Source organism: Haloarcula sebkhae (assembly GCF_014647415.1).
Taxonomy (GTDB): Archaea; Halobacteriota; Halobacteria; order Halobacteriales; family Haloarculaceae; genus Haloarcula; species Haloarcula sebkhae.
On record NZ_BMPD01000008.1, the window covers coordinates 111,084 to 168,274 of the forward strand.

The 57,191-nt window shown below is 58.5% G+C and carries 51 protein-coding genes and 2 tRNA genes (2 of these 53 cut by a window edge); 21 read left to right on the forward strand and 32 right to left on the reverse strand.

Translation table 11 applies throughout. From position 1 onward, the window contains the following. On the reverse strand, positions 1–455 hold the beginning of the coding sequence (locus tag IEY38_RS18530) for a thioredoxin domain-containing protein (protein ID WP_188980136.1). It extends 1,699 nt beyond the left edge of the window; the window shows 455 of its 2,154 coding nt (coding positions 1–455); its start codon is at positions 453–455; its stop codon lies beyond the left edge, outside the window. Between the two features lie 54 nt (positions 456–509). Continuing rightward, positions 510–773 (reverse strand): hypothetical protein, encoded by a 264-nt coding sequence (locus IEY38_RS18535; RefSeq protein WP_188980138.1) that lies wholly within the window; start codon positions 771–773, stop codon positions 510–512. Positions 774–918: 145 nt separating this feature from the next. Here IEY38_RS18535 and purD point away from each other — a divergent pair, with 145 nt between their 5' ends. Together purD and IEY38_RS18545 are read left to right on the forward strand one after the other, a co-directional pair. After that, positions 919–2,271 (forward strand): phosphoribosylamine--glycine ligase, encoded by a 1,353-nt coding sequence (purD, locus tag IEY38_RS18540; protein ID WP_188980140.1) that lies wholly within the window; start codon positions 919–921, stop codon positions 2,269–2,271. Between the two features lie 25 nt (positions 2,272–2,296). Next, positions 2,297–2,845: an acyltransferase gene (locus IEY38_RS18545; protein WP_188980142.1), complete on the forward strand. Its 549-nt coding sequence runs from the start codon at positions 2,297–2,299 to the stop codon at positions 2,843–2,845. Positions 2,846–2,851: 6 nt separating this feature from the next. Here the strand turns inward: IEY38_RS18545 and IEY38_RS18550 are convergent, their stop codons facing one another. The 4 genes from IEY38_RS18550 to IEY38_RS18565 form a co-directional block, all read right to left on the reverse strand. Beyond that, positions 2,852–3,646, reverse strand: a complete 795-nt coding sequence (locus IEY38_RS18550) for a mechanosensitive ion channel domain-containing protein (RefSeq protein WP_188980144.1) — start codon at positions 3,644–3,646, stop codon at positions 2,852–2,854. 2 nt (positions 3,647–3,648) lie between these two features. Next, positions 3,649–4,458, reverse strand: a complete 810-nt coding sequence (dacZ, locus tag IEY38_RS18555; RefSeq protein ID WP_188980146.1) for a diadenylate cyclase DacZ — start codon at positions 4,456–4,458, stop codon at positions 3,649–3,651. 72 nt (positions 4,459–4,530) lie between these two features. Next, entirely contained in the window at positions 4,531–5,850 is a 1,320-nt protein-coding gene (locus IEY38_RS18560) for a cobyrinic acid a,c-diamide synthase (RefSeq protein ID WP_188980148.1), read from the reverse strand. Positions 5,851–5,852: 2 nt separating this feature from the next. After that, positions 5,853–6,893, reverse strand: coding sequence for a nicotinate-nucleotide--dimethylbenzimidazole phosphoribosyltransferase (locus tag IEY38_RS18565; protein WP_188980150.1), 1,041 nt, complete (start codon positions 6,891–6,893; stop codon positions 5,853–5,855). Positions 6,894–6,979: 86 nt separating this feature from the next. Between IEY38_RS18565 and IEY38_RS18570 the strand changes: the two genes are divergently transcribed. After that, complete coding sequence (locus tag IEY38_RS18570; RefSeq protein WP_005534142.1) at positions 6,980–7,204, forward strand: DUF7385 family protein; 225 nt, start codon at positions 6,980–6,982, stop codon at positions 7,202–7,204. Positions 7,205–7,565: 361 nt separating this feature from the next. Here the strand turns inward: IEY38_RS18570 and IEY38_RS18575 are convergent. Further along, positions 7,566–7,667: transfer RNA gene (locus IEY38_RS18575), tRNA-OTHER, on the reverse strand. A 213-nt stretch (positions 7,668–7,880) separates the two neighbouring features. Here IEY38_RS18575 and IEY38_RS18580 point away from each other — a divergent pair. Then, entirely contained in the window at positions 7,881–8,201 is a 321-nt protein-coding gene (locus tag IEY38_RS18580; RefSeq protein ID WP_170096268.1) for a cupin domain-containing protein, read from the forward strand. Positions 8,202–8,239: 38 nt separating this feature from the next. Here the strand turns inward: IEY38_RS18580 and IEY38_RS18585 are convergent, their stop codons facing one another. After that, positions 8,240–10,066: an FAD-binding protein gene (locus IEY38_RS18585; protein ID WP_188980152.1), complete on the reverse strand. Its 1,827-nt coding sequence runs from the start codon at positions 10,064–10,066 to the stop codon at positions 8,240–8,242. Between the two features lie 247 nt (positions 10,067–10,313). Here IEY38_RS18585 and IEY38_RS18590 point away from each other — a divergent pair, with 247 nt between their 5' ends. Then, entirely contained in the window at positions 10,314–11,663 is a 1,350-nt protein-coding gene (locus tag IEY38_RS18590; RefSeq protein WP_188980154.1) for a PAS domain S-box protein, read from the forward strand. An 80-nt stretch (positions 11,664–11,743) separates the two neighbouring features. Then, entirely contained in the window at positions 11,744–11,944 is a 201-nt protein-coding gene (locus tag IEY38_RS18595; protein WP_229775383.1) for a 2-dehydropantoate 2-reductase, read from the forward strand. A 137-nt stretch (positions 11,945–12,081) separates the two neighbouring features. Here the strand turns inward: IEY38_RS18595 and IEY38_RS18600 are convergent, their stop codons facing one another. The 5 genes from IEY38_RS18600 to IEY38_RS18620 form a co-directional block, all read right to left on the reverse strand. Further along, entirely contained in the window at positions 12,082–12,921 is an 840-nt protein-coding gene (locus IEY38_RS18600; protein WP_188980157.1) for an ABC transporter permease, read from the reverse strand. 245 nt (positions 12,922–13,166) lie between these two features. Next, complete coding sequence (locus tag IEY38_RS18605) at positions 13,167–14,054, reverse strand: succinate dehydrogenase/fumarate reductase iron-sulfur subunit (protein WP_004961005.1); 888 nt, start codon at positions 14,052–14,054, stop codon at positions 13,167–13,169. A gap of 3 nt (positions 14,055–14,057) precedes the next feature. Further along, a complete protein-coding gene (locus IEY38_RS18610; RefSeq protein WP_004592521.1) occupies positions 14,058–14,423 on the reverse strand; it encodes a succinate dehydrogenase hydrophobic membrane anchor subunit in 366 nt (121 codons plus the stop codon). Next, complete coding sequence (sdhC, locus tag IEY38_RS18615) at positions 14,423–14,842, reverse strand: succinate dehydrogenase, cytochrome b556 subunit (RefSeq protein WP_005534156.1); 420 nt, start codon at positions 14,840–14,842, stop codon at positions 14,423–14,425. The genes IEY38_RS18610 and sdhC overlap by 1 nt, the downstream gene beginning before the upstream one ends. Positions 14,843–14,941: 99 nt before the next feature. After that, positions 14,942–15,964 carry a succinylglutamate desuccinylase/aspartoacylase family protein gene (locus tag IEY38_RS18620; RefSeq protein WP_188980159.1) on the reverse strand — a complete coding sequence of 341 codons (1,023 nt, stop codon included), beginning with the start codon at positions 15,962–15,964 and terminating at the stop codon, positions 14,942–14,944. A 114-nt stretch (positions 15,965–16,078) separates the two neighbouring features. On the opposite strand from IEY38_RS18620, the gene IEY38_RS18625 reads away from it, so the two are divergent. Continuing rightward, the gene (locus tag IEY38_RS18625; RefSeq protein WP_188980161.1) at positions 16,079–17,431 is read left to right on the forward strand and encodes a RimK family alpha-L-glutamate ligase; all 1,353 of its coding nucleotides are present in this window, start codon (positions 16,079–16,081) and stop codon (positions 17,429–17,431) included. A gap of 30 nt (positions 17,432–17,461) precedes the next feature. Here IEY38_RS18625 and IEY38_RS18630 read toward each other — a convergent pair whose 3' ends face one another. The 3 genes from IEY38_RS18630 to IEY38_RS18640 all read right to left on the reverse strand — a co-directional run bounded on the left by IEY38_RS18630 (position 17,462) and on the right by IEY38_RS18640 (position 20,141). Continuing rightward, positions 17,462–18,073: a DNA-3-methyladenine glycosylase family protein gene (locus IEY38_RS18630; protein ID WP_188980163.1), complete on the reverse strand. Its 612-nt coding sequence runs from the start codon at positions 18,071–18,073 to the stop codon at positions 17,462–17,464. Between the two features lie 45 nt (positions 18,074–18,118). After that, positions 18,119–18,676: a serine O-acetyltransferase gene (gene cysE, locus IEY38_RS18635; protein ID WP_188980165.1), complete on the reverse strand. Its 558-nt coding sequence runs from the start codon at positions 18,674–18,676 to the stop codon at positions 18,119–18,121. 307 nt (positions 18,677–18,983) lie between these two features. Beyond that, positions 18,984–20,141 carry an acyl-CoA dehydrogenase family protein gene (locus tag IEY38_RS18640; protein WP_188980167.1) on the reverse strand — a complete coding sequence of 386 codons (1,158 nt, stop codon included), beginning with the start codon at positions 20,139–20,141 and terminating at the stop codon, positions 18,984–18,986. A 113-nt stretch (positions 20,142–20,254) separates the two neighbouring features. Between IEY38_RS18640 and IEY38_RS18645 the strand changes: the two genes are divergently transcribed. Next, on the forward strand, positions 20,255–22,219 hold the full coding sequence (locus IEY38_RS18645) for a 3-hydroxyacyl-CoA dehydrogenase/enoyl-CoA hydratase family protein (RefSeq protein WP_188980169.1): 1,965 nt from the start codon (positions 20,255–20,257) through the stop codon (positions 22,217–22,219). A 155-nt stretch (positions 22,220–22,374) separates the two neighbouring features. Continuing rightward, positions 22,375–22,449, forward strand: a tRNA-Glu gene (locus IEY38_RS18650). Positions 22,450–22,537: 88 nt separating this feature from the next. Here the strand turns inward: IEY38_RS18650 and IEY38_RS18655 are convergent. Continuing rightward, on the reverse strand, positions 22,538–23,926 hold the full coding sequence (locus IEY38_RS18655; protein ID WP_188980171.1) for an outer membrane protein assembly factor BamB family protein: 1,389 nt from the start codon (positions 23,924–23,926) through the stop codon (positions 22,538–22,540). Positions 23,927–24,240: 314 nt separating this feature from the next. Between IEY38_RS18655 and IEY38_RS18660 the strand changes: the two genes are divergently transcribed. From IEY38_RS18660 to IEY38_RS18670, 3 genes are all read left to right on the forward strand, one after another. Next, on the forward strand, positions 24,241–25,479 hold the full coding sequence (locus IEY38_RS18660) for a DUF4352 domain-containing protein (RefSeq protein WP_188980172.1): 1,239 nt from the start codon (positions 24,241–24,243) through the stop codon (positions 25,477–25,479). A 110-nt stretch (positions 25,480–25,589) separates the two neighbouring features. Beyond that, complete coding sequence (glmU, locus tag IEY38_RS18665) at positions 25,590–26,771, forward strand: bifunctional sugar-1-phosphate nucleotidylyltransferase/acetyltransferase (protein WP_188980174.1); 1,182 nt, start codon at positions 25,590–25,592, stop codon at positions 26,769–26,771. A gap of 138 nt (positions 26,772–26,909) precedes the next feature. After that, the gene (locus IEY38_RS18670) at positions 26,910–27,089 is read left to right on the forward strand and encodes a DUF7576 family protein (protein ID WP_170096254.1); all 180 of its coding nucleotides are present in this window, start codon (positions 26,910–26,912) and stop codon (positions 27,087–27,089) included. Positions 27,090–27,193: 104 nt separating this feature from the next. Here IEY38_RS18670 and IEY38_RS18675 read toward each other — a convergent pair whose 3' ends face one another. Continuing rightward, positions 27,194–27,403: a hypothetical protein gene (locus IEY38_RS18675; RefSeq protein ID WP_188980176.1), complete on the reverse strand. Its 210-nt coding sequence runs from the start codon at positions 27,401–27,403 to the stop codon at positions 27,194–27,196. A gap of 163 nt (positions 27,404–27,566) precedes the next feature. Here IEY38_RS18675 and IEY38_RS18680 point away from each other — a divergent pair, with 163 nt between their 5' ends. Further along, positions 27,567–29,549, forward strand: a complete 1,983-nt coding sequence (locus IEY38_RS18680; RefSeq protein ID WP_188980178.1) for an AMP-dependent synthetase/ligase — start codon at positions 27,567–27,569, stop codon at positions 29,547–29,549. A 23-nt stretch (positions 29,550–29,572) separates the two neighbouring features. On the opposite strand, the gene IEY38_RS18685 is transcribed toward IEY38_RS18680, so the two are convergent. The 5 genes from IEY38_RS18685 to IEY38_RS18705 form a co-directional block, all read right to left on the reverse strand. Next, positions 29,573–29,965, reverse strand: a complete 393-nt coding sequence (locus IEY38_RS18685) for a secondary thiamine-phosphate synthase enzyme YjbQ (protein ID WP_005534178.1) — start codon at positions 29,963–29,965, stop codon at positions 29,573–29,575. Positions 29,966–30,096: 131 nt separating this feature from the next. Then, on the reverse strand, positions 30,097–32,136 hold the full coding sequence (locus tag IEY38_RS18690; RefSeq protein ID WP_188980180.1) for a SpoVR family protein: 2,040 nt from the start codon (positions 32,134–32,136) through the stop codon (positions 30,097–30,099). After that, positions 32,133–33,449 carry a YeaH/YhbH family protein gene (locus IEY38_RS18695; RefSeq protein WP_188980182.1) on the reverse strand — a complete coding sequence of 439 codons (1,317 nt, stop codon included), beginning with the start codon at positions 33,447–33,449 and terminating at the stop codon, positions 32,133–32,135. Before IEY38_RS18695 ends, IEY38_RS18690 begins: the two co-directional genes overlap by 4 nt. Then, positions 33,440–35,722 (reverse strand): PrkA family serine protein kinase, encoded by a 2,283-nt coding sequence (locus IEY38_RS18700; RefSeq protein ID WP_188980184.1) that lies wholly within the window; start codon positions 35,720–35,722, stop codon positions 33,440–33,442. The genes IEY38_RS18695 and IEY38_RS18700 overlap by 10 nt, the downstream gene beginning before the upstream one ends. After that, a complete protein-coding gene (locus tag IEY38_RS18705; RefSeq protein WP_170096243.1) occupies positions 35,722–37,794 on the reverse strand; it encodes a PrkA family serine protein kinase in 2,073 nt (690 codons plus the stop codon). Before IEY38_RS18705 ends, IEY38_RS18700 begins: the two co-directional genes overlap by 1 nt. Positions 37,795–38,405: 611 nt before the next feature. Here IEY38_RS18705 and IEY38_RS18710 point away from each other — a divergent pair. Beyond that, a complete protein-coding gene (locus IEY38_RS18710) occupies positions 38,406–38,783 on the forward strand; it encodes a DUF5820 family protein (RefSeq protein WP_188980186.1) in 378 nt (125 codons plus the stop codon). A gap of 32 nt (positions 38,784–38,815) precedes the next feature. Further along, on the forward strand, positions 38,816–39,268 hold the full coding sequence (locus IEY38_RS18715; RefSeq protein ID WP_188980188.1) for a UPF0179 family protein: 453 nt from the start codon (positions 38,816–38,818) through the stop codon (positions 39,266–39,268). A 192-nt stretch (positions 39,269–39,460) separates the two neighbouring features. Here the strand turns inward: IEY38_RS18715 and IEY38_RS18720 are convergent, their stop codons facing one another. Together IEY38_RS18720 and IEY38_RS18725 are read right to left on the reverse strand one after the other, a co-directional pair. Beyond that, entirely contained in the window at positions 39,461–40,624 is a 1,164-nt protein-coding gene (locus IEY38_RS18720) for a glycosyltransferase family 4 protein (protein WP_188980190.1), read from the reverse strand. Positions 40,625–40,714: 90 nt separating this feature from the next. Continuing rightward, positions 40,715–41,509 carry a glycosyltransferase family 2 protein gene (locus tag IEY38_RS18725; protein ID WP_188980192.1) on the reverse strand — a complete coding sequence of 265 codons (795 nt, stop codon included), beginning with the start codon at positions 41,507–41,509 and terminating at the stop codon, positions 40,715–40,717. 384 nt (positions 41,510–41,893) lie between these two features. Between IEY38_RS18725 and IEY38_RS18730 the strand changes: the two genes are divergently transcribed. After that, positions 41,894–43,393 (forward strand): hypothetical protein, encoded by a 1,500-nt coding sequence (locus IEY38_RS18730; protein WP_229775384.1) that lies wholly within the window; start codon positions 41,894–41,896, stop codon positions 43,391–43,393. A gap of 117 nt (positions 43,394–43,510) precedes the next feature. On the opposite strand, the gene IEY38_RS18735 is transcribed toward IEY38_RS18730, so the two are convergent. Further along, entirely contained in the window at positions 43,511–43,861 is a 351-nt protein-coding gene (locus IEY38_RS18735) for a hypothetical protein (RefSeq protein ID WP_188980195.1), read from the reverse strand. Between the two features lie 46 nt (positions 43,862–43,907). Continuing rightward, on the reverse strand, positions 43,908–44,663 hold the full coding sequence (locus tag IEY38_RS18740) for a sulfatase-like hydrolase/transferase (protein WP_188980197.1): 756 nt from the start codon (positions 44,661–44,663) through the stop codon (positions 43,908–43,910). Positions 44,664–44,881: 218 nt separating this feature from the next. Here IEY38_RS18740 and IEY38_RS18745 point away from each other — a divergent pair, with 218 nt between their 5' ends. After that, positions 44,882–46,411, forward strand: a complete 1,530-nt coding sequence (locus tag IEY38_RS18745; protein WP_188980199.1) for a flippase — start codon at positions 44,882–44,884, stop codon at positions 46,409–46,411. Between the two features lie 10 nt (positions 46,412–46,421). On the opposite strand, the gene IEY38_RS18750 is transcribed toward IEY38_RS18745, so the two are convergent. Both IEY38_RS18750 and IEY38_RS18755 read right to left on the reverse strand, forming a co-directional pair. After that, a complete protein-coding gene (locus tag IEY38_RS18750; RefSeq protein ID WP_188980201.1) occupies positions 46,422–47,858 on the reverse strand; it encodes a sulfatase-like hydrolase/transferase in 1,437 nt (478 codons plus the stop codon). A 118-nt stretch (positions 47,859–47,976) separates the two neighbouring features. After that, positions 47,977–49,152, reverse strand: coding sequence for a glycosyltransferase family 4 protein (locus IEY38_RS18755; RefSeq protein ID WP_188980203.1), 1,176 nt, complete (start codon positions 49,150–49,152; stop codon positions 47,977–47,979). 500 nt (positions 49,153–49,652) lie between these two features. Here IEY38_RS18755 and IEY38_RS18760 point away from each other — a divergent pair, with 500 nt between their 5' ends. Continuing rightward, complete coding sequence (locus IEY38_RS18760) at positions 49,653–50,792, forward strand: glycosyltransferase family 4 protein (RefSeq protein WP_188980204.1); 1,140 nt, start codon at positions 49,653–49,655, stop codon at positions 50,790–50,792. Positions 50,793–51,129: 337 nt separating this feature from the next. Here the strand turns inward: IEY38_RS18760 and IEY38_RS18765 are convergent, their stop codons facing one another. Beyond that, a complete protein-coding gene (locus IEY38_RS18765) occupies positions 51,130–52,404 on the reverse strand; it encodes an orc1/cdc6 family replication initiation protein (RefSeq protein ID WP_390182269.1) in 1,275 nt (424 codons plus the stop codon). 1,229 nt (positions 52,405–53,633) lie between these two features. Between IEY38_RS18765 and IEY38_RS18770 the strand changes: the two genes are divergently transcribed. After that, positions 53,634–54,149, forward strand: coding sequence for a metal-dependent hydrolase (locus IEY38_RS18770; RefSeq protein WP_188980208.1), 516 nt, complete (start codon positions 53,634–53,636; stop codon positions 54,147–54,149). Between the two features lie 365 nt (positions 54,150–54,514). Next, on the forward strand, positions 54,515–55,222 hold the full coding sequence (locus tag IEY38_RS18775; RefSeq protein WP_188980210.1) for a LolA-like protein: 708 nt from the start codon (positions 54,515–54,517) through the stop codon (positions 55,220–55,222). A gap of 39 nt (positions 55,223–55,261) precedes the next feature. On the opposite strand, the gene IEY38_RS18780 is transcribed toward IEY38_RS18775, so the two are convergent. After that, positions 55,262–55,828 (reverse strand): hypothetical protein, encoded by a 567-nt coding sequence (locus IEY38_RS18780; RefSeq protein WP_188980212.1) that lies wholly within the window; start codon positions 55,826–55,828, stop codon positions 55,262–55,264. Between the two features lie 236 nt (positions 55,829–56,064). Here IEY38_RS18780 and IEY38_RS18785 point away from each other — a divergent pair, with 236 nt between their 5' ends. Continuing rightward, the gene (locus tag IEY38_RS18785) at positions 56,065–56,325 is read left to right on the forward strand and encodes a ubiquitin-like small modifier protein 1 (protein WP_188980214.1); all 261 of its coding nucleotides are present in this window, start codon (positions 56,065–56,067) and stop codon (positions 56,323–56,325) included. A gap of 21 nt (positions 56,326–56,346) precedes the next feature. Here IEY38_RS18785 and IEY38_RS18790 read toward each other — a convergent pair whose 3' ends face one another. After that, positions 56,347–57,191, reverse strand: the 3' portion of a protein-coding gene (locus IEY38_RS18790) for an acetamidase/formamidase family protein (protein ID WP_188980216.1). 460 nt of this gene lie beyond the right edge of the window; only the last 845 of its 1,305 coding nucleotides appear in the window; its start codon lies beyond the right edge, outside the window — the gene reads right to left on this strand; it ends in the stop codon at positions 56,347–56,349.

Here is a 57,191-nt window from a genome sequence, read left to right on the forward strand (position 1 = left end):
GAGCCTGAAAGGCGCTGGAGCAGGTCGCCAAAGCCCGGCTGCCCGCGCTTTTCCTCCGGCGGGAAGTACGTCCCGACGTAGAACGGCTCCCCCTCCGGCGTGAGCCAGGCTGACAGCGGCCAGCCACCGCCGCCGGTCACCTGCTGACAGATGCTCATGTACACCGAATCGAGGTCCGGGCGCTCCTCGCGGTCGACCTTTATCGGGACGAAGTTCTCGTTCAGTTGTTCGGCGATGGCCTCGTCCTCGAAGCTCTCCTCCTCCATGACGTGGCACCAGTGACACGCCGCGTAGCCGATCGAGAGGAAGATGGGCACGTCCCGTTCCTTGGCGGCCTCTAGGGCCGTCTCGTCCCAGGGCTGCCAGTTGACCGGATTGTCCGCGTGCTGGCGAAGATATGGGCTCTCCGCCTCGTCGAGTCGGTTTCGGGCCGTCGGGTCCGTGGCGTCGCTCATACCCGTGGCTGGGAGCGCCGCGGTGAAAAGGAACGCGACGCCGGCAGCGACGCCTCACTCGCCCGCCAGCCGGATTCCATGGGCGATGACGTACATCAGGGCAATTCCAGCGCCGACGGCGAGAATAAAATCACCGAGCAGGGCCAGTAGTGCACCCAGCGCGGAGTTCTCGGCACCGAAGAAGGCGATGGCATAGAACGGGAGGCTCCCGGCAACGAACACGCCGACGAGTTTCGCGAGTGGCACGGCCTCCGAAAGTATCTGGGCGCTGTCGATCTCTCCTGTTGCGGGGTCGATGAATGGGCGGGGAGGGGACACACACCTGTCTGGCAGGCGGTCGGGTGAAGTAGCTCCCGGTCTCCGTCTGGCGACTCGTCGGCGCTCGACACAGAAACGACCGCCACAGTCAGCGAAAACCGGCGAAAAGACAATACTTACGTGAGAGCCCATCCGGCCTTCGGGTATGTCAGAGACAGTGCTGCTCGTGGGTGGCGGCGGCCGGGAACACGCGATTGCGCGCTCGCTCGCGGACTCGCCGGGGGAGCTGTACGCCTGTGCCAGCAACCGGAACCCGGGCATCGTCGCCCTCGCCGACGGCTTCGAGGCACTCGATACGACCAATCCGAAGGCAGTGACGACCTACGCTCGGGAGGTCGACGCCACGCTGGCGGTCATCGGCCCCGAGGCGGCCCTCGCCGCTGGGGTCGCTGACGCGCTGGATGACGCCGGAGTCTACACCTTCGGGCCACAGGAACAGGAGGCCCGCATCGAGACGGACAAGGCGTTCCAGCGGCGGTTCATGCGCGAACACGACATCCCCGGCTGTCCGGACTTCGAGACGTTCGAGGACATGGAGGCCGCCTGCGAGTACATCGACGAGTACGACGGCGACCTCGCGGTCAAGCCTGCCGGGCTGACCGGCGGTAAGGGCGTCCGCGTCATCGGTGACCAGTGCACCGTCGAGGAGGCCAAAGAGTACCTCCGAAGCTCCGACTACGACCGCGTCGTCCTCGAAGAACGCCTCGTCGGCGAGGAGTTCACCGTTCAGGCCTTTGTCGCCAACGGCCAGCTGCGTGTCACTCCGGCAGTACAAGACCACAAGCGAGCCTACGAGGGCGACGAGGGGCCGAACACCGGCGGCATGGGGAGTTACTCCGACGCCAGCCTCCACCTCCCGTTCATGGACGAGGACGACTACATGGACGCCGTCGATGTGCTCCGTGCGACCGTCGAGGCCCTCGACGGCTACAAGGGCGTGCTGTACGGCCAGTTCATGCTCACTGAGACCGGGCCACGCGTCGTGGAGTTCAACGCCCGCTTTGGTGACCCCGAGGCGATGAACACGCTGCCGATGCTGAACACGGACTTCCTCGACGTGCTGACTGCTGCCCGCGACGGTGACCCGCTGCCACAACTCTCGTTCCGCCCGATGGCGACCGTCTGCAAGTACGCCGTCCCAGACGGATACCCGACCGACCCCGACGCCGGGGCGAAGGTGACCATCGACGACGATGTAATCGCCGAAGTCGTCCAGGATCATCGCGAGCAGTCTGGCGACGACGCGGAGACAGCCCCGGAGGCACTGCTGTTCTACGCCAGCGTCGACGACCGCGAGGACGGCATCTACACGACCACCTCCCGGTCCTACGCCGTTGTTGGCCTGGCAGAGACGATTAGCGACGCGGAGGCCATCGCCGAGGAAGCGCTGCAGCGGGCCGGTACGGAGGGCCTCCGGGTCCGCCACGACATCGGCAAAGCCGACCTCGTCCAGCAGCGTATCGACCACATGGACGACATCCGCGGCGGCGCGGACTGAGCGCGCGGCATCGGAGCCGCCGGGTTTGAGTACCGCGGCCCCGTACACGACGGACGTGAGTGGTCCACGACACGACCGGCTGCGCCAGCACCCGACGCCCGGCCTGTACAACTCCCTGTTCCCGTGGCCGGACGCCAAACACCCGCTCCGGGTGATGATAAACTACGTTGTCATCCTCGTCTGTCGCATCTCGCCAAGTCTCCGGCTCAAGAACTGGCTGCTCTCGCGACTCGGTGTCACTGTCGGCGACGGTGTCGCGTGGGGGCTGGAGTCGACACCCGACGTGTTCTGGCCCGAACTCATCACCGTCGAGGACCACGCCATCATCGGGTACGACGCGACGCTGCTGTGTCACGAGTTTCTGCAAGACGAGTACCGGACCGGTGAGGTCGTCGTCGGGGAACGGGCGATGATCGGTGCGGGCGCAATCGTCCTTCCCGGCGTCGAAATCGGCGCGGGCGCACAGGTCGCGGCGAACTCGCTCGTTACTGCCGACGTGCCGCCGGAAACGACCGTTGCCGGCGTCCCGGCCGAACCGCTGGGCTCGGACGACGAAACGACCGAAGAACCGTAACCTCGCTTAGCCCCGAACACGGACGATGCCCGTGTTGAAGACGCGCTTGTTCGGGATGATGTACTCCTCGCCGTCGCTTTCGATACGCGTGACGAGGATGTCGACTTCCTGAACGATGCCGCTCTGGTCGCCGATGACGATTTCGTCGCCGATGCTGTACGGCTCTGTCAACAGGAGGTAGAGACCGGCCGCACCGGCTTGCAGGATGTCTTTCAGTGCCAGCCCACAGACGAACACCAGCCCGAACGCGTAGGCCCCGAGGAGGATGAGCAGGGCGAGGGTTTCGACGCCCAGCTGCCCGAGCGCGATGAGCACTGCCAGGTAGAAGATGCTGTACTTGACGAGTTCGGGCAGGACCGTCGCCTCGGGCATCTTGACGCTGCGCAGCCGCTCGGAGACGATGAGTTTGGCCTTGTCGCCCGCGATGAGACCGATGATGACGGCGAACAGGGCGATAAACAGGTCGGGCAGGAACGACGTGAAGCGGGCCCAGTACAGTTCCGGGTCGGTCAGTTGCGCGATGTTGAGGACGGCGGTGACCGTCGTGATGTAGATGAATAGCGCTGCGAGATTCGAGACGATGCCGACGGTCGATGTGCCAAGTCCCCTCGCCGTCCGCTCGAAAGGCGTTCCCTCAACCGCCTCTGGGACACCGAGTTCGCGCATGAACCGCCGGGACGAGCGCCAGACGAGATAGCCAAGCACGATACCCACAGCCAGTACTACGAGCGAAAAGACGAACGTTCCTTGTGGCGAGAACACCCGCCGTATGACCGTCGCCCAGTCGAAGCCGAACTGCATCCTCAGTACTCCTCGGGGTCGATCTCGAGGACCAGCTCCCCGCCTTTGAACGCCCGTACGAGCCCGTCGCTCTCCGAGAGAACAATAGCCGTCGCCATGGTGTCACGGGTGACTGCGCCGGCCGCCATGTGCCGAGCGCCGAGTCCCTTGGGGATATCGACCCCCTCTGCGGATGGTTCGAGGTACCGATACGCGGAGACGATCTTGCCGGCGTCGGAGATGACGAACGCGCCGTCGAGCCGCGAGAACTCCTTGAGCATCACGTTCACGATGGGGTCGCCGACGTGGACGTGGGACTTCTCGAAGGGGTTGTACGACAGCGGCCGGGACTTGTTCATCACCTTACCGGCGTCACCGACGACGAACAGAGCACCGACGGGCTTGCCCTTTTGGCCTTTCTTCCCCAGTTCGATGGCCACCTCGAAGACGTCGCGGACGACGCTTGCGTCCGCCCTGGAGTTGACGAACATGTCGTACACGCCGGAGGGGGAGAAGTCGTTGGTCTGGACCCGAACGATCGTGTTCTCAGACCCATCCAGCACTTCGGTCACACAGAGCACCTCGTCGCCCTCGTCGACGATGCCCTGCTCCAGCGCGCCCTCGATACCGAAGCGAAGGCGCCCTTCGAGGTCGGTGAAATCAATCGGTAGTTCGACGAACGGCTCCGCATCGAGGGTGTTCTCCGGCCCGACGACGACGATCTCCTCGTCGACGTCGTCGAACTCCTCGAAGAACGACGCGTTCGGGGAAAACAGGAACACGGCGTCGACGTCTGCGACCAGGTCTCCGAGCAGGTCGCGCAACTCGTTCATTATCAGAACGATGCTGTCTGTCGAAAAAAAGGTTGCGGGCAGTCAGCCACACGTCCGACGGCGGGTCACCGGTCAGATATCTTTCGAAGGCACTGCCAGCAATTGACCGAACGCGCCGCTCTCCCCGTGGCAGTGACAGTACGTGCCGACGGTGTTGTACTCCGTGAGGCCGTCGTGTTCGCCGTCGATGCCGTCGCCGCGGACCACGTCGAAGGCGAACGACGCGTCGTTGCCGAGTGTCGCAGCGGAGTAGTGGAACTCGTGTCCGCGCCGGTGCGCTCCGGACGCGGCCACGGCGGTGTCTGACTGCGCCTCCAGCTCCACGTGGTCGAGCGCCTGGTACCGGTCCTGCATCTCGATGTTTGCGGGGAGAACCCCGGCCATCTCGTAGGTGTCGCCGTCGGTCGTCGTCAGCGATTCCGACAGCGCCATCAGCCCACCACACTCGCCGTAAATGGGGACGCTGTCGGCGGCACGACTGGCTAGCTCGTCGAGCGTGCCACCGGTTTCGAGCGACTCGCCGTGGAGTTCCGGATAGCCGCCGGGCAGATATATCGCGTCGGCGTCGGGGACTGGGTCACCGGCGACCGGCGAGAACGGCTCGACAGTCGCCTCGGACCGGAGCCGTTCGAGCACTGAGGGATAGGTGAAACAAAACGCGCTGTCCTGTGCAACGGCGACCCGGCGGTCAGCCGGCGAGTCGCCAGTATTTCGCTCCGTAGTCGCGACTTCCGGCGGTGCCCGTGCTGTCTCGACTAGCCGCTCGACATCGATGGTCTCCGCCGCCGTCGAGAGCGCGTCGCGATTGAGGCCGGCCTCCGAGCCCATGTGGAGCCCGAGATGGCGGTCGGGAATCTCCAGGTCCGACATCGGCGGAATCCGGCCGAAGTAGGCGAGGTCTTCGGGGAGTGCGTCCCTGATACCGTCGGCGTGTCGGCCGCCGTGAGCGCGCTGTGCGAGGATACCGGCCACGTCGATATCGACGCCGATGCGGTCGGCGTACTGTGCGAACCCGAGCGCCGTCGCAGCAACGCTTTCCATGCCAGCCTTCGCGTCCACGACCAGAACGACCGGGAGGTCCAGCCCCTCGGCGACGGCTGCCGTCGATGTCTTCGTCCCATCGTAGAGCCCCATCACGCCCTCCACGACGCAGATGTCGCCCGTGCCGCGCCAGTAGGTGCGACACATACCGTCTTCGCCCGCGAGCCAGGGGTCGAGGGTCCGCGACGGCGTGTCGACAAGTGCTTCGTGATGACTTGGGTCGATGAAGTCCGGACCTGCCTTGGCCGGCTGTGGCTGATACCCGGCGTCTTCAAGTGCTGTCAGGGTCGCCAGCGTCGCAACGGTCTTGCCGACGCCGGAGCTCGTGCCGGCGAGGACGACCCCCTCCATCGTCACGTCCCCTCCTCGGCTGTCGGTGTCGGTTCGTCGCCGATCAGATCGTCGTAGATGGCCGCGAAGCGGTCCCTGACCTCTGCCATCGGGATGCCGGCGCGGTCGGCGAGTGCCAGCGCACCGCCCATGCCGACCCCCTCCTTGGCCTCGCCGGCGACGAACCGCTCCATCGCGACGTGGTCGCTCTGGTCGAAGCCGGGGTCCGTCACTGTCAGGTCGAGGTCGAGTCGGTCGGCCGACGCCCGCACGTCGGCGCTCTCGTCGTCGGCCACGTAGCTCGTCGTCGCCAGTCCGACCGGCCCCTCGTAGCCGCCGTGCCTGACCAGCGCGGCGACGGCGACGCACTGACTGCCGCCGGCAAGCGTTACGGCGGTATCGTTCTCGACGGCCCCTGCAGTCAGCCCGGCGAGCGTCGCCAGAACGGGATCGCCCATCCGGCGGACCGCCCGCTTCGGTTCGTTTGCGGCGTCGCCCGGTGCGAGCGAACTGGCCTGCAGTCCCTCGTCGACCAGCGTTTCCTTCTGCGCTGTCGGGTTCTCCGGAAGTGACGAAGAGACCATTCCCGTTTCGCCCAGTGCACGAAGGACACCGAGCGCCGTCGTCGTCCCGCCGGGAATGGTTTCGCCCAGATACAGTTCGTCGGCCGGGAGCGACTGGCCGAACTGTCGGGCGGCCGCGAACGCCCCGTGGGCCGTCGGCACCGGGTCCTGCTCCGCGATGTCCTTGCCCGGGCGTGCGCCGACAGAGACTGTCGGTGCCCCGGTCTTTTCGGCCAAGCCGCCATCGACAACTGTGGCGTCAAATCCCAGGACTTCTCGGACGGCCCGCGTCACCAGCGCTGGCGTCGGACAGCCGCTCGGACTGACCGGCGTCACGCCCGTCCGAACTGGTGTGCCGTAGGTCACCAGTTCGGCGTCTGCAGCGGGCGTTACCGACATCAGTTCGGGATCGGCTCCGGCGGCACTGATCCCCGCCCGACCTGCGGTTTCCGTGGTTCCTGCGACGAGTGCGAAGCGCGTTCCGCCACCGGGTGAAGTCATTGTGATTGCATTATCACAAGTAAACTTTAATACCTTGGTGCCGGGGCGGCGTATGATTTATACCGTGCGCCCGCGGTTGCCCGAACATGGACGATTTCGACGAACTTCGGTCGTCGTTGACGCCGCGCGAGGACAACGAGGCGATCGCTTCCTACCAGAACACGACGGCTGTGGCCTGTCCGTCCTGTGAAGAGCCATTCGACGATATGGTCGTCTGCAAGCAGGAGTTCACCTCCCTCAATCTCGATTTCGAGATGGACCTCTGTACGACGATCAACGACGGGAAGGTCGTGCTGTTCACCCACAAGTAACTGGTCGGAACTGGGACACGTCGCTGTTGTTTTCTGGTTGCTTTCTGCGTCAATAGCGTGGCGGCTGGGGCTGGTGCGCTACCGAAATCAAATGTGATAATCCCAGCGACGGCTTTTTATACGCCTCCCCTCGTTATCTGAGATAGGCACCATACTGGTGCCGCACCACCCCACCCCCCACCCCACATTCCTTACCTTTCCACTTCCTGTGAGCCATTGGCTCCCACACTGGCGGTTTTCGATCTCCGATAGCTCATAGTCAACCCGGGGTTGCGGTAGTTCTGGGTAGTCAGCTGTCGGGCCCGACTGGCGAGTGTGACACCCAGCACCGGCCGCTACGCTCACAGCGAATGTCCGAAAATGGAAGGGGCGGGAGTCGAACCACGCGGAGCCCTTTGCGGGGTAACCACCAACCGATTCTGGCATGTTGGTCGGTAGCGCTCTACCACTGAGCCACCCTTCCAAGCTATCCGTAATACGTTCCTGACAACCAAGTAAGTGATGATTGCGGGTGTTTCCGCACTCAACGCTCCCGACGTTCGAGTGCCGCTTAGCCGGTCGCTGATCTGTGTCTCACCAGCGGTAGCGCCCAGCGTCGGAGCGGTATCCTTCTCTGCGGCCTTTCCTATCGGATCCACAACAACTTATTTTGTGCTGGCCGGCGACACCAGTGGACGTGAGCTACACGAAAGTCAACTACACCGACGTGGAACCGGTCGCAGATGCAATGCATTTCCTTCGAGACCCGCTGGACTGTGAGCAGGTCGGCGTTACTGTCTTGGACTGTGATGCCGGCTGGACCGGCAAACCGCACGACCATGCCGATGAGGGTCACGAAGAGGTGTACATCCTTGTTGAGGGGACAGCCACCGTCGAGGTTGACGGCGAAGACGTGTCTCTCGAAGCGGGCGACGCAATCAAGCTTCCGCCGGAGGCCGAACGGACGATTCACAACGGCGAGACAGAGAGCACGTTCGTCCTCGTCGGCGCACCCTAAAAATCGCAGAAACAGCGTCGCAGCCGGTGGTCAGACCGTCAGTACGACCGGACCTTCGGTTCGTAGGTTTCCTCGTCGCCTTCGAGGATGACGGGCTTGTAGTACAGTTCCGGCTGTCCCTCGTTCCAGGCCAGCATCGTGTGCTTGATCCACTCGTCGTCCTTGCGTTCCTGGTGCTCCGCACGCCAGTGTGCGCCGCGGAACTCCTCGCGGGCAAGCGCACCAAGCGTGATTGCCTCGGCCACGTCGAGGATGTTGCGGGTCTCGATGGTGTGGATGAGGTCCGTGTTGTAGGTCCGGGACGGGTCCTCGACGGCGACGTTCTCGTACTCCTTGCGCGCCGTCCGGAGATCCCGAAGTGCCTTCTCGAGGCCCTCTTCTGTCCGGAACACGTTGACGTTGTCAGTCATCGTCTCCTGAACGTCTGCGCGGACTTCGGCGTGGTTGATGCCGTCGGACTCAATGAGGGTCTCGATGCGCTGGCGTTCCTGCTCGACGGTGCTTTCGAGCACCGCCTTCGGTTCGACGGCGGCCCCGTCGGCGGCGACATCGTCGCTGCTGGCGTCGATTGCGCCGGGGTCGACTGGCGGCTCCACGTCGCCGGGCTCGCTCTTGGCAGAGGGGCCGGTCTGGATTTCGGCCGTCTTCATGTCTTTGCCGGCGGCGTGGTGGCCGGCGCGGGCACCGAACACGAGCAGTTCCGGCAGGGCGTTGCCCCCGAGTCGGTTCGCGCCGTGCAGCGAAACACACGCGGTCTCGCCGGCCGCGTAGAGGCCGTCGATGCACGTCTCGCCGTTCTCGTCGGTTTCGACGCCACCCATGGCGTAGTGCTGGCCGGGCTTGACCGGCATCGGCTCGTCGAGGCCGTCGACACCCTCGAAATCCTCCGCGAGGTGGAGAATGTTCTCCAGTCGGTCGAGGATACGCTCCTCGCCGAGGTGGCGCATATCGAGGTCGACGTACTCATCTTCGACACCGCGGCCCTCGTTGACTTCTGTCAGTTCGGCACGGGCGACCACGTCACGGGAGGCCAGTTCTCCCTCGTTGTTGGCGTAGCCATGCTCGAACATGAACCGCTCCTCGTTGTCGTTGTAGAGGATACCACCCTCACCGCGGACCCCCTCGGAGATGAGGACGCCCGTCGACGGCAGCGTGGTCGGGTGGAACTGGATCATCTCCATGTCCTCCATCGGCACGCCGGCGCGGTAGGCCATCGCACAGCCGTCGCCGGTGTTGGCGACGGCGTTCGTGGTGTGGTCGAAGGCCTGTCCGAGGCCGCCGGTCGCGAGAATCACGCCGTTGTTGGCGCGGAAGCCCTGAATCTCGCCGGACTTGATGTCGTATGCGACACAGCCGTGACAGACGCGGTCCTCGGGGTCGTCGTGGTCGGTGACCGCGAGCTGGGTCACGTACCACTCGTCGTACACTTCGATGCCGCGCTTGACCGCCTGCTCGTACATCGTGTGCAGCAGGTGGTGGCCGGTTTCGGCACCCGCGTACGTCGTCCGCGGATAGGAGAGACCGCCGAACGGGCGCTGGGAGACGCGGCCGTCGTCCTCGCGCGAGAACGGCATCCCCCAGTGTTCGAGCTGGATGACCTCTTCGGGGGCATCCTTGGCGAAGGTGTCGATGGCAGGGGCGTCGCCGAGGTAGTCAGACCCCTTCATTGTGTCGTACGCGTGGAGGTCCCAGGAGTCCCCTTCCTGGAGGGCAGCGTTGATTCCCCCCTCCGCGGCACCTGTGTGGCTCCGAACCGGATGGAGCTTGGTCACGAGGGCAACGTCTGCACCCTCTTCGTCCGCTGCAATAGCCGCCCTGAGGCCAGCGCCACCCGCGCCGACCACGATAACATCGTGTTCGTACATTGTGAGAGTGTCTCTTGGCGTGGTTTCGGCTTAGGATTAGCCAAACTTAAGCCTCCCTGTTGCGTTACTGAGTGCGACGCCAATAGCGGGATCTATCCGTTCCTGACATAGGGCCCTACTGTCACTCAGGGTGAATTTTTGACCTATCCGATGGAATTATATCACGCGCTGTGAATACTTAGGAACCGACTACTGATACTAGACCCACCGGATAGTGTCACTACGGGCCCGACCCGTTCCCACCCTGATGCCAGACCAGTATCTCACGTCAACTGATGACTTCGAAGCGGTGTTAGCAGAGGCACCCTCAGTACTGACGGTCACTGATGGGGAATTGATAATACGGTTCGTGAGCCCAGCAATCGAACGGGTATTGGGGTATGATATGGAGTCGCTCGTCGGCACCAACTGGCTTGACCTCGTCCATCCAGAGGACGCGGAGCGGGTCCGGGCAACACTGGCGGGCGAACGGGAAGACGACGGGACGGAGTACCGGTTTCGGAACGCCGATGGTGACTGGGTCTGGCTCGAAACCATCGTCTCAGCGGATACCGAGACGGACCGCGATTGCCGGGTGTTCACCTCTCGTGATGTCAGCGACCGGCCGCGCTTCGAGGCCCGGTTCCACCAGTTCGTCACACACACCTCCGACGTACTCACCGTGTTCGACGAGCAGGGCAGCGTCGAGTATATCAGCCCATCCGTGGAACGCGTCCTCGGCTACGAACAGGACGCGATGCAGGACTCGGACCTCTTCGAGTACGTGCATCCGGACGACCTCTCGACCGCACTCACCGAGTTCGGCCGGATGATAGACGATCCGGGGTACGTCGCTGTCATCGAGCACCGGTACCGCCACGCAGATGGCGACTGGATCTGGGCGGAGTCCCGCGGCCAGCAGGTCGCGAGCGGCCCACTGGAAGACCACGTCGTCGTGACGACCCGCGATATCTCCGAGCGGAAACAGCGCGAGCAAGAACTCAAGCGACAGAACCAGCGCCTCGAACGGTTCTCGGACGCGATTAGTCACGACCTACGGAACCCGCTGGACGTTCTCGACGGCTCGCTCGAACTCGCACGCGAGACAGGCGAGGACGCACACTTCGAGCGGGCCGAGCGGAGCATCGATCGGATGTACACACTCATCGACGACCTGCTCGCGCTCGCCAAACAGGGCGTTGATCCGGCGGAAACCGAGATAGTCGATCTTAATACCCTTTCACAGCGGGCTTGGTCGATGGTCGACACTCAGGACGCAACGCTTGAAACCCACGCCGACGACAGCATCAAGGCCGACGAGGGTGCGATGCTGGAATTACTGGAGAACCTCTTTCGGAACGCTATCGAACACGGTGGCGACGACGTGACCGTCACTGTCGGGACGGAATCGTGGGGATTCTATGTCACGGACGACGGGGCGGGCTTCCCCGACGGCACTGCGGACCTGTTCGAACCCGGCTACTCGACGGCCGATGACGGAACCGGATTCGGGCTCTGCATCGTCGAACAGATCGTCGACGCACACAACTGGGAAGTCATCGCGACCGACAGCGAAAGCGGCGGTGCGCGATTCGAGTTCATTTGTCAGAACTCCTGACCGCTGCGGGGGCGCTTGCGCTTTGCCGCGACAGACTGCCCGCAGTCCCTTTGCTCCGGTCCGCTGTAAGACTACAGAGTATGAAACTCTGTATCTTCGGCGCCGGCGGTATTGGCGGCTATCTGGGCGCACGGCTGGCGCACGCGGGCCACGAGGTCCACCTCATTGCGAGAGGCGACCACCTAGCTGCATTCCAAACTGATGGGCTGCAGGTCGAGAGCATCCACGGCGATATGGCGGTTGACCTCCGGCGACCGATGACCCGGCCGAGGCCGGGGTGATGCGCCGGTGAACAAGGTCGTGACAGCGATTCTCGCGCTGGCGACGGCCAGACGGGAGTAACGGACGAGCCCGACCACGACAGTACAGAGTGGGGAACGGACGCACCACGCCGTCATCGTTGTCGGACTGTGCAACGTTACATTATATCCGCCGACTGGAACCGAATGTAGCCGAACCCAAGTGATAGAACGAGCCAGCCCCCAAGAATGGCGAACCCGGCCCACTTCGGCGGGTAGAATGAAGCCGATACTGGGTAGGACATTATTTCGTCGAACGTGGGGATTATCGCCCGTGCCGCGTAGCCGACTGCCGCAGTCGGGTTGAGAGCGTGGACGACAATCAGCCACGGAGGTGCACCGGAATCTGGGGGCGTGTAGCCGACAGTGATGACCTGCAGAATAGCCGTTACAACGTCCCATCCGAGCTGAAAGAGGATGTACAGTCCCCCCGCACCAATAACCGCTGTGTACTGAGACTTCAGTATCGACGAGAAGCCGATACCAATTGCAACATAGACCGCACCGTAGAAGACCGTCAAGATGGTGTAGAGCACGAATTTGACGGCCGCAAATGACTCGTAGGTGAACAGTGCGAAGACAGCGACGACAAAATAGCCGCTGAGGATAGCGATAGTCAAAACGGCACACCGGCCGATGAACTTCCCGAGAATAACGTCACGGCGCGAGTTCGGCAGGCCGAGCAGGAGCTTGATGCTCCCGCTGTCACGCTCACCGGCGATAGCGGCATAGGAGATGGCTAACCCCAGCAGTGGGACAAAGAAACTCATCGGCTGACCCATACTGTTGAGCAGCGCCAGCGTGCTGGTCGGGACATCGCTCGCTGAAGCCGTCAGCGGGACGTGCTGAATCGCCGCCCAGAATCCGGCGACGAGGACGAACAACAGGGTGGTAGCGAGGAACGTTCCTGAGCGGATTGCGTCGTTGAAATCTTTCCTGATGACCGCAGGGAGGGACATTTGTTGGATAGTTGTCTAGTGATGCCAATAAATCTTGATAGCTCCCGAACGCACTGTGAGCCCATGTCCCTATAGTGACTGTCTCAGGCTACTCTGGGTCACAGCGGAAGCAGCGCGGAAGCCCACGACTAAAGTCGTGGGAGGAAGCGCGTACGCTTTTGAAACAACTGACCAATGACAGGTGGCGACAGACGCAGCGTACCTGACGACTAGCGGCTTTCTGCAGAAGGAATGCTATCCCGAATTCACCAGAACTTGAGGTTGTTCTTGACCGCTTCCCGCTTCAGTTCCTGGATGTGCTCGGTCAGCGGGATGTCTTTCGGACACACTTCGGTACAGGAGAACTGGGTCTGGCAGCGCCAGACGCCGTGTTCCTGTTCGATGATACGGAGTCGCTCCTGCTTGCGGTTCTCGCCTTCGCGTTCGTCCATCGCGAAGCGGTACGCCTTGTTGATGGCGGCAGGGCCGAGGTACTCGTTGTCGCCGGCGGCGATGTTACACGAGGACATACACGCGCCACACCAGATACACCGCGTGGACATCTTGACCTTCTCGCGGTTCTCCCGGGTCTGGCGCTGCTCTTCGAGCTTGTCGTCCGGCGTCTCGTCGGCGTCGAAGTACGGCTCGACGGCCTCCATCTGGTCGTAGAAGTGCTCCATGTCGACGACGAGGTCCTTCACCACTTCCTGGTGGGGCAGCGGCTCGATACGGACCGGGTCCTCAAGCTCGGAGATCTGCGTCTTACAGCCGAGGCGCTGTCGTCCGTTGACAAACAGAGCGTCTGACCCACAGACAGCCTGCCGACAGGAGTGTCGGAAAGTCAGCGAGGAGTCGTAGTGGTCGCGTGCGTAGATGAGGGCATCGAGGATGGTCATGCCCTTGTGGAACGGAACGCGGAAGTCGTCGAAGCGTGGTTCCTGCTTCCCCTCGACTTCGGGGTCGTAGCGGAACACTTTCAGCGTGATCGTGTCTTCGTCGTCGAGTGTCTCCTCTTCGACTTCCCGCTGGGCCTGCTCCTGTGCCTGTCGTTCGTCTCGCTGTGCGCGCCGACGATCGCCCGGGGATTCGACCTCGGGCTCTGTCTCCTCGTCGGCTTCCGTCTCGGTTTCCTGTTGTTCGATTTGCGTACTCATAGTTCAGACGAGGGTCGTCATGGCCAGCGACACGCGGGTCCCCTGCACGACGAGCAGGAGGCCGGCGATGCCAAGCATGTATTTGACTGCGTTTTTCTGGGAACCGGTGAGTCCCTGATTGACCAGCGCGTTGTACACACCGTTGACGCCGTGGAACGTCGCGGTGACGAGGAACAGCCACATCGTTGCGAAGTAGCTGACCTGACTCATCCGGGCCTGCGTGCCGAGGAACGTGATGTCAGAGGCGTGGTTCACGAAGTGCAATAGCATGAAGTGGAACGCGAGCACGCCGATGAGGAACACTGCTGTCAGCCGCTGGAACAGCCAGCGACGCCCGCCGCGGTCGAAAGAGGAGTAGTGCTGGGCCATTAGACTAGCTTCCCCCCGAGGAACGTCGGCACGCTGGCGACGACGATAGCGCCGGTCAGCAGCAGCGACGCGTAGAAGCTCTTGTCCTGCGATTCAAGGCCCACGCCGAGGTCAACCATCAGCAGTCGGATGCCATTGAGGATGTGGAAGACGGCGACGGCCAGCAGACCGACTTCAAGGAACCGGACGATCAGCAGCGATTCGAGGCCGCTGAGCGTGCTGGTGTAGAGGTCGCTGCCTGCCTGCGCGCTCGCCGGATCGACGCCGACCGAAGTGCTCAGCACCGCGATGTGGGTGAACAGGTAGCCCACGAGAACCCAGCCGGTGAACTTGTGGAAGATCCAGGCCCACATCCCGGCCGTGAACTCCCGCCACCGTCCGAAGTCCTCGACGGTGCCGCGATTGTAAGACTGACTCATACACTGGGGGGTTAGTCCGGGGACAGATAGTAGTTTCTACAACGGACGCGTATCGCCGGAATCCCGCCCGAAGACGTTCGTCAATTGACTACTCCACAGTTACCAATCGTCGTCGTTCGTTCGGCGGTTCCACTCGATCGCCCGCTGTGTCCGGTCGTCAAGTCGGACCAGATGGCAGAGTGGGTTCCCGGGATACACCAGCGGGTTTTCGAGAATTCCGACCAGCAGGCCGGTAAACGGCGCACGCATCAACGTATTTTCCGTCTTGAACGGATTCGCGATCGTACAGATCACGTCGTCTTCGTACACCAAGTCGCCGCGGTCGTAGTGCATATCCACGAGGCCGCCCGAGTCCGCACGGATCCAGGTCTTTTCGCCGCTGTCGTCGATGACCGTGCGCCAGCCCGGCCACCGGACCGTATCGGAGTCCCGGAGGCCGAACTCCGCGAGCACCGACCGGACACTCTCCAGCGCTGAGTCGATGAGCGGCCGCTGGAACCGGTGGGCTTCGCCCATCTCTATCGTGATCGTTGGGACGCCCGAATCGCTCAGCTCCCGCCGGAGCGACCCCGACGGCCCTTCCGAGGAGATGATGACGTTCGATGCGAAGGCGTTTGCGACCCGCGTAACCTCGGGGTCCTCCATGTCCGCTCGGACATGGAGCATGTTCGTCCGCCCGCGCGTGGAGGTGTGGAAATCGAGGCCCACGTCACACGGGGCCAGAAAGTTCCGGAAAATCTCGTGTGCCATCCGTTTCGCGCTCGTCGAGTCGGGATCGCCGGGGAACGAGCGGTTCAGGTCCCGGTCGTAGATCGGCAGGTACCGCTCCTGTGCCAGAAACGCCGGGACGTTCAGCACCGGGAGACAGACCAGTGTCCCCGCCAGCCCCTCGTGGTCCCACTCGTGGGCGACCTCCCGGACGACCTCGATGCCGTTGAGTTCGTCACCGTGTGCCGCTGCGGTGAGAAACACTGTCGGACCGGGCCGCTCGCCGTTGACGATGGTAACCGGCATCCGGACGGCGTCCCCCAGATACGTCTCGCTGACCGTGTAGCGAACGTTACGGGTCTCGCCCGGCGCAACGATCCCCCCGTCGTAGGTGAACGGCTCGGCCTTGCCCATGCACTCACAACAAGAGGCGGCGGCTATAACCCCTCCGGCGAGGCGGTCCCACGTCGGGGCCGTACGGCATGCCATATCCGTACACCTATACTGAGGCCGACAGAAAGCGACAGCATGAGCGATCAAAACCTCACGGTGGGCGTCCTCAGTCTCCACTCCAGCAAGGAGTCGAAGGCCATCCTGAACGCGGTCGACGAGATGGGCTACGGGACGGAGTGGCTTCGGACCGAAAACACCGCAATTAGCGTTGCCGACGGCGAGATGACGCTCGAACCCGACGTCGACGTGGTCGCGAATCGGCTGTTGCTCTCCAGCAGCGAACATCCCGCGGAGGGAATCGGGCTCGGGATGACTATCAGCCGGCTCGCACCGACGTTGAACGAGCCGATGGCTGCGACGACGGCCTTACACAAGTTTTCGAGCGCTGCCGCGCTGGCTGACGCTGGCGTCCCGGTGCCGGATGCGTTGCTCGCTCTGTCGAGCGATATACTGAACGAGGAGCGGGACCGCTTTGGTGACCGCGCGGTGTACAAGACGGCCATCGGCACCCACGGCGGCGGAACGTGGATGGTTGATCTGGAAAATCAGGTCAACGCACAAGTCGGCGGTCGCTACGCGTTCCTACAGGAGTACATGGAACACGACGAGAAACGCCACCACGATCTCCGTGTGTACGTCGTCGGCGACCAGATCGTCGGGGCGATGAACCGCTACGCGCCCGATGGCGAGTGGCGGACGAACGTCGCGCTCGGCGGCGAGGTCGAGGACATGACGGGCGAACTCCCCGAGCGCGCCAGAGAGATCGCGCTCGACTCAGTCGACGCCATCGGACTGGACTACGCCGGTGTCGATATCGTCCAGAGCGATGACGGCTACTACGTGCTCGAAGTGAACCCCACTGCCGGGTTCCGCGGCCTGTTCAAGGCTAGCGGCGTCAGCCCCGCCCCCTACATCGCTCAGCTCGCCATCGAGCGGGCCGGCGGGAGCGTCGACGATGAAACTGTCGAACGGCTCTCCGACCGACTCGACGACTCCAAGCCCGCGTGTACGCCGAAGAAGCCACAGCCGCAAGCGCAGAAAAACGTCGTCGTGGGCTACATCGAGGAGGTCGTCGTCACCGGAACGCAGGGGACAAAGTCCGTTCTCGCGAAGTCAGACACCGGTGCGACCAGAACCAGTATCGACGCCAAACTCGCCGCAGAAATCGGAACGGGGCCGATTCTCGACATCGTGAAGATCAAATCCGGGAGCCTCAAGTCCGGCCGCTCGCGCCCAGTTGTCGACCTCGTCGTCGGCGTTGGCGGGACCCAGCACACCGTCACTGCCAGCGTCGAAGACCGCGGGCACATGGACTACCCGCTGTTGCTGGGACGGGACATCCTCAAACACTACCAGGTCGACGTGAACCGCCGCGCGGACGACGAATCGGAAGTGGACACCGAGGAAGAGGAACAGAGCGAAGAGTAACGGCGCGCCAGTACCAGCTTCCGGCCCGGTTCAGTCTTCGTTCACTTCCGCGATGCTCTCGGCGATATCCTCGCTAGCCTGCCACAGATACAGGCTCGCGTAGCTCCGATACGGCGACCACCGCTCGGCGTACTCGCGCATCTCCGCGCGGCTGTACCCCTCGCCGACGACGGCTTCGAACCCCTTCCGGATGCCGAGGTCGCCGACCGGGAACACGTCCTCGCGGCCGAACGCGAACAGCAGCTGCATGTTCGCTGTCCAGTCGCCGACGCCCGTGATGGCAGTCAGTTCCTCGTGGATTTCCTCATCAGCGGCGTCCTCGAACGTGTCCAGCGAGTAGCCGTGTTCCAGAAACGCATCGGCGACCTCGTTGACGTAGCGGGTCTTCTGCCGCGAGAGGCCGGCATCCCGGAGCACTTCGTCGTCAGCGTCTCTGATGCCTGCCGGTGTCACGGTGACGGCGTCGAACAGCCGCTCCCGTGTCGCGGCGGCCGACGCCATCGACACCTGCTGGCGGAGAATCGAGACGACGAGCCGCTCGAAGAGGTCCGACGCGGGGTCAAGCGTGAGTTCGCCGTGGGTCTCGACCAGCGGCCCGATATCGGGGTCTGCGCGTAACAACTCGTGTGGCGAGTCACTCATCGCTCTGTGGTACTGACTCGACGGAAAAGAACGTGTCTGTCGCTGTTAGCCGTCGGCGATGATGGGGTCGGGATTCGGTGAGGCGATGCCGGCCGCGCCGACCGGTTCGGCTGGGTTGCCGACGACCGTCGTCTCTGGGGCCACGTCATCGACGACGACAGCGCCAGCGCCGACGGATGCGTTCTCTCCGACCGTTATCGGTCCCATTATCGAGGCGTCAGCACCGACGGTCGCGCCGTCTTCGACCGTCGGGTGGCGCTTCTCCCGACGCATGGACGTGCCACCGAGGGTGACACCGTGATACAGGAGCACGTCGTCGCCGATCTCGGCCGTCTCGCCGATGACGATACCCATCCCATGGTCGATGAACACCCGCTCGCCGATCTCCGCGGCGGGATGGATCTCGACGCCTGTCAGGAACCGCGTGACGTGGGAGATGAGCCTGGCGAGTAACCTCCGGTCGTTCGTCCAGAGCCAGTGGGCGATGCGGTAGGCCCAGATCGCGTGCAGGCCGGGGTACGTGAGCGCGACCTCCATGGCACTGGTCGCCGCCGGGTCCTTTGTGAGTGCTGTACGGATATCCGCTTTCAGTCGGTCGAACATTGGTGTGTTGTAGTGATGGCGTATCGTCTGCGCACGAGACAGTCGGTCGCGGTCCGAATCACCGGACAGAAGTTACTGAGGAGGACAACAGCGACGGGGAGAGCAGCAACTGATCACGGTCCGAAGCGGGCGAATAGCGGGGCATGAGACTCGGTCGCCCATCGTTGCTCCAACTACGTCGCTCGCTCGGTTAAAAAGCAGTGGTTCGACCATATTCACCCTCCAGCGAGCCCACGCACGTGAGACGCAGCCACCCGGGTCGGTGAGGCGGGCGAAGGACTGTCAAACGCCGACAACCGGGGCCTGTTCAAGTCATGCCCTTCCCGAGCAGTTCTCGGGCGATGATGTTCCTCTGGATCTCGGTTGTCCCCTCGTAGATCTGGGTGATCTTCGCGTCGCGGTAGAACCGCTCGACGTCGAAATCGTTGACGTAGCCGGCGCCGCCGTGGATCTGGACGGCTTCGTCGGCGGTCTCGACGGCGACGCGGGAGGCTTTTTCCTTGGCCATCGACGCCAACTGCGTGAGCTTGTCGGCGTCGTTGTCGACGCTCCAGGCGGACTTGTGGGTGAGCTGCCGTGCCGCCTCGATTTCGGTGAACATCTCGGCGAGCTTGTGCTGGATGGCCTGGAACTCCGAGATGGACTGGCCGAACTGCTCGCGGTCCTGAGCGTATTCGAGAGCGCGCTCGGCGGCCCCACGAGCGATACCGACGCCCTGTGCGGCCACGCCTGTCCGGGTCTCGTCGAAGAACTGCATTATCTGGAGGAAGCCGGCCCCCCGCGTTCCCACAAGGTTGTCCTCGGGGACGCGCACGTCGTTGAGGATGAGTTCTGCCGTGTCCGATGCACGGATACCGAGCTTCCCCGTGATCTTCTCGGCTTCGAATCCGTCGCGGTCGGACTCGACGAGAATCTGTGAGAAGCCGTTGTACCGTCCCTCCGCATCCGGGTCAGTTTCACAGAGGACGACGAAGTAGTCGCCGACGGAGCCGTTGGTGATCCACATCTTGTTGCCGTTGATGACCCACTCGTCGCCCTCCTTTCGCGCCTGTGTCGACACCGACGACACGTCCGAGCCGGTGTCGGGCTCGGAGATGGCCGCGCCCATGATGGCGTCGCCCGTCGCGACGGGTTCGAGGTACTCCTCCTTCTGGGCCTCCGAGCCGAACCTGATGAGGGCGTCAGCACCGAAGGCGGCCGACTGGATGCTCAAACCGATACCGGGATCGGCCGCGAACAGTTCCTCGGCGATGATAGCGTTCGTCAGTGTATTGTAGCCTGCTCCGCCGTACTCCATCGGAATGTTCGCGCCTGTCAGCCCCATCTCGGCGGCCTTCTCGACGATTTCCTTGGGGAACTTCTCTTCGGTGTCGTACTCGGTCGCGACGGGCTTGATTTCGTTTTCGGCGAACCGGGCGATCTCGTCCTTTATTTGCCGCTGCTCTTTCGTCAGTTCGAAGTCCATATGTGGTGTGTTGACGTGATATGCATTAATGGTTTGTAATCCGAAATAAACTTGAGAGTGGTTTTCTAACGAGAGAAACGTTGAAGCCTCGGCCGGCAGTGGAACGATATGTCATGGATTTCGAGGATATTGACAATATCGCCGTGCTCGGTGCCGGAAACATGGGTCATGGAATCACCGAAGTGGCCGCGCTCGCAGGCTACGACGTGCGGATGCGGGACATCAAAGACGAGTTCGTCGAGGACGGCTACGACAACATCGAATGGTCGCTGAACAAGCTGGCCGAAAGAGACCAGCTCACGCAGGACGAGGCTGATGCGGCACTTGACCGTGTGACGCCGCTTGTCGATGTCGAGGAAGCGGTCAGCGACGTCGACGTAGTCATCGAGGCTGTGCCGGAGAAAATGGAGATCAAGAAAGACGTGTACACAGAGGTCGAAGCACACGCGCCCGAAGACGCCATCTTCGCCACGAACACGTCCAGCCTCTCCATCACGGAACTGTCGGAAGTGACCGAACGGCCCGAGCAGTTCTGTGGGATGCACTTCTTCAACCCGCCCGTGCGGATGCAACTGGTCGAGGTAATCTCCGGCGCACACTCGGGCGACGACACGCTGGACGCTATCGAGGCGCTTGCGGAGGACTTCGGCAAAACGCCGGTCCGCGTCCGCAAGGACTCGCCGGGCTTCATCGTCAACCGCATCCTCGTCCCGCTGATGAACGAGGCCGCGTGGCTCGTCCACAACGATGAGGCGACTATCGCCGAGGTCGACTCGACGACGAAGTTCGACATGGGCCTGCCGATGGGGTCGTTCGAACTCTCAGATCAGGTTGGTAACGACGTCGGCCTCCACGTCCTCGAATATATGCATGAAGTGCTGGGCGAGCCCTACGCCCCGTGTCCGTTGCTCGAAGAGAAAGTAGAGAACGAGGAACTCGGGAAGAAGACCGGCAAAGGCTTCTACGACTACGAGAACGGCGGCGTCGACATTCCGACCGACGCCGGCCGCGAAGACGTTGAGCACCGCCTCGTCGCCGTGATGGCAAACGAGGTCGGGAAGCTCGTCGAGAACGACGTCGCTCCCGTCGCGGACATCGATCAGGCTGTCCAGCTTGGCGGTGGCTTCCCGGACGGTCCTGCGAAGATCGCCGATAAGACCGGCCTTGAGACGCTCGTCGATACACTCGAAGAAACCCACGAGGCGACCGGCGCAGAGCGCTACGCCGTCTCCGACGGTCTCCGAGAGGCCGCGGCGGAAGGTGGCTTCTACAGCACCGAGGACGACGCGCCGGCGGAGTTCGACAACGTCACCGTCGAATACCCCGGTGACATGGTCGGTCACATCGAACTCGACCGCCCGCATCGGATGAACACCGTCAGCCCGGAACTGATGGACGACCTCGCCGACGCCGTCGACCTGCTCGAAGACGACGACGAGGTGCGTGCCATCCTGCTGACCGGGGCCGGCGACAAGGCATTCTCCGCTGGGGCCGACGTGCAGGCGATGGCCTCCAACGCGACGCCGCTGGACGCTATTGAACTCTCCCGCAAGGGCCAGCAAACCTTCGGGAAGCTCGAAGAATGTTCGATGCCGGTCGTCGCCGGCATCGACGGCTACGCGCTGGGCGGCGGGATGGAACTGGCGACCTGTGCCGACCTCCGCGTGGCCTCGGAACGCTCCGAACTGGGTCAGCCCGAACACAACCTCGGCCTGCTGCCGGGCTGGGGCGGCACGCAACGCCTCGCCCGCATCGTCGGCGAAGGCCGCGCCAAGGAGATTATCTTCACCGGTGACCGTTACGACGCCGACGAGATGGCCGAGTACGGCTTCATTAACGAGGTCGTCGACAACGACGCCCTCCACGAGCGGGCGCTGGAGATGGCCACAGACATGGCCGCCGGCCCGCCGGTCGCACAGAAACTCACCAAGCGCGCGATGCTCGCCGGCCGCGACGACATCGATGCTGGCCTCGAAGTCGAATCGCAGGCCTTCGGCCACCTCATCGGCACCGACGACGTGATGGAGGGCATCAACGCGTTCATGGGCGACGGGGAGCCGGACTTCGAAGGGAAGTAATAGCGGACTCGGCCGCCAGGCAAATACGGAGCATCTTTTTCGTGGATACGTCATGGAGGCGGTCTGCTCTCCGTAGTAGCACGCCTGTGGTACGCATCCTCAGGTAGCGTCTATTTCGATGGGGTTAAATTGGTCCACCCGGAACGACTGAGTACGCTCGGTTGGTGTAGTCCGGCCAATCATCTTGGCCTTTCGAGCCGAGGACCAGGGTTCAAATCCCTGACCGAGCACATTACTGTCGCGAACTACTCCGCGAGCAACGGCGTTCGCCGCCGTTCTGTATAGCATGCTTCTGTACAGAAACGGTACGTAGCGGGCTCACTCTCCAAGTTTCAGGATGTAGCCGCTCCGTGTTCCAATATACGTTCCGGACTCCGTGACCGTTGGGGCAGTCGTTGTTCCCTGAATGATAGCGCGCCACATCGGGTCGCCGTCGAAGGAAAGCGCGTGTACGCCAGCGGCATCGGCACCCTGCGTCCAGCACACAACCGCATCGGATGTCGTCTGCATCTCTCGTAGCGACCGCTTGAAGGAGTGACTCCAGACGCGCTCTCCGGCAATTCGGTCAACGGCATGGACTGTCGTCTTACCAACAGGAACGCACACTGTATCGTTGGCGACGACCGGCGGACCTCTCGTGTCATCCGCTGTCGGGTACCGCCACTGTTCGGTCCCGTCCGCTGACTGGAGCGCAACTAGGCGTCCGCCGAACTCTGTCGCGTATACCGTCCCATCGCGTTCGACTGCGCCCGTCACATTGAAGCCGTCCTCAGTGGCTTTCCCCTCCCGATATTGCCAGCTGGAATCCCCTGTCGATTCGTCTATCGCAGCGAGTGTAGGCTCACCCGAATCCGTTTCCTCTCTGACGTACAGCGAATCTCCGTAGTGCGCTGGCGGGTCTCCCAGCAGGCGTCCTGGGGAGGACCAGCGACGCGTGCCGTCTGTTGTGTCGAACGCACTGGTGCGGTCGGGCCCCTCATGGGCGTACACTGTTCCGTTCTGTACCACCGCTTTGCGGATATCTCCCGTTTCACGTTCGAACCGCCTTCCGCTATCAGCGGTGACAGCAAACAGTGACTCTCCGGCACGGCTGATCTCATCGTCGTGTGTGCTTACGATGGCTGTCCCGTCGGCGGTTCCGAGAATGGACAGATATCTATCCCGTGGTTCCGTCTCCCACTGTAACTCGCCGTTCTCTAGGCGAACCAGTTGCTGACCAATTCCCAGCATTCTCGTGTTCCAGCCGACGATAGCGTACACCCCGTTGGCTGTGGGAGCTACTACGGGCACGCTCTTGTTCGCCGCGTAGCGCCACTGCTGTGTTCCGTCGGTGCCGACTGCGTAGACGTTCTGACTTCTGGGCGGTTGCATGCGTTCTTGGGGTGGGGTTCCTCGATCGTTGCTCCCACCGACGGCGTACACTATCCCATCCCGCACGACCGGCCGATTCATCCCGTAATGAGCCCACTGCCCCGCCATCGAGCCGTTCGTCTGGTACGTCCACCGGACTGCGTCACCCTCCGGCGGGTCGGGACGCTTGTCGCTTGCCGTCCGCTGGTCCATCGCTGTCTCAGCACGTTGGTCGGACCGCGTTGTTGTGCCCGTCGGGGTTGCTGACTCCGGCGTCGCGGTCTGGCTGCCATCGAGACCAGCGCAGCCAGCGAGCGCGGCCCCGAACGCGACCAGAAACGTCCGTCGGGATTTCATTATGACGGGCTGGCTCTCGCTCCGGGATAAGTTTCGTGTCGATTGTGCCACTACTTTATTTGGGTGCTGTACCGTAGACCAATGACTACCGACACCGGACTCAGTACCGTATTTCGAACAGATCTGCGAACGACCGCCCAACTGTCAGACTCCTGTTTGTGGGGCAACCAGTGGTATCCGCTATCCTGGCAGTCGATTCGATCGAATGGACCTACAAGAACCTGTGTTGAATAATAAGATGTTATACATTCATCTTTGACAATTATATGGATAAAAGAAAACATATTTGTACACGTATATAAAGCGAGTAGTACATGGACCGACGAACATACGTGAGTACGATCGGAAGCAGCATCGCTGCACTCAGCCTTGCAGGATGTAGTGGTAGCGACGGCGGTGACGGAAGCAGTGAGTCCACGCCAACACCAGAACCAACGTACGAAGTAGATCAGGAGGCACCAGCGCGGCTGAAACTGCTCTCCGTGAGTGGGCCAAAAGAGGTCGCGTTCGGTGATACCATCGAGGGTGACGTGACCGCCGTCAACGTCGGTGGTGAGCCGATCTCCGGGGATGCGACCATAGAGTTCGTTCACTCAGAATCAGCTAACACTGAGCCACAGACAGTCACAGTCAACGCTGATGGACTGGCGTCCGGCGAAGAAGTTTCGCATAGCTATCGTGTTGACGCCGAGTATGCCGGAGCGTGGGCGTTTGAAGCGTCCTCCGACTTCTATGCTGTCGACGATACAGTCACGTCAACTGTGTCTGTCCTCCCGAAGCAGGGGAGCACTGGGGAAAGCATTGAGCTTGCCAGTGGGGTCCAGGCCACAGTGTCTGATATGACCTACGAACAGATGATAACCTACGAGCTCCCCGCTGGCGAACGGACTTTGGGCGACAACACCGCACATGCCATTCGCGAAACGGTCTCAGATAACATCCTGCTGATTCTGAGCGTTACGCTTGAGAACGGAACAGGCGAGGCCCAGACAGTATCGAAAGACGACTTTGTCGTCCCCGAATCGAGCTTCGTGAGCCAGTCGGCTGCAAGTCGTGACGGAACGAACGCAGTCGGGGAGAACATCAATCCGGGGCAGACCTACAGCGGCCATCTGATTTACGCTGTCCCGAAGGCCAACGTCGACGACCTCACACTCGGAATAAACCTCGCAGAAGGGAGTGCGGTCGCTGATATCGAAATCCCGCTTCAGTCACCCGGTGGCTTCCCAGAGTTCGAAATGGCGAACATCGATGTTCCGCCGGAAGACGTTACAGGCGATGAAGCAATCGTTGAGATGGAGGTCGAAAACGTCGGTGACAGCGCGGGGGTGTTCAAGTCCATCCTTGAGTTCAAGACGCCAGACGATCCGGGCGTATTCGCTGGCTATTCCGCAGATACGTGGTATATCGACTCTGATGGACCCTACACACAGCGGATTCCCGCTGGCGAAACCAGAACCATCGAACTGGTGACGGAACCGGATTCAGACAGGCGGTGGGACTACCGAACGACCCCATTCGGCGCGGAGTGGACGTTCGTGGCCGTGGAATAGGTGTAGGTACGACTTCGCCCACAACCTCATCTAGGTAACTTCTGTGTCTCCCGTTTCCCTATCGCGTCAACAGCGGTAGGTATTTTCCGGGGCCGAGCGACGGGTAGACCATGCAAGCAGTCGTACTCGCAGCGGGGCAGGGGACGCGTATGCGGCCGTTGACAGACAACACACCGAAGCCGATGCTCCCGGTCGCTGACCGGCCGCTGGTGGCACACACCGCCGATACGGCGATCCAGGCAGGGGCCGACGAACTCATCTTCGTCGTCGGCTACGAGGCCGAGGCGGTCCGCTCGTACTTCGGGGACGAGTACAGTGGCGTCCCGGTCAGCTTTGCCGTCCAAGAGGAGCAACTGGGGACTGCCGACGCGGTGGCAGCCGCGAAGGACCACCTCGATGGCCCATTCGCAGTCCTCAACGGCGACAACCTCTACGACGCTGAGAGTCTCAGTGGCCTTTTCGATGCCGCGCCGTCGGTCGCTGCCTATCGCGTCGACGACCCAACGAGCTACGGCGTGCTGTCGACAGACGGGGGTGCCGTCACCGACATCGTCGAGAAGCCAGACGAGCCGCCAACGGAGCTGGCAAACGCCGGGGCGTACGTCTTCCCAGCCGAGGCACGGGACTGGCTTGACGTGCCGCTGAGCGACCGCGGGGAGCGCGAAATCACGGACGTGCTTGCGAGAGTTATCCAGGAGGCGACGGTCACTGCCGTCGAAGTCGACCGCTGGCTGGACGTGGGCCGGCCCTGGGAGCTACTGGCAGCCAACGAGTGGAAACTGGGGCAACTGGACCGACGACTCGACGGGGAGGTCCGGGGCGATGCTGACCTGCGCGGCGAAGTCGTCGTCGAGGAGGGCGCGGTCGTCGAACCCGGCGTCGTCATCGAGGGGCCAGCGCTGGTCCGATCGGGCGCACACGTGGGACCGAACGCATACGTCCGGGGCGCGACCCTTCTTGGGGAGGACACCCACGTTGGCCACGGGGTCGAACTCAAGAACACGGTGTTGATGGCCGATTCCAACGTTCCGCACGTCTCTTACGTGGGTGACAGCGTCATCGGTCGTGAGGTCAACTTCGGTGCGGGAACGCAGGTGGCGAACCTCCGCCACGACGGCGATCCGGTCCGGATGACGGTGAAAGGCGACCGTGTCTCGACGGGCCGGCGGAAGTTCGGCGTCGTCGCGGGCGACGGAGCGAAGACGGCCATCAACACCAGTCTGAACGCCGGCGTCGTGCTCTCATCGGGCGCAACAACTACCCCCGGAGAGTCTGTTACCCGGGACCGATAGCGGGACTGCACAGCGGGCGTCCGTCCGGCTCACGTACACGCTACTGCCATTCTGTTACCGATTCGACATTCGTGTATGTTCGTGACGTTCAGTGCAAGTATGTGGGATTAAGTGGCGTGAAAGACACTCTCAACTAAGATGGTCGACCCGACATCAGATCACCACGAAGATATCGACGAGGACGAGGCACCGGAGTGTGCTACATGCGGTGATGCTATCGCCAACGAAGTGACTCACCGTGTTATCACATGGATAGAGGACGGCAGCGTCGAAACGGCTCACTTCTGCAACGAGGACTGCCGGACAGAGTGGCAGTAACGCGTCTGTTCTACCCGTCGTCTGGACGGCGACCGCTTGCCGTGCGTCACTCACGGTTCGGATCGTTTGGGTGCATCTTCCGCTGTTAAAACCGAACCTTCGTTTCAGTTCATCTGCGTATCGATGTGGTGGACAGCGTCCGGTGAGAGAAGTCGCCCGGTAGGTAGTTCGACCCAGCCGTTTGCGAGGACCCGAACCGCTCCCTCGTGTAACACTGTCTCCTGATCGATATCCGCGTACACGATAGCGTTCTCGTAGGCCTTGACGAACTGATCTACGGCATCATCCCAGGCTGGTTCCGTCGAGAAGACCATAGTTCGACTATGCTGTGGCCGAGATATAGTCTTGGTGCGACACTTTCCCATCCCGTCGTCGTCCCTTCTTTCAAAACCGTTGACGGAATCAACTCCGACAAACCAATAGAGTGTTAACATCCTGCACATATTTGGGATGGCCTAGTGAACACTGCGGTATGACATGACTGCAGGCAATCACGCTGACTGGCGTCAGGCCGAGGAAGCGTACACTGACGAAGTCATCGGCGACGACACGCTGGGTGAGATGTTTGCTGCAAGCGCGACCCGGAACGCCGAGACGACGGCCCAACTGTACAAGGGTGGCGTTTACGATCGGTCACTGACCGACGACGTGATACCAGCGGCTCCCGACGGCGACTACGCCGAACTCAGCTACGAGCGGATGCACCACTTGGTCAAATACCTGGCCGCAGGGTTCCGTGACCTCGGTGTCGGCTCGGACGTTCGCGTCGGTATCTTGTCCAACACACGAATGGAGTGGGCGCTGAGTGACTTTGCCATTCTGTCTGCGGGTGGGGTGGTGACGACTGTGTACACGGATTCCTCGCCGAAGCAGGTCCAGTATCTGCTGTCGGACCCGGAGGCGAGCGCCGTCGTCGTGGAGAACGCTGCGATGCTGGACCGCGTCCTGGCTGTCGAGGAGGACCTGTCCCTCTCGTTCATCGTCGTCATGGACGACACTGACGTGGACCGCGAAGACGTGTACACACTCAATACGGTGTATCGGCGCGGCGAGGAGACGTTCAGCGAGACGGCGTACCAGTCCTGGCTGGACGAACGCGATCCCGACGACCTGGCGAGCCTCATCTACACCTCCGGGACGACGGGCCAGCCGAAAGGGGTCCGGCTCACCCACCGCAACTTCCGGGCGAATGTCAATCAGACGCGCAGGCGAATGGGGCCACGACCCGACAAGCCGTCGCACCTGCCGACCGTTACCCCCGAGACGCGTTCGATAGCGTTCCTCCCGCTAGCACACGTGTTTGAGCGCCTCGCGGGTCATTTCCTCATGTACGCCTCCGGCGCGGCTGTGAGCTACGCCGAAAGCCCGGATACGCTGGCCGACGACCTCCAGACTGTCAAACCGATGACCGGGCTGAGCGTTCCACGGGTCTACGAGCGGATTTTCGACAATATGCGAACGCAGGCCAGCGAGTCCCCGCTCAAAAAGCGGATTTTCGACTGGTCGATGGACGTGGCCCGCGACTATGCCCGGACCGACGACCCGGGACCGATACTTACGGCGAAACATGCACTCGCGGACCGTCTCGTCTACAGCACGGTCAAAGAACGGCTCGGCGGGAACATCGAGTTCATGGTCAGTGGCGGTGGCAGTCTCTCGAAAACGCTCTGTGAGACGTTCCTCGGCATGGGGCTGACGATACTCGAAGGATACGGCCTCACGGAAACGTCGCCGGTCCTGACTGTGAATCCGCCGGAAGACACCCGCCCTGGAACCCTCGGTGCCCCGTTGCCCGAAGTTGACGTTCACATCGATACCGGTGTTGTCGACGCCAGCGAGTTCGACGACGTCACTGGCGACGTAGGCGAGCTGCTCGTCGACGGCCCAAACGTCACGGCGGGGTACTGGAACGCGCCCGATGCGACGACGCGGGCGTTCACGGAAATCGACGGCACCCAGTGGTTCCGCACCGGCGACATCGTCGAACGTACCGACGACGAATTCCTCATCTATCACGACCGCCTGAAGGAGCTGCTCGTCCTCTCGACGGGGAAAAACGTCGCACCACAGCCCATCGAAGATCAGTTCGCGACGAGCGATCGGGTCGATCAGATCATGGTCGTCGGCGACGACCAGAAGTTCGTCGGCGCGATAATCGTCCCGAATTTCGAGGAACTCCGCCGGTGGGCCGACAGCGAGGGCGTCGACCTTCCCGACGATTCAGAAGCACTGGTCGACGACGAACGTGTCCACGAGTGGGTCCAGACCGCTGTCGACGCGGTCAACGAGGAACTCGAACAGGTCGAGCGGATCAAGTCGTTCGCGCTCGTCTCCCGGGAGTGGACCGCCGAAAACGACTTGCTCACCCCGTCGATGAAAAAGAAGCGCCGCAACATCCGCAGCGCGTACCGCGAGAAACTCGCCGAGATATACGGACAGCAGCAGGTCGAAGCGGCCTGACTGACTGTCGCCAGCAGCCGGATTCAGTCGGTGACGACCACGTCGACGGCTCGTTCGCGTGGCCCGTCACAGTCGACGAACAGCACGGACTGCCACGTCCCCATGTCGAGGTCCCCGTCGCGGACGGGAATCGTCTCGCTCGCCCCGACGACCATCGCCCGGACGTGTGAATCCGCGTTGCCGTCCAGTTCGTCGTGGTCCCACCCGCTGTCCGAGACGAGGTCGCCGAGTGCGTCGCTGAGGTCGCCGAGCAGTCGCGGCTCGGCCTCGTTGACAGTGATACCCGCGGTGGTGTGGCGGACGAACACGGTGCAGGTCCCTTCGGCGTCTTCGGGAATCACGTCCCGAACCCGGTCGGTGATATCAATCACGTCTGTGTGCGTGTCGCTTTTGACGGTGAACCGAGTTGCGTTCATATCGAATGCCACTCTCCGGACCTATGTGAAGATAGGCCATTTATTATATACGATTCGGGTGGCTCAACGAGAAACTGCCTGTCAGTGTCGCAGGGCGGTTCTCCGCCCGCTCCAAGAGCGCCGCGCAGCGCTCAGGCCAGCCATTCGTCCGGCTTAGTGTTGTAGTCGATGTCGGTCGCGGTGAGGTGTTCGACCTCGGACCAGTCCACGTCGGTGACGGTCACCTCGTCGCCGTCGTAGCGGATGCGCTTGCCGACCTCTTCGGGTTCGGGTTCGCGGTCGCGGCGCTTGGCGACCTCCACGTCGTGGTCGTCGAACTCCTTGACGATGGTCAGGAGGTTCACCGGGCGGCCCCAGAGTTCGAAGGTGCGCTTGAGCACTTCCTTGGCCTGCCCGATGTCGAGCATCACGCCGTTGTACTGGTGGGCGAGCAACAGTTCGTTGCGGTTCTGGTAGTTGCCGTCCTCGACGACAACGGTGGGCTTGCCGAAGTTGGTGAACTGCAACATCAGCTTCTTCTTGACGTCCTCGTGGTCCGTCGAGGTCACTCGGTAGTCGCCCGAGGCATGGGTGTACTCGTAGGTGAAGTAGTCGTTGTCGTCGACGAACTCCTGGGTGAGGAACTCATCGAGGAACGTCACGTCGTTGTGGCTCTCCCGGATCTCCCGCATCCGTTCCCAGCCGCGGGTGTAGTCCACGTCCGAAAGCGCTTTCGCGACGCTGTCGTAGCGCGAGTCGTCGAACATGTAGCGGGCGGTCCGCTCCAGTTCCTCCTGGCCGATCCGGGAGACGAAGCCGCGGTACTGGGGTTTGACCAGCGAGTAGTGTCGGTGGGCCAGTCCCTCGTAGGTCAGGACCTTCCAGGGGTACTGTTCCACGTCGAAGTCGCCGTCACGGGCCGCCGCTAGCCCCTCGCTGTCGACACGGGGGTCCTCGGGGTCGAGGTCGTCGAGGTGGCCCGGAACGTCGGTGAGCCACTCCGGGGGTTCGAGGTGGTCTTGGACGGTTTCGTAGTCGACGCTCTCATCGAAGTTCCGCCAGGTGATGCCCTCGACCCGGAGCAGGCGCTCGATGACTTCACGGCGGTTCTCCGTGTTCTCGACGTACTCCCAGATCTCTAAGCCGAGGCTGTAGGGGTTCAGGCCGCCCGACCCCAGTACCTTCGACATGTGGTCGGAGTAGAGGATGAACTCGTCATCGCCGGCGAACTGTTCGCCGGTCATCATCAGGGACTCCCAGTAGGAGGCCCACCCTTCGTTCATCACCTTCGTCATCTTCTGGGGAGCGAAGTAGTACGCCTCCCGGCGGAGCAGTTCCAGCAGTTCTTTCTGCCAATCTTCCATCTCCGTAGCCCGCTCGGCGTCCGCGTCGTACTGCATGCCGTGTTTCCGGAGGAACCCGAGCACGTCCTTCTCGGGTTCGGCGGGGAACGTGACGTTCTCGTCGTCGTCGCGCTGAGCGTCCAGCCACTCCTCGTCGAACACCTGCCGTTTGACCTCCTCGGAGAGGTCGAGGTCATCCAGTTGGTCAGTTACGTCAGCCCCCTCGATATCCTCGAACTCCTCGGGGACCGTCTCGACCGGGCTGTAGGGAACGTGCTGGTCGATGTTGTCCTCCAGACAGAGGACGTGGTCGATGAACCGCTCGACCTCGGCCCGCTCGATGTCGGGGTCCTGCATGTACTCCTGGATGGTGTCGCCATGGCGGGCGAGCATCCCCGCGGCGTCGGGGCCGCGACGGCGGTCCTCGCCGGACTCGTCAGTCGTCGTCCGGGAGGAGCCGTCGGTGAACATGCGGAACCACTCGTTGTTGGCGAAGAAGTCCGCGTGGGCCTCGACGTGGGTGATGACGGCCTTCTGGTCGGCTAGCGTGTTCGACTCCTGCAGGAACGCGTGGGCCGGGTCGTCGTTGTTGACGATCTCGAAGGCCTTCCCACCGAGGAACTGGCCCTGTTTCTGCTGGCGGTCGTACTGCATCCCCCAGCGCCAGTGCGGGTACCGCTGCTGGAACCCGCCATAGGCGATGAGTTCGTTCATCTCGTCGTAGTCGACGATCCAGTAGTTCACCGGGTACGGCTTCAGGCCGAGCTTTTTGGCGAGATTGCCAGCCTCTTTGACCGGTTCGTCGAGGTCGTCGGCCACGCGCTGTTTCGCGAATCTATCGTTGTTCATTGGTCCTCCGTGCTGAGTATGTCGTAGATGGCATCCACCACGTCCTCCGGCGAGGAGACGTACGCGACCGCGACGTTGTCGGCGTCCCGGAAGTTGCGTTCGACCTCCTCTGCGTGGGTGGCGTTGATCGCGTTCCCGCTCGGCTGGGTCTCCACATAGGCGTGGAGGTTCGCCGGGATCTGTTCCATCAGCGGGATGACCTTCTCCTCGGTGTCGTTCGAGGAGTTCTCGCTGTCACCCGCCGCGAACACGTAGCGGTTCCACTCGCTCCAGGGGTACTCCTCTTCGAGGATTTCCGCTGCGAGTTCGTACGCGCTGGAGATGCGGGTGCCCCCGCCCGAGCGGATGCCGAAGAACTCGTCGCGCTCGACCTCCCAGGCGTCGGCGTCGTGGGCGATGTAGACGAACTCGGCGTTGTCGTACTTGCCCGTGAGATACCAGTCAAGCGGCGTAAAGGTCCGCTCGACCAGTTCCCGCTTCTTCTGGCGCATCGACCCGGAGACGTCCCGGATGTTGACGACGACGACGTTCTTCTCGCGCTCCTCGACGATTTCGGGGTAGCGGTAGCGCTCGTCCTCGCGCCGGAACGGGATCTGGTCGACGCCCTCTCGGCGGATGCGCTGGGAGGTTTCGACTTTCTCGACGTTGTCCTCCATCTCTTCGATGGAGTCCCAGACGGCTTTCTCGTCGGCTGGCAGTTCCTCGTAGGCGTCGTCGATCCACGCCTTCGAGACGGGCATGTTCTGCTCGCGGGTCCACTCGTAGACGGTGGCCGGCCCCCAGCCGTCGACTTTGAGCGCCTCGCGGACGTAGTCCTCGTCGAAGTCCATCGCGAGCTTTCGCTTGAGCCCTTTCTTGAACAGCCGCTCAAAGTCAAGCGTCGAGGATGGGCCGGTTCGGGTGATATCCGTGAAATCGCCCTCCTTCTCCTCGATGACTTTCTTGCCCTTCGGTTCGAGGTCGAGCCCCAGTTGTTCGTCGAGTTCCTCGGCGAACTCCTCGGGGTCCATCTCGTAGTATTCGTGCTCGCCGCCCTCCTCGCCGGGTTCGCCGTCTTCGTCACCGTCGTCATCGCCGGGCTGGGGCTGTGGCTGGCCGACGGGGTCGCCCTCTTCGGCGCCCTCGCCCTGGCCGACGCCACCCTGGTCGCGCTGGTCGTACTCGAACTCCGGCAGGTCGACGATCTTGATCGGAATACGAACCGAATCGCCCCGGGATTGGCCCAGATCGCCGTACTGGATGAACTCGGCGAGGTCCTGGCGGCGCTCCTCGCCCACGTCACGGTACCGTTCGAGGTCGTCTTTTAGTCCCATCTATAACTCACCTGACTCATGACGTGTCGGCTCGTCAACTCGGCCGACGCCTCGGTGTAGTCGAACATCTCGACCATGTTGTCCAGCGTCTTCTCCTTGAGCCGAGCCGTTTCAGTCCCGGACGGCGGGTTGTCCCACTGGCCGGGTTCGAAGTCCTCGTAGGTCCGCTGGATGTCGTCCCAGTCGTAGCTCCCGAGGACGGTGTTGATGACCGGGATCTCCTTCGGGTTCACGTCGCCGACACGGAACTCCTCGTCGCGGCGCTGCCACGCGTGGCGGTTCAGCGCCGTGATGATCTTCTCGGTGCGGAACTGTTCGACGGCGTGATCGGGCTCGTTGCCGTCGTAGTTCTTCTCGTCGAAGCGACCCAGGTGCTCGATCTCGAACACCTTCATCTTCAGCGGGTCCGGGTCGACGAGTTCGCCCCGTTCGTTCTCGATCTGGTCGTCCGATTCCCAGGCGTAGACGTGCTCGATGTACTCCTCGACGGTCGCCTCGTCGACGCGCTTGTCACGCATCATCGCGTCGAGCACGTCCTGTTCCTGCTGGCCGAAGATGTAGTTCTTGACAGTCACGACGCGTTCCTCGTACTCCGTGGCCTCACCGGTCGAGAATACAGGCGCGTCCGAAAGCCCTTCAGCGACGGCGTTGAGCACGTCTCGGGGCATCAGCACGTGTTCGACCGGGAGGTCGGGGTGGTGCCGGTCCTGTGGCTCGTGCAGCAGGTCGGCGATGATGTCGCGGACGTAGGTGACTGGGATACCGTGGTCGCCGTCTTCGGCGGTGGTCTCCAGGTCGTAGTCCTCGATGTCGACGCGCTCGTCGCCTTCCATCAGGTAGCCCCGGTCGAACAGGAGCGCCTTGTCGACGAGGTCCAGCCCCGTCGGGATTTCGGCGCTGTCGAGCCGCGAGACGACGGCATACAGGGCCGCGGACTCGACGGTGTGTGGGGCCAGTTCCTTCTCGGTGGCCGTCTCGACCTGATCCCGGACCGAGATGGTCAGTGGCTCCTGAATCCACGTCTCCAGTTCGTCCCACGTCTCGGGGTCCCAGACCGCGGTTTCGTTCGTCAGCTCCCGTCGCAGGAGCTGGGCTTCGAGTGAGAGGTTCGTCAGGTACGTGAATTCGTGTTTGTCGAGCCGGCGCTTCAGCGCCTTCAGCGGGTCTTGGCCCTCGCGGTCGGCATGCTTGTTGAGCTGCGCTTCCAGATCCGGGTTCGAGATGATGACGAGCTGGGTGTCCACGTCCATCCCGATGCCCTTGTCGAGCTTGACGTGAGATTCGTCGGGGACGTTCAGCAGCTTCTGGAGCAGGTCGGCGTGCTGGGCAGCGTCCTCGACGACGGTCAGCAGGCCGTTGCCCTGCGAGAGGACGCCGTCGTAGCTGAACGCCTGTGGGTTCTTCCGGCCTCGCGAATCGAGTTCGCGGAGCATCCCGTGCATCCACGAACCGACGAGCCGTTCCTTGGGCGTCCCTTCGTCCTCGGAGTGGAGGATGCCGATGCCACGGCCCACGTCCACGACGAAGTTCTTCACCCGGAGATGCGAGGGCTGGGTGACCGCCGAGAACAGGTCCGTCTCGCCCTGCCGGCGGTACTGTTCTTCGAGGAAGTCGTAGGCCTCGCGGGAGAACGGGTCGAGTTGTCCGTCGACACGGATCGGGATGTGGTCGTCGAGGCGTTCGTTAACCTCGGCGAGCAGGTCCGCGCGAACGTCCTCGGGGAACACCGTCAGCGGGTGGGCCTGGACGGGACTCTCGTACCAGTCGTCCTCGTCTTCGATGGCCGCGTTCCCGTAGGTCATGCTGGTGGCGTTGCCGCCCGCGCCAGCGACGTTCCACTCGACGGTGTAGCGCCGGCCTTCGGGCGTCTTCGAGTACTCCCGCAGGCCGTTGATGAGACAGCGCTTCAGCTCCGACTTGCCCGTGGCTGTCGGCCCTTCGAGCCAGATGATCTTCTCGTCTTTGCCGCGGCCGGCCGCGATGGACCGCAGGTCGTCGACGAAGGCGTTCAGCACCTCGGTGTTGCCGAGGATGGCGTGTTCGCCGTCGTTGTACGGGTCGTCGAAGAAGCGGTAGCGCTCCTTCTCCTCGCCCTCCTCGATGACCATCCGCGTCCCAGCGTCCTCGATGGCATCGAGCAGGTACTTCGAGGCGTGTGCCGCGACCTGTGGTGTTTCGAGGACGGCGTCGACGTACTCCGCGAGGCTCATCGGGGCCTCGTAGGCGGCGTCGAGAGACTCGTCCGCGCGATCGATGTACTCCTCGCCAGTCATTACTCTTCCATCTCGCTTTTGGCGACCTCCGCACCGGCGAATTCGAGGACTTCCTTGGCACCCTCCTCGGAGTAGCCCTGCTCGATGAGGGCGTCGATCCACTGGTTGCGCTCCTCGTCGTCCATCTCCGAACTGGAGACCAGCGCGGAGAAGTTGATATTGTGTTTCTTGTCTTCCCAGAGTTTGCGTTCGAGGGCGCGGCGCAGGCGGTCGTTGTCCTGTGGGTTGAACGTATCACCCTCGCGGGCGCGCCGGGACACCCAGTTCGACACTTCCTGCCGGAAGTCGTCCTTGCGGTCCTCGGGGAGGTTCAGTTTCTCCTCGACGGAGCGCAGGAACTGCTCGTCGGGCTCTTGCTCGCGGCCGGTGAGTTCGTCCTCGACGGTCGCGTCGTCGATGTAGGCCATGACGTGGTCCATGTACTTCTCGCCCTGGCGCTGGATCTCGTCCATGTCGTAGGCCAGCGCGTGGCGCACGTCCTCGATGGCCCGCTCCTTGTACTCCTCCCGGACGAGTTCGAGGAAGCGGTAGTACTTGCTGAACGACTCCTCGTCGATGGAGCCGTGATTCTCGAGGTTGCCTTCGAGGTGGTTGAACGTCGTCAGCGGCGAGAGGAAGTCGCGGCTGCGGTGCATCGAGTCCATGATGGCTTCGGCGATCTCGTCGCCGATGAACCGCGGGGAGACGCCGTCCATCCCCTCGCCGATGTCGGCCATCTTCTCGGCCTCCTCACGGAGCTTCTTCACGTCGACGTCGTCGGCCTCGTCGATCTCGCCGTTGTAGGCTTTCGCCTTCTGCACGAGGTCGATGGACTCGTTGTCCGGTTCCTCAATGCGAGTGAGGACGCCGAACAGCCCCGCCATCTCCAGGGTGTGGGGCTCGACCTGGATGTCCGGCAGGTCGGCGTTGCGAAGCATCTTCTGGTAGATCTGGGCTTCGGCCTCGTACTGGAGGACGTACGGGAAGTCGATGCGCTTGGTCCGGTCGTTGAACGCCTCCATCTTCTCGTCGCCCTTCTTATCCCGGTACTCGGGCATGTTCGTCCGGCCGACGATGACCTGATCGATGTCGATACGGGGGTTGTTCTTGGGTTTGATTGTCTGTTCTTGACTGGCATGGAGGAAGTCATAGAGGAACTCCCGCTGGAGCTTCAGCAGCTCCTCGCCAGAGAAGATACCGCGGTTGGCGTTACAGAACGCTCCGGAGTAATCGAACGCTCGCGGGTCACTCTCGCCGTAGATGGCGATCTTCGAGTAGTTGACGTCGCCCGTGAGCTCCGTCTCGTCCTGATTTTTCTTGTCCTTGGGCTCGAAGGTCTCGATACCGCGTCGCTGGTTCTCGTCGGCGACGAAGCGGACGATCTCGACGTGGTTTTCGAGGACGGACTGGAGGTCGTCGTCGTATTCCGCCAGTAGGCGGTCCATGTAGAACTCCGAGGCCGGGTCGAGCGACTGCTCGTTCCGGATGGTGTAGGGAGCATCGAGCGCCGCGTTGATGTCCTCAATGACCTTGTCTCGCTGTGCCTGCGGCAGGAGCACGAGCGGGTCCTGGTTCATCGGCGACCGGACCACGTCGTCGGCGGGGTCCTGATCGTGGATGACGTCACAGAGATTTGTCCAGCGGAACGTGTACATCCGGCCCTCGTCCCGGCTGGTGTAGTCCTCGAAGTAGCGCCGGACCTGCCGGTCGAAGTCGGACTTACCGGAGCCGACCGGTCCCAGAAGGAGCTTGATCCGCTTCTCGGGACCGAGTCCGCGAGCGCCGGATTTGACCTTGTTGACGAACTCGTGGATCGCCTCGTGGATGACCCGCCCGTAGAAGGTGTTCTCGCCGTCGTTCAGCGGGTCCTCGCTCGCCAGCTCGTATTCGACCACACCGGCTTCCTCGTCGTAGGTCTTGCCGTAGTAGTCGAACATATCGGCCACGCGCTGGTGGGCGTTGCGGGCGATCTTCGGTTCGTCGTACAACTGTTGCAGATACCAGTCGAACGTGTTCGTCTTCCGGAGGTCCGCCGGTATCGTGTCACGGTACTCCTTGCTCAGCGCTTCGAGTGTCTCTTTGTTCTTGCTCATGCTATCTCAGTAGTTCGTCGTGGCTGCAGGCGACCACCGACTGTTGCAGGATGACCCCGGGGCTGTGTGTCTACTCGGTGTCGATGCTGTCCGCCGCAGATGTGGCCGCATACGGCCGCTGAAGCACCCTTCGCTGCAGGGTGGCGCGTGTACCCTTCCATGGCTGACCTGCCGGGCGGAACACGGGGACTGTTCCGACCTGGCGTGGTAACGGGAGACAGTGCCGAACTGTTTCCGATACTATTTACTGTACGAGTTCTGTTCATATAAGAACTTTGCCCTACTGTGGGCATACCGCCGATAAATCCCGGTGTTCTGGTCAGCCGAATGCGGGGATGGCGGGCCACAACTATGTTAACATATCTCATTAGTTTTTGATTGGTTTATATACTGTGTCGGTTGTCAACTGTTCTCTTCGGTGTGTCGGCCAGTGTTTAGCGCTGGATTGATGTGAATCTGTTGCCGCATTGATTGGCGGTTGAGAACGGGACACACGGAATGGCGACCCAATGTACCGGCGTTGCCATCACGCAACCGAGTGTCGGTCTCTGGAGTTGGCGGACGCTGGGACGGACCAGCGGATTCTTGCCGGTCCACGCCAATTCAGTGGTATGGACCTGTCGGGCCTCCCCGAAGACTGGACGGTGTGGAACGAGACCGACGAGAAGCTCATCCTCGCGTACCGACCGGACATCTTCGACTCGGAGCAGTTTCCAGCGCCGTGTCTCCCGACCATCTATCTCACGCGCGGGAAACGGACCCGCCGCCCCGGCGCTGACCGGACCGGTGAGCGCTGGTATGTCTCCTTCTATCTGGAACCCGAAGTCGAGCGCGACGCCGATTCCTACGAGGGCCGCGACGCTGCCGTCGAGGGCGCTGTGGAACTCGCGACTCGCTTCGCCGACGGCGAACTGGACTACCGCTCGCTGTACCAGGTGCCCCGCGAGACGTATCTGGACAAACTGGACGACCTGACCGGTCGGACATGACGCTTTACCGTGGCGACGTTCTATAGTCCGGTATGACCACTGTCACGCTCGTCGGGACGCGCCTCGCCGAGGCCGGCGCGGAGTTCGTCTACCGCGGCGAAGCCAGCGGCTGTGCTGACTGTCCCTACCGCGACCAATGCCTCAATCTGACGACCGGGAACCGCTACCGGATCACCAACGTCCGACAGAGCGGCCAAACGCTAGACTGTGCTATGCACGACACCGGCGTTCGGGCTGTCGAGGTCGAGCCTGCACCGATTCAGGCCAACGTCCCCTCGAAGGGTGCGTACGCTGGGAGTAAGGCGTCGCTGCCGGGCCCCTGTCCACACACCGAATGTCCCAGCCATCCCTACTGTGAGCCCGCTGGCGCTGAATTTGATGAGGAATATCGTATATCTGAGATTACTGGTGATCCGCCGCATGACTACTGTATGCTAGATCGGGATCTGACGTTGGTGGAGTTGGAAGCGCCGGAAGATGGCTGAAGGAATTCCCCGGTACGTCGTGTGTGTTTTTTCCACATCTGGCAACGAAACGGATCTCTCGGGGCTATTCAGACATTCTTGATTTCTTCGATGATGAGATAGAGAGCACTATGGAGCGCCATCTCAAAAAGCGACAGCTGAATTCACAATAACGCTGGATATATGAAATATGGTAGATTGGTGGGGTTGTCCCTATGAAACAATCCGATTGTAGAGATCTGCATACTCTTTGCCAACCCTTTCGGGAGTGTACTTCTCTACTTCACGTTTTCCAGATTTAGCCATTGATTCTCTCATTTTTTCATCGCTTAACACTTCCTGAAGCGTTTCTGCTAATGCCTGTGTATCAAATGGGTCGTAGAATTCGGCTACATCTTTGAGGATGTGTGATGAACTAGGATTTTCGGAGGCAACGATCGGCGTCCCAGACGCCATCGCTTCTAACCAAGTTCGTGAGAAGGGCTCTGTATATTTTGAGGCATGAATGAGCAATCCTGCGTTAGCGTATACTTCCGGTAATTCAGTATAAGAACTATAATTTATACTGACTTGTGTGAGGCTTCTATCGGATAGAATCTTCTCAATTTTCGGCTTGAGTTCTCCTTTCCCATAGATTCTAAGTTCCCAATTGTTCTTTATTTTTCTTGGAAGTGAATCGAACGCGCGTATCACCTCGACTGGACCCTTATGATCGTACAGCTGTCCAACGAATAAAATATAAGATTCGCTATTCATCTCTGCAGGTCTGAATCGCTCGTCTAGGATATTTGGTATGACTTCTATTTTTTTGGGGTCATAACCAGAACGAGTCATTACTTTTTTCATCCCCTCTGTCTGGACTGTGTAGTGGTCAACACGACTAGCTATTGATTTCCCAATACATTCTATTGCGCTACGGATTGGCGCCTGAATACCCGTATATCCATTAGTCTGAGAGTGCCGGAAGATAGTCGGTAAGTCATACCGAGGTAGGCCTTCTCGGAGGTGTTGCTCAGCATCTGGTGATATCCACGTGTGGTTATTCATCGTAGAAACAACTGGGACTGAACTTCTCAGAACCACTCCTGGTAAGTGTCTAACATTATAAACGTGAAGTAAATCATACTGATCCAGAGACGGTAGATGACGGAATACGCTAATATTTTCTCCGATGGTTTTTGGGCCGGGATAGCGCGATTGGTCCGGTAGCTTATAAACTCCGTCCTGTAGAGTAGCCGATGTTTCTTGGCCAACAGTAGCGTACACGTCAACATCAATGCCTTCATTACGAAGACTATCGACTATTAATTTACTACTGATTCCTGCTCCCCCTGGATTATTTGGAGGATATTCAGACGTTATAAATCCGACCCTCATACCTAAAATAAATATCGCCACCCATTATTATCTTGTCATCAAGTGAATTCAGAACAGATCTCCCGAAATGCTACGGATTATCAGCTTGGGTTACAGTTTTGTGTCGATCCACCACTCTTCCCAATCCTCATTTTGCTTCTGAATTGTCTGGATATGCCGTATCTTGGCATCAACTACTGGGTAGAAAACACCAGACATAGTTGCGAAAAATAACCCTTGCCACCCGTCAAGAATTGCCTTCTCGTATATATATCGGTACCAAAATGCGGCAATTCCTTTTATGTAATATTTCGGAATTGATGGGGTGTACCCTGCTTTGCATTCATCGAGTGCATCAGCTGCTGTATATCTTGTCCATTTTTCCAAATACTCGTCTATGTCATCGTAGGCGTAGTGATGGATAGGGTTTCTAAGTTCATCTGATGTAAACCCATCTCGCACCTTCCACTCCTCTCCCACCAATGAGTCGTCCCAACTAAGCGCTTGCTTTCGAGCAAGAATTGGCCGCGGCTTGTGGGTGGCATGCATCCATTGGCCCCACATACGGTTTTGCTTTTCTGCCCGATATGCGTCGTCTGATGGCTCATCAAGGGTGACTCTGATTTCGTGAGCTAAAGCCTCCTTGACTTCCTCATCTGCATCGACGAAGAGTACCCATTCATTTGACGCCTTCTCGGCAGCAGTCCGAAACATATCTGCAAATCCCTTGAATTCGTAATCGTAGATAACCGCCTCATGATATTCGTTGACAATTTCTCTCGTTCCATCGGTTGACTGACTATCTAATACAACTATTTCATCAGCTAATGAATTAATGCTGTCAAGTGCCCTCTTTATTGTGTCCGAATTATTATACGTGGCAATACAGACAGAGAGTGAGCGCATGTACAGTATGTTACCAGATTATACCTAAATATATGATGGTTTTAAAACATTCCACGGTTTCATACACATCTATGATTAAAATACTTCAGTACTATTCTGACGAAGCTATATAAAAGAAGTACGTAGTGGCTTGTATATTAAGCCGACCACTGCTAGTTTCTTAGAGTAAGGGTTTTATCACTGACAATCTAATTGAAGGAATATCCAGTAAGAGTGGGATTCTGAATTGTGAAAAAACACAGACAAAGGATCAAGTTTGTACTTATTCTCATACTCCTCGGTGCGTCGAGTACAGCCTTTTTATTACCTATTGGTTACTATCTCTCTATAATTGGTTTCTCTGCTGTTTTACTGGTGGCCGCGTATCTACTTCGTCGAAATCCAATGGCTTCGTTAGCAATGTTCTTCTTGGGTCTTGTCGCGATCCGTGTTTACCTCTACCTCTCAACCCCCTCAATGATCGGAATGGATCCAGATAAAATTGCTGTTGGGGTTGAGCGAATCATTCAATCTGGATCAACCGAAGCCATCGGTAGTCTCGCCTTCTATGAGGTTGCAGCAAATTTCCATGTCCTTGCCGCAATCACTGGAATACTTATAAATGCAGGAGGACGAGAGGCGTTGGTAATCTCTCCAATTCTGCTGACAGCTGTTCCTTCACTTGCGGCTGCAGCAATTGCTCGACGGTTTGAATATAATGGGCTTATTGCGGGGATCATTACGGCAACTGCATCAACACTTGCAGCGTGGAGTATCCAACCTATTCCACAGGGACTAGCTGTCCCAGTTGTCGCTATTTTATTTTTAGCTACCATCATTTATATCCAAGAGGATTTCTTCAGAGGGGGTCCTACTGATATTCTAATAACATCACTGTTGCTCGTTCTACTAGCCGCACTTACTTTTACCCATAAACTCTCTCTTGGGTTCATCGCCCCAATCTTTCTTGTGGCAACACTTCTTTCAAGAGGAAATCGGATACTCGGGAGTTTTGCTATAATCCTGTGTTGTTTGGCTACGCTGCAATGGTTTTTCCTGACAAATTTTGGATGGGGATTGTTCAACGTAATACTGCTTCCATCTATCGTTGGAGCATCATTCACCACAGGGGCCGTTGATCTTTCAGCAGCATCGCCAGTCTTAGGTGGACTCTGGGGGTCGATTCTGACAAATTTACACTGGTTAACACTTGGTACTGCGGCTGGAGCAGGCTGGATATTCTTCAGTCGCAGACAGGACAAACTCTGCGACACATCATCTCAGCTACTGATTGCCGCCGGAATGTTAAGCGCTCTTCTTGTCGCTGTAGCGGTCTTTGGTCCCGGTATTCCGTATACGCGAGTAATTTTATTAGCGGTTGTCCCGTTCGCTATATTCACCGAATTTGGAGTTAAACGCCTTCCCCACACGGGTACACTCATTACCGTCGGACTCCTTATTTTAGTCCAACTGACCGCTCCGATTGCGTCACCGGATCATCCAGGTCAATTCCGTCAGTATCTCACAGAGGAAGAGCAACACGCAAAAGGAACCATTGACGGAGTGACGAGCAATGTCTCAACGGATCTCTATTATGCGCGCGAACTACATGAGATATCTGCCGATAGAACCTACCAACCAGGGGCGGGACATTCTCTACAAGAAGGATGGGAACCGCTTGGAGAACCTCTGTTCAATGGTAATATCTCCAGCGTAAAGGGCGATATCGTGCTTAGAGATATCAACCGCTACCGGATGAGTGGGACACAAGTGCTTGATTACACACCTATCAAAGAACTAAACAATCGGTCGATTGTATATTCGTCCGGACATGTCCGATTGATCGTGGAAACAGACTATACCCGCCAAAATACCGAATCACACCGTCCCCAGCCTGAACCATAGCCTTCGTTATATATCCGGGTGAGCCTGTAAGGGCAACAAGTCAGTAATTGCACTTTGGATAGTTGTGTTAATTTGATATCGTAATGTCACACAGCCAGTCGCACGCAATATCAATAGTTACATTTTATACCCGAGGTCCTCCAGCTGTTCTTCCATATCTCGTGAAAAGCCTCCTTCGAGTTTAGGAAGGGAATCTGGTGAAATTAAATAATCCTCCGCCATTGATATTAGCTCTCCAACGTTAGAAATGTCGGCCGGATTCCGTTCCCCTTGGTCGGTAATGTAGTGATATGCTTGTTCTCGATCATCGAACGGGTACCAGAAATCCTGAGGAGGCGAGACATCATGACGAATATATTTCCAAGAGTCGTCTCGAACCGCTATCGTGTGCCCATTCTCGTCTACCGTATCAGAGATTACTGGCTCCTCTGCAGGTTCATCTAACAAGAAACTATCATTCCCACTCATAGAGGGGAAGTTCCCTGTTGGTTTGGATATGAGTTCTGCGAGAAGTTCATGTATCCATGCTAGTGAAAATGCGCTTTGAATTCTCTGTGACGGCAAACCAGGCGCTCGCACTAGCATCGGAAAGTAAGTTCTTATAGACTGGTGTATCTCCTACGTCCGGGTGTATAGGGGCGTGTAAATCCATGAGGTGTGTCCACCCAAACACCGGCTTAGCTGCATCGTTGAGTTCATCAATAAATTCTCGAAGGACGTACTCAGCACGGTGCGCCGGCCATTCACTTCGTGTCTGTAGCAACCGATGAGCTACGTATGGAACAGTATATGGCGTTAATAGTGAATTATACTTTCTCATCCGTGTCTTTATTTCATGCGCATAGTCTGCTATGGAGAAATCCGAACTACCATCTTCTGTCTTGGCCTTGGGATCTTTTCCGTCTGTCTGCAAATTTCGGAACAAATCGAATCCTAAATCAAAATTTCGGCTTTCCGTCATATGGGGGTTTGATAGGACAGATAAGGTTTCGAATCCATGTTTGTTCAAATACGAGGCGATTGTCTCGCTGTTTTCAGGGATCGCTTTCCACGCATGGGAATTAAAATAACAACCGTTGAAGGAATGCTGTCCGGCAAAAATACTAGGTGCCGATTCTGTAGTATATGGACCTGTAGCAAACGCGTTGTCAAATATGACTGATTCTCCAGCTAGTTGATCAATAAAAGGAGTCGTGTTACGATGATGCCCATTAAATCCACATCGGTCATATCTGAAACAGTCTATTGTGAGTAGTATAATGTTTGTCATATGTGCCACAACCGATAGCCAACATATTAAATCTTTTATCAGGTGACTAGCTCAAAATAGCGGCTTTGTTGGTGTCAACCCAGCAGTTCGCTGGCCAGGTCCTGATGATGGCCTGTTATTGAAAAACGCCACTTGGCAAACTCATCAACGGGTTCAGCAGTAATATTATTTTTCCAAAAATTGAAGAGATGACAGAGATTGTCTGTTCCTAGAGACTTGTGAATACACACAGCTCAACGCTATCTAAATTGGCAAAAAGCGCGGCAATTGTGCTATTAGCTACTATTTTCGGGAACTCTATCGGGTTATTAGCTGAGGTAATTATCGCTAGATCCCTTCCTCCCTCAGTGTATGGGGAGATAACCTTAGCGTATACCATCGTATTTTCCCTCGGGACTATTTCGTTGCTTGGGGTCCACCAGGGAATTACCCGTCAAATTTCAGCAGCTGAAGCTGGGAAACGTCAGATTCAGATACTTTATGCTGGGTTCAGCCTGGTACTACTTTCCGCTGTTGTTGCCATTGGCGGTCTTTACCTTTCGAGAGGCTGGATTGCAAACTTCATGTCCGCAGATTATGTGTATGAGTACCTGCTATTGCTCTCCCCGTTTTTAATTGTTTACCCCCTTTCACGAGCTGCACTTGCGACTCTTCGCGCTCAAAAAAGAACCCTTCCTGCGGTAATAGCACAGCACATCGGTGGAAGAGGAATAGCATTCACCTCTCTCCTTCTATTTATAATAGGGGGCAGAGAATTTAGTGGTGCCATTGTATACTGGATTGTCGGCCCTTTATTCGCACTGGTTATCGCTCTGTATTTTATCGTGACAAGCGAATTACTACGGAGTCCGTTTGAAACACCACCTGATAAAAAAACCGTTCGTAAGCTTTGGGACTTCTCATGGCCGCTTGCTATCGGATCTGGGATTTTTCTTCTTCTAAATAGAGTGGATATTCTGATGATTGGTTATTTTTTGCCGTCGAATCAAGTGGGCTACTATCGGGCGGTGCAACCATTAAAAAAGATCGCGACGTTTGCCCTTGGTTCTTTCACCTTTCTTTTTCTACCAGTGGCGACAGAATATTATACGGAAGGAGACACGGATGGTTTGGATCAAATATTCACAATCACTACGAAATGGATACTTCTGATAACACTCCCCCCAGTGTTATTGTTCGCCTTGTTTTCTCCGGATGTGATCAAAATACTGTTCGGGGACAATTATCTACCTGCAGCACCAGTCTTGACCATTCTGAGTGCTGGACTACTATTTCGCGCTGTTAGTGGACTTGACGGAGATATGGTCAAAGCAATCGACCGCCCTCGAATTGAGCTGTTTTCTGGTGCACTAGGCCTTCTGTCAAACATCATTCTAAATTTTCTGCTAATTCCAACGTTTGAGATATCTGGAGCGGCTATTGCTACTGTTTCTGGGTATATTATATACAATGGAGTTGAATTAATCTGGATATATCACTTAACAGGCGGATCTCCGTTTTCAGTCAATATTGCGAAACATATTGGTGTTATGTCTGTACTTGCTATACTGGTCTCTGGAATTCTTCCTTCTCCCGTTGGACTAGTCGGGTTGATTGCTGTCGGTATCAGTCTCACCCTCCTTCAGCCAGTAGTTCTCATTCTCACCTCAAGCGTAGATGAAGCTGATCTTGATTTGGTTAGACAGATCGAATCAAAAACAGGAAAGAACCTTGAAATAGTAAAAAAGATCGTCAAAAAAGGCGTTTAGTTTATATCACCTAAATATAGCCCAGGTCTTCCAGTCGGCTCTGAGTGGTCTCATTGACACTCGCCTCTTCGTTCGTGCCGTCATTCAGCTCGCCGAGTTCATTCGTTAACTTACTGCGAAGCCGATCAGCTTGGTCAGTATCGTCTACTGGAGCTGTTTCAGTCGGATCTTTTCTGAGATTGTACAACTCTGTGAAGCCATCAGATCCTTCAATAAACTTCCAAGGGCCTATTCGAATAGCGCGAAGGGACCGGTCATACTCTCGAACTTCGTCTTTTATTTTCCCAGCCCGTTGCTCCAAGGCATTCATTGAGGGTTGGGGTTCTGGGTATTCAGAGATTGCTAGATTATCTCTTTTTTCCTCATTCAGCAATGAGTTTGAGATGTTTCCATCACCCACATTTGCTATTTCACACAGAGTTCCGTAGATATCCTTTGTTTCTACTAAATCTGTTACACTTCTTGGAGTCACCGTATCTGGATATCGGATCGCAAGTGGAACATGAACCAGAGTTTGGTATAAGCAGTACTGATGATCCATTAGCCCGTGGTCGCCAATATTTTCACCGTGATCTCCAGCAACAATGATACATGTATCGTCTAAGATGTCCTTCTTGCTAAGTCCTTCCAATAGACGGCCAATTTGAGTGTCGAGATACCGGATCTCTGCACGGTAAAGACTACGAAGGATCTCAAAGTGCTCAGGGCTAACTGATTCCTGGCCGGCGATATACTTCCACGGATTCTGGTTCAGGTGGCGCGCTTCATGTAGTTCCACGTTGTCCGGTAGTTCGTCGTTTGCTAGATTGTCGGGTGGCTTGTAATCTAGATGTGGTTCCATATAGTTCAGAAAGAGAAACTGCGCATTGGCGTGATTATTATCCAATATAGATAATGCGTCAGAGGTTATTTTTTTAGCACCGCTGTCAGACCGCTTTGCCCAGAACTTTTCATACGCTATATTCCCGATAGTTTTAAAACTAGACGTTAGTGTGACACGCTCGGACAGGGCAAGAATTTGCTCTCGACGTGAGGAAAGATTCCGGATATCTCCAATTTCTGCACCGCCCCAAAATAGATCATATGCCGTTTTGAATTGATCAAACCCCTTATCAAAACCGAAACCGGGAGATACCCAGGGGTTAGCGGATATGCCGACAGTGTGATACCCCTCATCATGAAGTACCTGTGCAATCGCTGCGTTCGGTGGATCAAAATTTGGACTGTTCGCAGACGTTCCATGTCGCGAGGGATATAATCCCGTGAACATTGAACCGTGAGAGGGAACGGTCCATGGGGCAGCTGCGGTAGCATTCTCATATATAGCTGCGTCATCAAGTACCGACTCGAAATTTGGGAGCTTTCCTCCTTCAAGAAGATTATAAAACGTTGAGGCGCGGCAAGTATCAACTACTATAAATATAATGTTTGGTTTTGATCTCATCATTACTACTTTGAATACTGACAGTATGAGTGAAATTATTTTCGGACTCCAAAGTCGACACCTGCTTCGGAGACTGCTACCGGTATGATTTCGAAACGCAGATTGACCAGATAGTCAAGCTTTATAAAGGATCTCTTGCGGACGGTCCAGTGACTTCCTCGTATATTGCCTCCAATTTACTCGCGCTTGCAGCCCACGAGTAATTATTCCGACAGACCGTTCTTGCCTGTTCAGCACTGAATGAACCATCTGTAAGGCCTCCAGAGATAGCTTCAGCCAGTGCACCGGAATCATCCACAGCTACTATACTGCCAGCGTCATTGGCAATAATGTCATCAGAGACGCCAACCACGTCCGTTGTCACAACTGGTGTTTCACAGGCCATCGCTTCCAGCACCACTAGTCCAAACCCTTCTTGATCCGATGACTTTGAGGGTAGCACAAACAGGTCTGCGCCGGAATATAGTGCCACCAAATCCTCATCCGGTACACGACCGAGAAACTCAACGTGGTCGTCAACGCCGAGATTCGTCGCCTGTTGTTCGTACTGTGCGTGTGCGTCACCGCCACCACCGACGAGCAATTTTGGTACCAACTCTTCACTCTCCGATAGTTGTGCAAGTGACTCGAGTAATACATCCAGACCTTTGTATCCGTGATGTCCATCAAGCACACTCAGGAAGAATAGATTCGAACGGTCCGAGTCAAATCCAAGTCGTTCTCTTCTAGCCGTGTCAAGTTCTACTGGATGAAACCGTTCTACGTCGACTCCATTATGCACGACTCGGACCTTGTCGGTGTGTGGTTTGAGATGCGACGAATCTTCTATGTAATCTGGCTGTGTTACAATGATGCGATCGGCGATTCCGAGCGTCAACTGGAGCATCGTCCGGTTGTATGCGGTCGCAATGTAGTCGGCGAAGCCGTCGCCGATGATGTCGTTGTGGTATGTGACAATAACAGGGGTGTCGGTAATTACACCGGCAAGGGCACTCAGGTCCGCGCTCCAAGGCGTGGGAATATGTGTGTGGATAATGTCTGCGCTCCGCGCTTCCTCCAGTAGCACCTTTGGTAAAATAGGCGTGATATTTGTATTGGCAATCTTACCAATGCTCGACAGTCGACGGACAGTAATCCCATCGATGACTTCTCGCCTGCCTGTCTCCGTCTTAGCTTTGGCGCAGACGACGGTAACATTGTGTCCGGAGGCTACATGTTTCTTTGCAAGACTGTGGACGTAGGACTCTACCCCACCAATATAGGGATGAAATCGAACCGGTGTCTGCAGGATTTCCATTACTCCATCCCAATACTATCAGGATAATAAGCAGTTCGACAGAAAAATATGGTGTCACTGTAGTTTAGATGCTTTTCGAAATGCACTGACGGGGTACTTATTCCCTACTTAGGGGGTTAACGAACCCGTATAGCCCCTTGTATATATTGTCTGATCCTCCTGGCAGTCGTGATATCCGGAATACGTACTTGAACTCCCCCCTATCCAAACTCGAGTGTTCGCGGAGATAGCTTGGGTAATAGTTGTTTTATCGACAAGAGACCGGTAATTGCTTTCTTCCGGTTTTTGACGACGGTTTGAGCCAGCGTATCAGACTACGAAATTACGATGCGTGATAGTTGCCTAATGCCTTCAGATGAGTGAATCAGATTTCACAGTATGATTACAAATTCACTGTTTCGGAACCGGACAACTGATTCACCTCGAACAACCTCGTTCCAAGACTTGTACCGAAACATAGTCTTCAAGACGATGGTCCAAGAGATACGACTCATCTGCTCATGGACATCTGTTTTATAAGCAATGTGATTTATCCGTTCATCACCGGGGGTGCTGAGAAACGCATCCACGAAATCGGGACTCGCCTCGCCGACAAAGGCCACGATGTCACCATCTACGGTCGCCACTACTGGGACGGCCCAGCGGAGACCACACACGAGGGGATGACCCTGCGCGCAGTCGCGCCCGAAGCAGAACTCTACGAAGACGACCGGCGATCCATCACTGAGGCTATCGATTTCGCAGTTCGCGCACTGCCCCCGCTCCGTAAACGCCTCACCAACGATGAACACGACCTTGCAATCGCTAGTGTTTTCCCGTATTTTCCAGTGCTTGCAACGAAGCTTGCTAGTCTCGGGACTAGCACGCCAGTCGTCACGACCTGGCATGAGGTCTGGGGCGAGTACTGGGAGGAGTACCTCGGGTTGCTCGCTCCGGGTGGGAAGATCACCGAGCAACTGACCGCCAGGACGCCGCAGCATCCGATCGCAGTGTCTGGTATCACTGCGGACAACCTCGCTGCAATCGGCCCGACTCGCGAGCATATTGAGGTCGTGCCCAACGGGCTTGACACAGAGCAGGTTCGGACTGCCACACAACCCGACGCCGGCTACGATATCGTTTTCGCCGGCCGGCTGATTGAGCACAAGAACGTTGATATTCTGCTGGAGGCCTTTGACCGGATCGCTGACAAGCATGCCGTCACGCTCGGGATCATCGGCGACGGGCCTGAGCGTGACCGCCTCGACAGGAAACGCGACTCACTGACCCACGCCGACCGCGTTTCGATGCTGGGATTTCTCGACGACTACGAGGACGTGCTCGGGCACATGCGCGCTGCGGACATTTTCGCGTCTCCGTCGACGCGAGAAGGATTCGGAATTACGTTCGTCGAAGCAATGGCTGCTGACTGCACCGTAATTGCTGCGGACCATCCGGATTCGGCGGCAGACGAAGTTGTCGGTGACGCGGGCTTTCTCGTTGACCCAACCGTTGACTCGCTTACAGAGAGACTCGACGCCACTCTCGGCGGTGAGCGTCCATCGGCTAACCCTGTCGAACGTGCGGAGCAATACGACTGGGATGCAGTGGCTGATCAGGCCGAAACTGTCTACCAGCGAGCAGTTGACGGGTCGTGGTAAATCACACCGCCGCGAGCCGGAACTCTGCCCTGTCTCCATCTACGGTTTTACTATCGAGTGCGTACTCACACACCTCTTTCCGAGTTAGTCCTACCAACCATTGTTACCGCGTCCAGACAGGACCCCTTACTGTGTCGAATGTTCTGACTGCAGGCAGATCTAATACACTGCCTCCATACAGAACTCTATAGAATTATTGCAGAAATTTCTCACCCACACACCTCTTTCCGAGTTAGCTACGTTAGAGCCCAGTCTAATCACTCAAGCGTTACTCTCTGCTGGAATACATTCCTAATCTACCACTGGATCAAGAGACACACACCTGATTCCGAGTTAGTCAGTTATCAGTGTCGACGTGTGCTGAATCAGGCTCCATTTTAAAAACGACACTCGAATCCCAGAGGAGTCGATGCTCTTTGTACGTCCCTTTGCCCATGCCACCGTGTTCTTGATTTGACTCGGTTATTTCGAGGAACGCGAGTTCATTAAGTAGGTCACGAACAGTGTCTGTTGATAGGCTATCAGTTGCCTCAGCTTCACAGACTTTCTTGTAAACATCATAAACCATCGTCGTCCGGAACCAATCATTGCTGTTCTTTGTCCCATCTGTAAGATTTGCCAGCGCATAGAGGACGTACTTACTGTGTGGGGGAAGGCCTGAGATGAGTTCCTTAAGTCGGTCTACTTCAGCCTGCTCCCGGGCTAGCTCAAGATGTGCTTCCTTAACAGTATGAATACTGTTTGTCTTTGCGTAGTGTCCTGCATGTCGGAGTAGCCGGATCGCTTTTCTGGCATCACCATGGCGTTGTGCGGCCAGCGCCGCTGTTTTTGGTATCACTCCAGGTGCTAGAACATCCTCTTGAAAAGCATCCTTCCGATTTTCGAGAATCTGCCGCAACTGCTCCCCGTCGTATGGATCAAATATCATTTCGTTGTGTCCAAGACTGCTTTTGACCCGTTCAGTCATTTGCTCCCGGAAGTTGACCTTATTTGAAATTGAGATAATTCCAATGGGGACATCTACCTTCCCGGCTTCACGGGCCCGTGACAGTATCATGAGAACATCATCGTCGCCAAGGCGGTCAACCTCATCCAGTGTTATTAGTGCGGCATCGTACTCAGTATCGAGAATTCCCCATAGTCGGTTATAGTATTCATTAGTAGAAATACCACGTGTTGGAACTGTAATACTTGATGACGGCTGATTAATGTTATCAGCGATTGTCTGAACCGTATCAGCTTCTCCCCTTGACTGTGCACAGTCAACTGTTACCGTTGCCAGCTGTCGGCCACGCCGCCGGGCTTCCTTCCGCGCTCGTTCCATTACGTGATTTGCAACGAGTGACTTCCCGGAGCCCGTCTTTCCATAGAGGATCACTGAATTCGGTGGTGATCCTGTAACGGCTGGTCCGATCTCGTTTGCTAGCTCAGTAATGTGTTCATCTCGACCGACAATCCGATTTTCATCTGGAACATGGTCAATATTCAGCAGTTCTCGATTCGCGAAGATTTCACCCTTGCCATCTCCATCCACTTCCTCAAAGAGCTCATCCCCGCCGTCAAATTCTCCATCTCCGCTCTTCTCCATATCCTTATTATCTCTAACTATCATATAATATCTTCGACCTACTTCCGAGTTAGTTAGTGTATTTAGTTGCGGAAAAACGGCAGTAGGAGTCTTCCGATACTAACTTGGAATCTGGTGATAACACACCCAGTTCCGAGTTAGATCAGGATACTACTGACCGACACAAAATCTGTTATAGACTAAGATTGAAACAGACACACCTGATTCCGAGTTAGTGCTGAACTGACATCTGATCTGCTGGCAGCTCTGATTATGTGCGACCGTACTTGATTAGGAGCCAGACACGCACTTAGTCGAGTTCGAACTAACTCGGAATCAGGTGTGTGTCTCAGACTCCGACAACACATTGTCTGCAGTACTAGAACACTCTGGAAAGGCCGTACCTGTCACACCCGCGTCACATACATCTCAAATGCGCAGAACACTCGACACGGTGCAGTGTCTGAGGGTAGAACGATACAACAGGCGCTTCTTGTTGAGAATTAGATCAGGCAGTAAGTCTTGAACGACTGCCCGAAGGTCCACGGCTGCCGCTCGGCTCATGATGTGTCTCTGTCGACAACTATCAGTGGCCAGTACACTCGGTGCGTGGTGTGTGTCTGTTGGAGCCACTCGCGGACTACTTTAAGATACCAGTCTGGTCAGATACTCGATTCTGCTTGCGACTTCGTGGCTTTTGCCAGTTCACACTCCATTATCTGACGTTCATCGGAGCCAGTGGAGAAACCAATCTTCACTTGGTGTGAGGTGTGTCTGAGATTGGCAGCTGTCGTTCAGACACCGACAGCCAGTACACTCGGTGCGAGGTGTGTCTGGGACAGGTTTCTCGTCAATCAGGCAGCGACAATCATACGCTCTATCACGTGTGTCCCCGCCTAACCCATCCAGAACACCACCCACGGCGGCGGCCGTGGAGCCGCTCTGGCAATTATCGTCGAAAGAGAGACACCGTTCCGAACACGGACCAACTGCTACCAAAGACACTGGACACAGTGGGGTGGGAGAGGCAGTCTTTAATATCGGGACAACACAGCCAAAGCGACTGCATTCCCAACGACACTGGACACGGTGGGGTGTGTTCCAGCGATAGCGGCACAGAAATCAGGTCTCCATGCAACAACCCGAAAGAACACTCACAGCGCTCTCTGTGAAGCGAGCGGTGTGAACTGCGTATCTGAACGCAATAGCACACGCAAACCCTCACCCACACAAGGCATTTCCTCGCACATGACCTCAGCACTACTAACCAGAAAATGGTCCTCCCGAGCGAGCATTTCATCATCGCCCTCCTCCCTGTCGCAGTGTACGCACTCTTTCGGGACAGACAGCTCCCGTCGCTTCAGCTAGTCGCGGTCACGTTCTTCGGCAGCCAGTTCCCAGATATCATCGACAAGCCGTTAGCGTACGAACTCCATCTGATTCCCTCTGGGCGGGTGTTTATGCACTCGCTCCCGTTCGCAATTCCGCTGTCGATTGTCGTCATCGCTTACGCAGTCCGAACGGACCGGGCCCGACTTGGGACGGCGTTTGTGTTCGCCCACCTCTCACATCTGGTGGCCGATAATCAACAAATCCTGCCGCCGAACCTGTACGTGTCGTCGGATTTGCTCTGGCCGCTCCAGCCGCCCGTCGCACGCTCTCCAGTCCCACAGTGGGTCGGTGAGGGCGCAGTGAACCTGCATCTCTGGACCGGGTTTTCGGTGCTCGTCCTCACGCTGGTGGCGTACGTGCTAGTCGTGGACCTGCAAGCCCAACTCGACAGTAGATAGCGGTGTCTGCACCACGCTGGAGCCTGAATACTGCATATCAGGCGGAAATAACGATTCTCCGGAAACGATTGCCAGACCGACAGCAGTCCCAACCGGAGCGGCCTGTTCGCTTGCATTCTGTGCTTGTTTCTTTACCTGCTTGCCGCCCACGCGCGTAGATGAGAAACTGGAGTTACTGACGACGCAGTGACTCCATTCTGCCGCGAGCCACCCCTATAGTGTAGCGAGGGCGCTGTTTTCAGCTGTTGGGCTGTCACGAGTCGGACCCATGAGATTTTAGACGGACGGGCGAGCGAGAACACTGTATGCGACGATTGGTCCTCGCCGTATGCATGGTTTCCCTCCTTGCCGGGTGTAGTACATTCATGACTGATAGCTCGCCACCGAGCGACGAACGAGCCGTCACGGTCGTTGAGGAGGCGAACAGCACTGTTGCTGCCGTCGAAGCGTACCGATTCGAGATGGAGATGCACGTGACTGCGTCGGATGGTGAGCAATCACGGACCGTGAGAGTCGACGGCGATGGTGCGGTAAACGTCTCGGCAAAACGGATGCAAGCGACGACGCGGATGCAAGACCAGACGATCGAGTCCTATGTCGACGGGTACAAAGCGTACCAGGGCTGTCAGGACCCTTGGGGCGGCTACGCCGTCGAGAACGTATCGCGCTCCGATCCGTGGGCGACCGCGACGCCGCTCCATCGGCAACTACTGCTCTTTGAACGCTCGAACGTCTACTGGCGGGGCAACGAGACGCTCGACGGCAACCGGACTGTTCTCGTCACGGCCTCCCCGAGCGCCGAGACTATCGAATCACTCATGGATCGCCGACAGGCTGGTGACATGGATCTAAACCGCGCCTCGCTTGAGAACGCGACGGCGCGACTCTGGGTTAATCCAAGCACGAACCGACCGGTACAGTCGGAACTCAAGATAGAAATATCACAGCGTGGAGCGACTGCAACTGCCACGATCACGGTCCAATACAGTGAGTACGGTGACCCAACCGCCATTTCGATTCCGCCAGAGGTGTACGACGACCCGCACGAACTCGGGTGTCCCGGTGCGAGCTGACCCCGAGAGAAACCGCTTCAACCGTCGGCGAACATTCGCTCAGTCCGTCCAGTCCTCATACAGCCCACGTCCGACGACACCGAGGCCGACGAGCGTTATGAGGTTGAGGAGGAGGCCGCCGACGACTGGAATTGCGAAGGGGACGGCCAGTAACAGTCCGCCGGCGACGCCATCTATCGCGCTAACGGTCCCATCATCGCCGATGACCGAATTCCCGACCCAGACGGCAGTAATGCCGGTACTGACGATGCTGAGGATGCCGATGAGAAGCAGTCCGGGGATTGAGACCAGAGCGCCGATAACCGTCAGTGCGAGTATCACCAGCCCGATGGGGACGAAAATGCCGACGAGGACTCCCCAGCCGATTGCGCCGCCGAGGTCGTCCTGAATCTCCCGCACGGCGTTAGTTGTGTATCTCGGCCCGATAGCGGCGGCTGCAGCACCTAATACTGCGAGAATGACGAACCCGACACCGAATCGGAGAACGACGTTGAACGCCGGGCCCACACTACCACCCGGGGCTGTAGGCTGTGCTGTTGCGACCCCGGCGAGCCCGAGTACGGCGAGCAGACTCCCGAGGCTACTGACGGCTTGCTTGGAGGGCATAGTAGCAGTTGTTCGATTTCAACTGTGGTTGTAAACCTCTTCTGTATGTTTGCTTTCTGTCATCGCAGCCGGCCACTCTACTGGTTTGGTTCCAGTTCGAATCGCGATAGCATTTGCACAAACCGGGACGGAGTATCCGATGTAGTCGGGCTGTATTGTCGGTGAGCCAGTTCATATCCAGCGGCGACACTGAAAGGAGACGTATCTTTTTGCGGTCTTGGGCCTGACTGGGCAGTGTGGATGTGACCGTGTACGGGCCGCTCCGGGCGGCAACAGAAGCGAAAACAGTCGAGATGACTGTCGACGGCGACACCGTCGGAGCTGTGATTTCAGCTTTCGTCGACGCGTATCCGCGGGCCGAATCACAGCTGGTCGATGAGGACGGTGACCTCCGACCGAGTGTACGCGTGATGGTCGACGGTGACAGTGCTGACCGTGACGAGCGGGTGCCACCCGACGCGACGATCGAGCTTTTCCCGGCGATGCGCGGCGGGTGAGCGCCAACGGCCGCCGTTCGACTACAGGTCGTACTGTTCGCGGACGGTAGCAGCGAGGCCCTGCTCTTCGAGGAGGTCCATCGGGGCGAGCATCGAGAGCTGGACAACGCCGGGCAGTCGGGCGATCTCGACACCGCCAGTGAATGTGCATCTCGCTCGGACTTCTCCCTCTGACATACCGAAGAGCGTCCCGGCTCGTGCGAACGCGTTCTCGGTGGCGTCGTTGATTGTAGCGCCGGACCCAATGATCTGGAGCGGCGCTGCATCGACGACATCGCCGACATGATGCTCAGCGGCTAGGGCGTCGCCTGCCTCCCGCTCAGTATCCGTGTACGGCTTGGCGATATCCGGCAGGTCTGACTCGTTCGGGAGCAGGAGCGGGCCGTCGATGTCGAGGTCCTTGATGACGCTCACTTCGAGTTCGGTGCGACCGCTCACGTCGGTCGTGTGAAGCGAGAGTTCGCCGTCGCCCTGGTTGGCGTGCAGGTCCCCGACGTAGAGGCCCGCGCCGTCTATCTCGACTGGACAGATGAGCGTCGCGCCGGGCCGGACGTCGTTCGAGTCCAGATGACCGTCCGTACGGGCGTCTAGGGCCGATTCATCGGAGAGCCCCCAGTCGTGGTCGGCCCCAATGAGGAACTGGCCGAAGTCACCGGCGTTGTGTGAATCGGGGAACTCGACCGACGGCGTCGTCCCGATGTTCCCGATGAACGGGCGGAGGTGCCCGAGCGTTCCCGGGATTTCGTCGGGCTTGTACAACAGAATCGGGTGTTGCCGGGAGTTGTCGGGCAGTGCCATCGCCTCGTCGGCGCGCTCTGCGAGGTCCGCGGCACCATCGGGGCCGACGGTGAGCCCCACAGAGCGGT

Excerpts from the sequence above, each read along its gene's own strand:
- purD (WP_188980140.1), top strand. The coding sequence starts at position 919 with ATGTCAGAGACAGTGCTGCTCGTGGGTGGCGGCGGCCGGGAACACGCG.
- IEY38_RS18550 (WP_188980144.1), bottom strand. The coding sequence starts at position 3,646 with ATGCAGTTCGGCTTCGACTGGGCGACGGTCATACGGCGGGTGTTCTCG.
- dacZ (WP_188980146.1), bottom strand. The coding sequence starts at position 4,458 with ATGAACGAGTTGCGCGACCTGCTCGGAGACCTGGTCGCAGACGTCGAC.
- IEY38_RS18560 (WP_188980148.1), bottom strand. The coding sequence starts at position 5,850 with ATGGAGGGGGTCGTCCTCGCCGGCACGAGCTCCGGCGTCGGCAAGACC.
- IEY38_RS18565 (WP_188980150.1), bottom strand. The coding sequence starts at position 6,893 with ATGACTTCACCCGGTGGCGGAACGCGCTTCGCACTCGTCGCAGGAACC.
- IEY38_RS18570 (WP_005534142.1), top strand. The coding sequence starts at position 6,980 with ATGGACGATTTCGACGAACTTCGGTCGTCGTTGACGCCGCGCGAGGAC.
- IEY38_RS18585 (WP_188980152.1), bottom strand. The coding sequence starts at position 10,066 with ATGTACGAACACGATGTTATCGTGGTCGGCGCGGGTGGCGCTGGCCTC.
- IEY38_RS18590 (WP_188980154.1), top strand. The coding sequence starts at position 10,314 with ATGCCAGACCAGTATCTCACGTCAACTGATGACTTCGAAGCGGTGTTA.
- IEY38_RS18595 (WP_229775383.1), top strand. The coding sequence starts at position 11,744 with ATGAAACTCTGTATCTTCGGCGCCGGCGGTATTGGCGGCTATCTGGGC.
- IEY38_RS18600 (WP_188980157.1), bottom strand. The coding sequence starts at position 12,921 with ATGTCCCTCCCTGCGGTCATCAGGAAAGATTTCAACGACGCAATCCGC.
- IEY38_RS18605 (WP_004961005.1), bottom strand. The coding sequence starts at position 14,054 with ATGAGTACGCAAATCGAACAACAGGAAACCGAGACGGAAGCCGACGAG.
- IEY38_RS18610 (WP_004592521.1), bottom strand. The coding sequence starts at position 14,423 with ATGGCCCAGCACTACTCCTCTTTCGACCGCGGCGGGCGTCGCTGGCTG.
- sdhC (WP_005534156.1), bottom strand. The coding sequence starts at position 14,842 with ATGAGTCAGTCTTACAATCGCGGCACCGTCGAGGACTTCGGACGGTGG.
- IEY38_RS18620 (WP_188980159.1), bottom strand. The coding sequence starts at position 15,964 with ATGGGCAAGGCCGAGCCGTTCACCTACGACGGGGGGATCGTTGCGCCG.
- IEY38_RS18625 (WP_188980161.1), top strand. The coding sequence starts at position 16,079 with ATGAGCGATCAAAACCTCACGGTGGGCGTCCTCAGTCTCCACTCCAGC.
- IEY38_RS18630 (WP_188980163.1), bottom strand. The coding sequence starts at position 18,073 with ATGAGTGACTCGCCACACGAGTTGTTACGCGCAGACCCCGATATCGGG.
- cysE (WP_188980165.1), bottom strand. The coding sequence starts at position 18,676 with ATGTTCGACCGACTGAAAGCGGATATCCGTACAGCACTCACAAAGGAC.
- IEY38_RS18640 (WP_188980167.1), bottom strand. The coding sequence starts at position 20,141 with ATGGACTTCGAACTGACGAAAGAGCAGCGGCAAATAAAGGACGAGATC.
- IEY38_RS18645 (WP_188980169.1), top strand. The coding sequence starts at position 20,255 with ATGGATTTCGAGGATATTGACAATATCGCCGTGCTCGGTGCCGGAAAC.
- IEY38_RS18655 (WP_188980171.1), bottom strand. The coding sequence starts at position 23,926 with ATGAAATCCCGACGGACGTTTCTGGTCGCGTTCGGGGCCGCGCTCGCT.
- IEY38_RS18660 (WP_188980172.1), top strand. The coding sequence starts at position 24,241 with ATGGACCGACGAACATACGTGAGTACGATCGGAAGCAGCATCGCTGCA.
- glmU (WP_188980174.1), top strand. The coding sequence starts at position 25,590 with ATGCAAGCAGTCGTACTCGCAGCGGGGCAGGGGACGCGTATGCGGCCG.
- IEY38_RS18670 (WP_170096254.1), top strand. The coding sequence starts at position 26,910 with ATGGTCGACCCGACATCAGATCACCACGAAGATATCGACGAGGACGAG.
- IEY38_RS18675 (WP_188980176.1), bottom strand. The coding sequence starts at position 27,403 with ATGGTCTTCTCGACGGAACCAGCCTGGGATGATGCCGTAGATCAGTTC.
- IEY38_RS18680 (WP_188980178.1), top strand. The coding sequence starts at position 27,567 with ATGACTGCAGGCAATCACGCTGACTGGCGTCAGGCCGAGGAAGCGTAC.
- IEY38_RS18685 (WP_005534178.1), bottom strand. The coding sequence starts at position 29,965 with ATGAACGCAACTCGGTTCACCGTCAAAAGCGACACGCACACAGACGTG.
- IEY38_RS18690 (WP_188980180.1), bottom strand. The coding sequence starts at position 32,136 with ATGAACAACGATAGATTCGCGAAACAGCGCGTGGCCGACGACCTCGAC.
- IEY38_RS18695 (WP_188980182.1), bottom strand. The coding sequence starts at position 33,449 with ATGGGACTAAAAGACGACCTCGAACGGTACCGTGACGTGGGCGAGGAG.
- IEY38_RS18700 (WP_188980184.1), bottom strand. The coding sequence starts at position 35,722 with ATGACTGGCGAGGAGTACATCGATCGCGCGGACGAGTCTCTCGACGCC.
- IEY38_RS18705 (WP_170096243.1), bottom strand. The coding sequence starts at position 37,794 with ATGAGCAAGAACAAAGAGACACTCGAAGCGCTGAGCAAGGAGTACCGT.
- IEY38_RS18710 (WP_188980186.1), top strand. The coding sequence starts at position 38,406 with ATGGACCTGTCGGGCCTCCCCGAAGACTGGACGGTGTGGAACGAGACC.
- IEY38_RS18715 (WP_188980188.1), top strand. The coding sequence starts at position 38,816 with ATGACCACTGTCACGCTCGTCGGGACGCGCCTCGCCGAGGCCGGCGCG.
- IEY38_RS18720 (WP_188980190.1), bottom strand. The coding sequence starts at position 40,624 with ATGAGGGTCGGATTTATAACGTCTGAATATCCTCCAAATAATCCAGGG.
- IEY38_RS18725 (WP_188980192.1), bottom strand. The coding sequence starts at position 41,509 with ATGCGCTCACTCTCTGTCTGTATTGCCACGTATAATAATTCGGACACA.
- IEY38_RS18730 (WP_229775384.1), top strand. The coding sequence starts at position 41,894 with ATGGCTTCGTTAGCAATGTTCTTCTTGGGTCTTGTCGCGATCCGTGTT.
- IEY38_RS18735 (WP_188980195.1), bottom strand. The coding sequence starts at position 43,861 with ATGAGTGGGAATGATAGTTTCTTGTTAGATGAACCTGCAGAGGAGCCA.
- IEY38_RS18740 (WP_188980197.1), bottom strand. The coding sequence starts at position 44,663 with ATGACAAACATTATACTACTCACAATAGACTGTTTCAGATATGACCGA.
- IEY38_RS18750 (WP_188980201.1), bottom strand. The coding sequence starts at position 47,858 with ATGATGAGATCAAAACCAAACATTATATTTATAGTAGTTGATACTTGC.
- IEY38_RS18755 (WP_188980203.1), bottom strand. The coding sequence starts at position 49,152 with ATGGAAATCCTGCAGACACCGGTTCGATTTCATCCCTATATTGGTGGG.
- IEY38_RS18760 (WP_188980204.1), top strand. The coding sequence starts at position 49,653 with ATGGACATCTGTTTTATAAGCAATGTGATTTATCCGTTCATCACCGGG.
- IEY38_RS18765 (WP_390182269.1), bottom strand. The coding sequence starts at position 52,404 with ATGATAGTTAGAGATAATAAGGATATGGAGAAGAGCGGAGATGGAGAA.
- IEY38_RS18770 (WP_188980208.1), top strand. The coding sequence starts at position 53,634 with ATGGTCCTCCCGAGCGAGCATTTCATCATCGCCCTCCTCCCTGTCGCA.
- IEY38_RS18775 (WP_188980210.1), top strand. The coding sequence starts at position 54,515 with ATGACTGATAGCTCGCCACCGAGCGACGAACGAGCCGTCACGGTCGTT.
- IEY38_RS18780 (WP_188980212.1), bottom strand. The coding sequence starts at position 55,828 with ATGCCCTCCAAGCAAGCCGTCAGTAGCCTCGGGAGTCTGCTCGCCGTA.